Origin of the sequence: Bradyrhizobium sp. JYMT SZCCT0428 (genome assembly GCF_018131075.1) — a bacterium.
GTDB lineage: Bacteria > Pseudomonadota > Alphaproteobacteria > Rhizobiales > Xanthobacteraceae > Bradyrhizobium.
The window spans coordinates 1-55,818 of the sequence record NZ_JAFCLS010000013.1; the positions used below are offsets into that span (position 1 = coordinate 1).

Annotated in this window: 61 protein-coding genes (1 of these 61 only partly in view); 29 read left to right on the forward strand and 32 right to left on the reverse strand. The window is 62.1% G+C overall.

Annotated features, from left to right (window positions below; all coding sequences use genetic code 11):
• Nucleotides 1–419 precede the first annotated feature (419 nt).
• The 5 genes from JQ575_RS46080 to JQ575_RS14960 all read left to right on the forward strand — a co-directional run bounded on the left by JQ575_RS46080 (nt 420) and on the right by JQ575_RS14960 (nt 3,198).
• Nucleotides 420–854: a hypothetical protein gene (locus tag JQ575_RS46080; RefSeq protein WP_312015937.1), complete on the forward strand. Its 435-nt coding sequence runs from the start codon at nt 420–422 to the stop codon at nt 852–854.
• A 241-nt stretch (nt 855–1,095) separates the two neighbouring features.
• Nucleotides 1,096–1,245, forward strand: coding sequence for an excalibur calcium-binding domain-containing protein (locus JQ575_RS44615; RefSeq protein WP_249166669.1), 150 nt, complete (start codon nt 1,096–1,098; stop codon nt 1,243–1,245).
• A gap of 196 nt (nt 1,246–1,441) precedes the next feature.
• Nucleotides 1,442–2,470, forward strand: a complete 1,029-nt coding sequence (locus JQ575_RS14950) for a DUF5677 domain-containing protein (RefSeq protein ID WP_212034010.1) — start codon at nt 1,442–1,444, stop codon at nt 2,468–2,470.
• 18 nt (nt 2,471–2,488) lie between these two features.
• On the forward strand, nt 2,489–2,842 hold the full coding sequence (locus tag JQ575_RS14955) for a hypothetical protein (protein WP_212034011.1): 354 nt from the start codon (nt 2,489–2,491) through the stop codon (nt 2,840–2,842).
• Between the two features lie 200 nt (nt 2,843–3,042).
• A complete protein-coding gene (locus JQ575_RS14960; RefSeq protein WP_212034012.1) occupies nt 3,043–3,198 on the forward strand; it encodes a hypothetical protein in 156 nt (51 codons plus the stop codon).
• A gap of 326 nt (nt 3,199–3,524) precedes the next feature.
• On the opposite strand, the gene JQ575_RS14965 is transcribed toward JQ575_RS14960, so the two are convergent.
• The 14 genes from JQ575_RS14965 to JQ575_RS44620 all read right to left on the reverse strand — a co-directional run bounded on the left by JQ575_RS14965 (nt 3,525) and on the right by JQ575_RS44620 (nt 12,359).
• Nucleotides 3,525–3,959, reverse strand: coding sequence for a LamG-like jellyroll fold domain-containing protein (locus JQ575_RS14965; protein ID WP_312015944.1), 435 nt, complete (start codon nt 3,957–3,959; stop codon nt 3,525–3,527).
• A gap of 82 nt (nt 3,960–4,041) precedes the next feature.
• Nucleotides 4,042–4,263 (reverse strand): hypothetical protein, encoded by a 222-nt coding sequence (locus tag JQ575_RS14970; RefSeq protein WP_212034014.1) that lies wholly within the window; start codon nt 4,261–4,263, stop codon nt 4,042–4,044.
• Nucleotides 4,263–4,688, reverse strand: coding sequence for an ATP-dependent Clp protease proteolytic subunit (locus JQ575_RS14975; protein WP_212034188.1), 426 nt, complete (start codon nt 4,686–4,688; stop codon nt 4,263–4,265). The genes JQ575_RS14970 and JQ575_RS14975 overlap by 1 nt, the downstream gene beginning before the upstream one ends.
• A gap of 466 nt (nt 4,689–5,154) precedes the next feature.
• On the reverse strand, nt 5,155–5,409 hold the full coding sequence (locus tag JQ575_RS14980; RefSeq protein WP_212034015.1) for a hypothetical protein: 255 nt from the start codon (nt 5,407–5,409) through the stop codon (nt 5,155–5,157).
• 15 nt (nt 5,410–5,424) lie between these two features.
• Nucleotides 5,425–5,829 carry a hypothetical protein gene (locus JQ575_RS14985; protein ID WP_212034016.1) on the reverse strand — a complete coding sequence of 135 codons (405 nt, stop codon included), beginning with the start codon at nt 5,827–5,829 and terminating at the stop codon, nt 5,425–5,427.
• The gene (locus tag JQ575_RS14990; RefSeq protein ID WP_212034017.1) at nt 5,822–6,379 is read right to left on the reverse strand and encodes a hypothetical protein; all 558 of its coding nucleotides are present in this window, start codon (nt 6,377–6,379) and stop codon (nt 5,822–5,824) included. The genes JQ575_RS14985 and JQ575_RS14990 overlap by 8 nt, the downstream gene beginning before the upstream one ends.
• Before the next feature lie 68 nt (nt 6,380–6,447).
• The gene (locus tag JQ575_RS14995) at nt 6,448–6,666 is read right to left on the reverse strand and encodes a hypothetical protein (protein ID WP_212034018.1); all 219 of its coding nucleotides are present in this window, start codon (nt 6,664–6,666) and stop codon (nt 6,448–6,450) included.
• Entirely contained in the window at nt 6,663–7,403 is a 741-nt protein-coding gene (locus JQ575_RS15000; RefSeq protein ID WP_212034019.1) for an ATP-dependent Clp protease proteolytic subunit, read from the reverse strand. Before JQ575_RS15000 ends, JQ575_RS14995 begins: the two co-directional genes overlap by 4 nt.
• Before the next feature lie 20 nt (nt 7,404–7,423).
• Nucleotides 7,424–7,774 (reverse strand): hypothetical protein, encoded by a 351-nt coding sequence (locus JQ575_RS15005; protein ID WP_212034020.1) that lies wholly within the window; start codon nt 7,772–7,774, stop codon nt 7,424–7,426.
• Between the two features lie 747 nt (nt 7,775–8,521).
• Nucleotides 8,522–9,916 (reverse strand): AAA family ATPase, encoded by a 1,395-nt coding sequence (locus tag JQ575_RS15010; protein ID WP_212034021.1) that lies wholly within the window; start codon nt 9,914–9,916, stop codon nt 8,522–8,524.
• Nucleotides 9,913–10,137, reverse strand: a complete 225-nt coding sequence (locus JQ575_RS15015) for a hypothetical protein (protein ID WP_212034022.1) — start codon at nt 10,135–10,137, stop codon at nt 9,913–9,915. The genes JQ575_RS15010 and JQ575_RS15015 overlap by 4 nt, the downstream gene beginning before the upstream one ends.
• A gap of 288 nt (nt 10,138–10,425) precedes the next feature.
• The gene (locus JQ575_RS15020; protein WP_212034023.1) at nt 10,426–10,890 is read right to left on the reverse strand and encodes a PaaI family thioesterase; all 465 of its coding nucleotides are present in this window, start codon (nt 10,888–10,890) and stop codon (nt 10,426–10,428) included.
• Nucleotides 10,887–11,492, reverse strand: coding sequence for a TetR/AcrR family transcriptional regulator (locus JQ575_RS15025; protein ID WP_212034024.1), 606 nt, complete (start codon nt 11,490–11,492; stop codon nt 10,887–10,889). Before JQ575_RS15025 ends, JQ575_RS15020 begins: the two co-directional genes overlap by 4 nt.
• A gap of 165 nt (nt 11,493–11,657) precedes the next feature.
• Nucleotides 11,658–12,359 (reverse strand): pentapeptide repeat-containing protein, encoded by a 702-nt coding sequence (locus JQ575_RS44620; protein WP_409364792.1) that lies wholly within the window; start codon nt 12,357–12,359, stop codon nt 11,658–11,660.
• 553 nt (nt 12,360–12,912) lie between these two features.
• On the opposite strand from JQ575_RS44620, the gene JQ575_RS15035 reads away from it, so the two are divergent.
• On the forward strand, nt 12,913–14,163 hold the full coding sequence (locus JQ575_RS15035; protein WP_212034026.1) for a cyclopropane-fatty-acyl-phospholipid synthase family protein: 1,251 nt from the start codon (nt 12,913–12,915) through the stop codon (nt 14,161–14,163).
• Nucleotides 14,164–14,184: 21 nt separating this feature from the next.
• On the opposite strand, the gene JQ575_RS15040 is transcribed toward JQ575_RS15035, so the two are convergent.
• Complete coding sequence (locus JQ575_RS15040) at nt 14,185–14,391, reverse strand: transcriptional regulator (protein ID WP_212034027.1); 207 nt, start codon at nt 14,389–14,391, stop codon at nt 14,185–14,187.
• Nucleotides 14,392–14,535: 144 nt separating this feature from the next.
• On the opposite strand from JQ575_RS15040, the gene JQ575_RS45695 reads away from it, so the two are divergent.
• From JQ575_RS45695 to JQ575_RS15060, 5 genes are all read left to right on the forward strand, one after another.
• Entirely contained in the window at nt 14,536–14,658 is a 123-nt protein-coding gene (locus JQ575_RS45695; protein ID WP_283813416.1) for a hypothetical protein, read from the forward strand.
• A 314-nt stretch (nt 14,659–14,972) separates the two neighbouring features.
• Nucleotides 14,973–16,475, forward strand: coding sequence for a replicative DNA helicase (locus tag JQ575_RS15045; protein WP_212034028.1), 1,503 nt, complete (start codon nt 14,973–14,975; stop codon nt 16,473–16,475).
• Between the two features lie 176 nt (nt 16,476–16,651).
• Nucleotides 16,652–17,947 carry an alanine racemase gene (gene alr, locus JQ575_RS15050; protein WP_212034029.1) on the forward strand — a complete coding sequence of 432 codons (1,296 nt, stop codon included), beginning with the start codon at nt 16,652–16,654 and terminating at the stop codon, nt 17,945–17,947.
• Nucleotides 17,948–17,962: 15 nt separating this feature from the next.
• Nucleotides 17,963–18,733 (forward strand): exodeoxyribonuclease III, encoded by a 771-nt coding sequence (locus JQ575_RS15055; protein WP_212034030.1) that lies wholly within the window; start codon nt 17,963–17,965, stop codon nt 18,731–18,733.
• A gap of 90 nt (nt 18,734–18,823) precedes the next feature.
• On the forward strand, nt 18,824–19,204 hold the full coding sequence (locus tag JQ575_RS15060) for a hypothetical protein (protein ID WP_212034031.1): 381 nt from the start codon (nt 18,824–18,826) through the stop codon (nt 19,202–19,204).
• A gap of 277 nt (nt 19,205–19,481) precedes the next feature.
• On the opposite strand, the gene JQ575_RS15065 is transcribed toward JQ575_RS15060, so the two are convergent.
• On the reverse strand, nt 19,482–19,688 hold the full coding sequence (locus JQ575_RS15065) for a hypothetical protein (RefSeq protein ID WP_212034032.1): 207 nt from the start codon (nt 19,686–19,688) through the stop codon (nt 19,482–19,484).
• A 309-nt stretch (nt 19,689–19,997) separates the two neighbouring features.
• Complete coding sequence (locus JQ575_RS15070) at nt 19,998–22,697, reverse strand: fused MFS/spermidine synthase (RefSeq protein ID WP_212034033.1); 2,700 nt, start codon at nt 22,695–22,697, stop codon at nt 19,998–20,000.
• A gap of 297 nt (nt 22,698–22,994) precedes the next feature.
• On the opposite strand from JQ575_RS15070, the gene JQ575_RS15075 reads away from it, so the two are divergent.
• Both JQ575_RS15075 and JQ575_RS45700 read left to right on the forward strand, forming a co-directional pair.
• Nucleotides 22,995–23,768, forward strand: coding sequence for a hypothetical protein (locus JQ575_RS15075; RefSeq protein WP_409364789.1), 774 nt, complete (start codon nt 22,995–22,997; stop codon nt 23,766–23,768).
• Between the two features lie 56 nt (nt 23,769–23,824).
• Entirely contained in the window at nt 23,825–24,061 is a 237-nt protein-coding gene (locus JQ575_RS45700; protein WP_212034034.1) for an HGGxSTG domain-containing protein, read from the forward strand.
• Between the two features lie 53 nt (nt 24,062–24,114).
• Here the strand turns inward: JQ575_RS45700 and JQ575_RS15085 are convergent, their stop codons facing one another.
• Nucleotides 24,115–24,564, reverse strand: coding sequence for a cupin domain-containing protein (locus tag JQ575_RS15085; RefSeq protein WP_212034035.1), 450 nt, complete (start codon nt 24,562–24,564; stop codon nt 24,115–24,117).
• Nucleotides 24,565–24,721: 157 nt separating this feature from the next.
• On the opposite strand from JQ575_RS15085, the gene JQ575_RS15090 reads away from it, so the two are divergent.
• Nucleotides 24,722–25,450: an adenylate/guanylate cyclase domain-containing protein gene (locus JQ575_RS15090; RefSeq protein ID WP_212034190.1), complete on the forward strand. Its 729-nt coding sequence runs from the start codon at nt 24,722–24,724 to the stop codon at nt 25,448–25,450.
• Between the two features lie 30 nt (nt 25,451–25,480).
• Here the strand turns inward: JQ575_RS15090 and JQ575_RS15095 are convergent, their stop codons facing one another.
• Nucleotides 25,481–25,849 carry a GFA family protein gene (locus tag JQ575_RS15095; protein ID WP_212034036.1) on the reverse strand — a complete coding sequence of 123 codons (369 nt, stop codon included), beginning with the start codon at nt 25,847–25,849 and terminating at the stop codon, nt 25,481–25,483.
• Between the two features lie 213 nt (nt 25,850–26,062).
• On the opposite strand from JQ575_RS15095, the gene JQ575_RS15100 reads away from it, so the two are divergent.
• From JQ575_RS15100 to JQ575_RS15160, 13 genes are all read left to right on the forward strand, one after another.
• Nucleotides 26,063–26,803, forward strand: a complete 741-nt coding sequence (locus JQ575_RS15100; protein WP_212034037.1) for a sulfite exporter TauE/SafE family protein — start codon at nt 26,063–26,065, stop codon at nt 26,801–26,803.
• Nucleotides 26,804–27,905: 1,102 nt separating this feature from the next.
• On the forward strand, nt 27,906–28,790 hold the full coding sequence (locus tag JQ575_RS15105; RefSeq protein WP_212034038.1) for a prohibitin family protein: 885 nt from the start codon (nt 27,906–27,908) through the stop codon (nt 28,788–28,790).
• A 73-nt stretch (nt 28,791–28,863) separates the two neighbouring features.
• Complete coding sequence (locus JQ575_RS15110) at nt 28,864–29,295, forward strand: hypothetical protein (RefSeq protein WP_212034039.1); 432 nt, start codon at nt 28,864–28,866, stop codon at nt 29,293–29,295.
• A gap of 105 nt (nt 29,296–29,400) precedes the next feature.
• Nucleotides 29,401–30,099 carry an HAD family phosphatase gene (locus JQ575_RS15115; protein WP_212034040.1) on the forward strand — a complete coding sequence of 233 codons (699 nt, stop codon included), beginning with the start codon at nt 29,401–29,403 and terminating at the stop codon, nt 30,097–30,099.
• A 123-nt stretch (nt 30,100–30,222) separates the two neighbouring features.
• A complete protein-coding gene (locus tag JQ575_RS15120) occupies nt 30,223–31,626 on the forward strand; it encodes an adenylate/guanylate cyclase domain-containing protein (RefSeq protein ID WP_212034041.1) in 1,404 nt (467 codons plus the stop codon).
• Between the two features lie 67 nt (nt 31,627–31,693).
• Nucleotides 31,694–32,158, forward strand: coding sequence for a hypothetical protein (locus tag JQ575_RS15125; protein WP_212034042.1), 465 nt, complete (start codon nt 31,694–31,696; stop codon nt 32,156–32,158).
• Nucleotides 32,159–32,174: 16 nt separating this feature from the next.
• Entirely contained in the window at nt 32,175–33,311 is a 1,137-nt protein-coding gene (locus JQ575_RS15130) for a threonine synthase (protein WP_212034191.1), read from the forward strand.
• A gap of 84 nt (nt 33,312–33,395) precedes the next feature.
• Nucleotides 33,396–34,871, forward strand: a complete 1,476-nt coding sequence (gene radA, locus JQ575_RS15135; protein WP_212034043.1) for a DNA repair protein RadA — start codon at nt 33,396–33,398, stop codon at nt 34,869–34,871.
• A gap of 166 nt (nt 34,872–35,037) precedes the next feature.
• Nucleotides 35,038–35,667, forward strand: a complete 630-nt coding sequence (locus JQ575_RS15140) for a CvpA family protein (RefSeq protein WP_192740670.1) — start codon at nt 35,038–35,040, stop codon at nt 35,665–35,667.
• A 30-nt stretch (nt 35,668–35,697) separates the two neighbouring features.
• On the forward strand, nt 35,698–37,206 hold the full coding sequence (purF, locus tag JQ575_RS15145; protein ID WP_212034192.1) for an amidophosphoribosyltransferase: 1,509 nt from the start codon (nt 35,698–35,700) through the stop codon (nt 37,204–37,206).
• A 167-nt stretch (nt 37,207–37,373) separates the two neighbouring features.
• The gene (locus JQ575_RS15150; protein ID WP_212034044.1) at nt 37,374–38,114 is read left to right on the forward strand and encodes an SDR family NAD(P)-dependent oxidoreductase; all 741 of its coding nucleotides are present in this window, start codon (nt 37,374–37,376) and stop codon (nt 38,112–38,114) included.
• A 210-nt stretch (nt 38,115–38,324) separates the two neighbouring features.
• Nucleotides 38,325–39,485: a hypothetical protein gene (locus JQ575_RS15155; RefSeq protein WP_409364793.1), complete on the forward strand. Its 1,161-nt coding sequence runs from the start codon at nt 38,325–38,327 to the stop codon at nt 39,483–39,485.
• 104 nt (nt 39,486–39,589) lie between these two features.
• Nucleotides 39,590–40,816: an ABC transporter substrate-binding protein gene (locus tag JQ575_RS15160; RefSeq protein ID WP_212034046.1), complete on the forward strand. Its 1,227-nt coding sequence runs from the start codon at nt 39,590–39,592 to the stop codon at nt 40,814–40,816.
• A gap of 102 nt (nt 40,817–40,918) precedes the next feature.
• Here JQ575_RS15160 and JQ575_RS15165 read toward each other — a convergent pair whose 3' ends face one another.
• From JQ575_RS15165 to JQ575_RS15180, 4 genes are all read right to left on the reverse strand, one after another.
• Entirely contained in the window at nt 40,919–42,136 is a 1,218-nt protein-coding gene (locus JQ575_RS15165) for a TCR/Tet family MFS transporter (RefSeq protein ID WP_212034193.1), read from the reverse strand.
• 29 nt (nt 42,137–42,165) lie between these two features.
• The gene (gene der, locus JQ575_RS15170; protein ID WP_212034047.1) at nt 42,166–43,551 is read right to left on the reverse strand and encodes a ribosome biogenesis GTPase Der; all 1,386 of its coding nucleotides are present in this window, start codon (nt 43,549–43,551) and stop codon (nt 42,166–42,168) included.
• A 145-nt stretch (nt 43,552–43,696) separates the two neighbouring features.
• Nucleotides 43,697–44,257, reverse strand: coding sequence for a hypothetical protein (locus JQ575_RS15175; protein ID WP_212034048.1), 561 nt, complete (start codon nt 44,255–44,257; stop codon nt 43,697–43,699).
• Between the two features lie 30 nt (nt 44,258–44,287).
• Nucleotides 44,288–44,941, reverse strand: a complete 654-nt coding sequence (locus JQ575_RS15180) for a tetratricopeptide repeat protein (RefSeq protein WP_212034049.1) — start codon at nt 44,939–44,941, stop codon at nt 44,288–44,290.
• A gap of 280 nt (nt 44,942–45,221) precedes the next feature.
• Between JQ575_RS15180 and JQ575_RS15185 the strand changes: the two genes are divergently transcribed.
• On the forward strand, nt 45,222–46,085 hold the full coding sequence (locus tag JQ575_RS15185) for a hypothetical protein (protein ID WP_212034050.1): 864 nt from the start codon (nt 45,222–45,224) through the stop codon (nt 46,083–46,085).
• A gap of 54 nt (nt 46,086–46,139) precedes the next feature.
• On the opposite strand, the gene JQ575_RS15190 is transcribed toward JQ575_RS15185, so the two are convergent.
• From JQ575_RS15190 to JQ575_RS15205, 4 genes are all read right to left on the reverse strand, one after another.
• Nucleotides 46,140–47,732: a class I adenylate-forming enzyme family protein gene (locus tag JQ575_RS15190; protein WP_212034051.1), complete on the reverse strand. Its 1,593-nt coding sequence runs from the start codon at nt 47,730–47,732 to the stop codon at nt 46,140–46,142.
• Nucleotides 47,733–47,750: 18 nt separating this feature from the next.
• A complete protein-coding gene (locus JQ575_RS15195) occupies nt 47,751–48,335 on the reverse strand; it encodes an NnrU family protein (protein ID WP_212034052.1) in 585 nt (194 codons plus the stop codon).
• Between the two features lie 85 nt (nt 48,336–48,420).
• Complete coding sequence (locus JQ575_RS15200) at nt 48,421–49,023, reverse strand: hypothetical protein (protein WP_212034053.1); 603 nt, start codon at nt 49,021–49,023, stop codon at nt 48,421–48,423.
• Nucleotides 49,024–49,317: 294 nt separating this feature from the next.
• Nucleotides 49,318–50,937 (reverse strand): peptide chain release factor 3, encoded by a 1,620-nt coding sequence (locus JQ575_RS15205; RefSeq protein WP_212034054.1) that lies wholly within the window; start codon nt 50,935–50,937, stop codon nt 49,318–49,320.
• Between the two features lie 151 nt (nt 50,938–51,088).
• Here JQ575_RS15205 and sugE point away from each other — a divergent pair, with 151 nt between their 5' ends.
• A complete protein-coding gene (gene sugE, locus JQ575_RS15210) occupies nt 51,089–51,403 on the forward strand; it encodes a quaternary ammonium compound efflux SMR transporter SugE (RefSeq protein ID WP_212034055.1) in 315 nt (104 codons plus the stop codon).
• A 102-nt stretch (nt 51,404–51,505) separates the two neighbouring features.
• Here sugE and JQ575_RS15215 read toward each other — a convergent pair whose 3' ends face one another.
• From JQ575_RS15215 to JQ575_RS15235, 5 genes are all read right to left on the reverse strand, one after another.
• Nucleotides 51,506–52,510, reverse strand: coding sequence for an inorganic phosphate transporter (locus tag JQ575_RS15215; protein ID WP_192739601.1), 1,005 nt, complete (start codon nt 52,508–52,510; stop codon nt 51,506–51,508).
• Between the two features lie 103 nt (nt 52,511–52,613).
• Complete coding sequence (locus tag JQ575_RS15220) at nt 52,614–53,258, reverse strand: DUF47 domain-containing protein (protein WP_192739602.1); 645 nt, start codon at nt 53,256–53,258, stop codon at nt 52,614–52,616.
• A 151-nt stretch (nt 53,259–53,409) separates the two neighbouring features.
• Complete coding sequence (locus tag JQ575_RS15225) at nt 53,410–54,378, reverse strand: branched-chain amino acid ABC transporter permease (RefSeq protein ID WP_212034056.1); 969 nt, start codon at nt 54,376–54,378, stop codon at nt 53,410–53,412.
• Between the two features lies 1 nt (nt 54,379).
• The gene (locus JQ575_RS15230; RefSeq protein WP_192739604.1) at nt 54,380–55,243 is read right to left on the reverse strand and encodes a branched-chain amino acid ABC transporter permease; all 864 of its coding nucleotides are present in this window, start codon (nt 55,241–55,243) and stop codon (nt 54,380–54,382) included.
• Between the two features lie 78 nt (nt 55,244–55,321).
• Nucleotides 55,322–55,818: the 3' end of an ABC transporter substrate-binding protein gene (locus tag JQ575_RS15235; protein ID WP_212034057.1), read on the reverse strand. The gene runs 721 nt beyond the window's last position; the window shows 497 of its 1,218 coding nt (coding positions 722–1,218); the start codon falls outside the window, past its right edge; it ends in the stop codon at nt 55,322–55,324.

Here is a 55,818-nt window from a genome sequence, read left to right on the forward strand (position 1 = left end):
TACTCTAACTGCGGCGCATTCACGCGCTCTTCGGAGTACCTCATCTGGGGTGCTGTCCACCCTCAGAATCCGCGTTTAGGAATTCCCGTAGTTCTCGGTTTGGGTCAGTTCAATCGTGGTGCCGGAAGGGCTCGAAAATGGACAGCTTAAAGCCCGAGTTTCAACCAAAGCGGCGAAAGACCGGCACTTGGACTGTTGTCGTGGTGACCGGAAACGGACCCGATTCCCACGTTGGAGACTTCGCGACAAAGAAGGAGGCCGCCGACTGGATCGCGGCCAATTCGGAAGACTGGCCAGCTAGATCTAAGTGACCCCGCTTACCAGCCCAGCAAGAGGCTTTCGCGCGTTTATCGCTTGCGCGCCCACTCTGGTTGCGGAAAACTCCGGCTGGTCGACATTCTTGGCTGAGGGCTAAGATAGTGACGAAGACACCGGGCAAAGTTGAACCACAGAAGCCGATCAGCAAAGCCGAGCGCGAAGCGCGTAAGGCATTCCGCCAAGTCGATGCCGAAAAGGCAATCACCGAGCACGAGATCGCGCAAAAGGCGTTCTCAAAAAACCGAGAGCGTCTCAAGGCCGAGCGGCTGGAGCGCGAGGCTGCAGCGCCACCGCCCCCAAAAGTCCAGCCCAAAGCGAACAAAATGACAGCTCCGAGTCCAGCGATACGGCGTTGGAGCTCTGAAGAGGAGCAGAGGCTTGATGAGCTCCTCGATGTCGGAAAGGAAGCCGCCGAGATAGCTGTTGAACTGAACCGAACACGCCAAGCTGTTTATGCTCGATTGCAGCGGCGTTACAGAAAACGAGCACAGCAGCCGGGGCAAGAAGAGCTGGAGCTGAAGGCGAAGGGTAAATAGCGTCACTCGCTGATTTGCAGGAAGCCAAGCCAGATCAATGTCTCACCTTCCAGCCCCCAACCCCCTTCGTCCCGGCCCAGGTCCTGAAAAGCGAGTGCGCGACTTGCAGGCCCGTTTTCGTGCAGTATCGGCAGGCCAGGATCGGTCGATTAAGCTTGGTTGGATCTTGGCAGCAGTGTTCGTCACGTTCGTTGCTCTTGCCGCAGGTTGGGGCCTGTATTCAAGTCCATGGCCGGTAACCATGACGCTGAGGCATATCGTGGCTTGGCCCAACTGCGAGTTCGCCCGCTTGGTGGGTTTGGCGCCCGCGAGATGGGGACATCCCGGCTACTGGAAGCACCTCGATCGAGACAGGGATGGAATCGCTTGCGAACCGTGGTCGCCGCCGTGACAGCCGGAAGTGCTGTCAAGCCCCTTTGGGGCGGGGCGCGTGTTGATCTCGAACCTTCTGCAAATTTGCAGAAGGTTAATCAGGAATCCGCAGCAAAACTTCTGACTCGTATGTCCGGGACGATGGCTTGGTCTATCTCGCCTGATCCCCCTGGCTGCGGCTTCCAAACCGGCCTGATCCCTGCCAAAATTGTGGCATGGAAAGCGACGAAGCCCTCACCCAAATTTTTCAGCAGCTCCTCGCCGATGGCACCCTTTCGGTTGACCAAATGGAAACCGAAGGCCCTCGCATTGCCGCGGATTTCATCAACAAAGCGGCGGCTGTTCAACTCCGCGATCTAAAGCGTCGGATGCCGTCAAGTCTCCGCGAAATTCGTCGCGATATTAGGGGCTTCGAGAAACGGAACCTGCAACGCTGGCGGAGAGCATTTAATCTACTTGAGACGCTGTATCTCGTGGCGGCCGAAACCGGCAGCGACTTTAACGAAGCGGAGCGGCCGAAGATAGCAGCTGAGAAGGATTTTCGATGTGAGGCGCTTATTCACATTCATGCTCGAGCCCTTCTAGTTGCGAGCGAATGCCTCTGCTTGATGAAATGTGGATATCCTGACGGTGCGCTGAGCCGCTGGCGTACTCTTCACGAGCTAACCGTGATCGCGGCATTTCTCTCCCAAAATTCCGGCGAAGTCGCATTGCGCTATCTGGTGAGTTTTGAATTTCGAGCCGTAGAGGCCGGCGAACAAATGAAAAAGTACGCTCCTAGGTCAAAGGTCGAGCCGCCTACCGATACTGAAATTAACGCGCTACGGTCGCGTTGCGCGTCGCATAAGACTGTTTTTGGCCCCAACATCGGGAATGGTGACTACGGATGGGCCTCTGACGTGATCGGCAAATCACGTCCCAATCTGCTGGATCTTGAGGAAGCTGTCGGGCTTGATCACTGGAGACCGCGGTTCAAATGGTCCTCTCAGCATAATCACGGTGGCCACCGCCCAATAGGCTCCTTGCTTGCCGTGACCGAGGTCAAATCCCCGGTCTTCGCCATAGGTCCGAGTAACTCGGGCATGGTCGATCCCTTACACATGACGGCGCTCAGCCTAACGAAGGCGACTTCGGCTCTGCTGATTTCGCGACCAGGAAACGCCGATCGCGCAATTGCCGCCGGCCTACTTCTGAAGCTTTCGGATGACGTGGGCAAAGCGGCCGCCAAAGTCGAGCATGCCTAAACACATTCGGGAGGGAAAATGCGGCTAAAGCGACTGGACGATGGACGGTATTTCTTCAGTACCGACTCAGGGAAAGAAATCACGCTTTCTGAATTCGAACTTCTCGGGCTGTTCCGACTATCAGCTCCGTATCGGGATCGATTAGCACAACAGGAAGAAGGCCCTCATCCGCCCGTGGTTCAGGAGCGCCCTTCAAAGATCGCTGTTGGGCTGGACTCGCACCACACGGTGGTGGTGATCCGCTACATTTATGACGATGGCGACCAGAAGGCATACGTTATGGCTCCAGAAGACGCGGCAAGCATGCGCGATGGTTTGACGCAAAAACTAGAACAGATCGCCGTAGCGAAGCGCGGACGGACAAACAACTAAATGTCCTTTGTGGCCGGAGCCGCCGTCGGGACCGTTGAATGCGGATGGATCGGGGTCTGGGTCTGTTGCACATCGCTCACGTCCAGTTTCCGAAGCCTGAGGGTGCTGAAAATGCGAAGGCCGTCGCGCCAAAATTGGCAGTTACGGCGTCCGTGGTGCCCGTTGACATGGCAACTATGGGTGCCCATGAGGCGCTCTGAATGGCGACGCTGCCCGTGCCGGATGCGGGATCGCCTGCGAAGCTAGCATTCCATGCGCCGTTGTTTTTTCTGATCCAAAACTTGTTCGCGCTGATGTCAATCGCGAAACAAGCCACGGCGCCGGCCGTCCACGCGCCGCCCGAGAATGTGTCTTGATAACCACCGCCTCCCCATATGTCACCGGAGGTCGTATATACGCCGCACGTTTTAGTGAGGTTATTAAGGCCGATCATGTTCGTATAGGTGGCAACTGACTGAGCAATGCCGAGGCCGCTGTCAGTACCACCGCCGCCAACCGTGGTAAGGGCCACCTCCCAATAAAATTGGCCCGCCGCCCTAAGCGCTGTGCTTCACGCTCAGTTGCGGTTATAGGTCCCGTCCCAAGTGATGCCGCCCCCCCACCGCCGCCGGGAATCCGATGACGTCCTGCGCCAGTAAGCAACATTTGAGACTCCATCATGATTAGATTGCAGGCGTGATAATCAGAACCTCGGGAAAGCGCCGCTGGCTGGCGTGTATCCGCTGTCACTGGCGTATCTCGCTACGCCCTTGGTGATGCGGACTTCATCCAAGTAGCCGTTCATTTTATTCAGAAGCAGGCCGTTGCTGCCGATCGACAGATAGCTGCCGGGATCATGAAACGCGCTGTTCACCGGCGTAGCACTGGCGATCATCACGCCGTTTACATAGGCGCGGACCTTTCCAGTGGCGTCCTTATCGGCGGCGAACTGGTACCAGACGTCGGCTGTCAGTGAAGCGTCTGCACCCACCACGACATCGAAGACCGCGCCCGTGGTCGAAAACTCAAACTGGAAATGGCCCGCAGAGGTCGTTTGAACCATCCAAGCTTGTTGCCGCCGCCCGACGTTTCCCCAATCAGGGTGAAGTTGCCGACAGAATTGAGGTAGGCCGAACACTCGACGGTGAACTGGTCGGAGTTGGCGCTCGATAGATTCCAATCCGGGCTATGCGTGTAAATGAGCGGCCCGGTGTGCGGATCTAATGACCCCGCTCTAAAGTTGGATTGAGCGTCGAAACTTGGGCCGAGAAGATGGCGTTGGCCGTGCCGTGTTGCGCAATGCTTTCGTCATCAAGGCCGGGTGATCCCTGGTAGCCGTTAACGTCTTCGTAGCCCATCAACAGAACCACATTCGCCCAATGCGGATCGCTGAACGAACTTATATTGCAATTGAAGATGGATTCCGCCACAAACTCGACCATCACGAATCTCCATCAATTTCATGCACAAAGCCGCGCTCCAGCGCTTCTTGTGGCGTCAATTTTCTGTCTTCGAGTAACCAAGACCGCGCGGCATCTTCTGAGATACCCAGGCGCAGCACGAGCAAGGCAACCTGCGCATCGTCTATGTCGTTGAGCCGGTCATTCATCTCTTCGTGTGCAAGCTGCGGCAGGGCTTTCAGATTCGTCCATTGTTCGGACGTGCAGAGACGCATCGCGCGGTGCAACAGCACCGATCCAGATGCAGCTATTGAGCGACGATCGGCGGCCATGGCCACGAGCGCGGCCGAGCTGGAACAACGACCAACAATCCGGCAGTGAACGGCGAAGCGGTGCTGCAAAAGAGCGGTCGCAATCGCTAACGCCCCGTCGGGATCGCCACCAGCGCAGTTGACGTTGCAAATGATGCTTCGGGGCCTGCGGTTCGGACGGCATGCACATAGCCGGCAGCGTCGCGTTGGGGGATCCTCCCCAACGCCAGGTCGGTCCCGTTCGAAACCTCGGAGACAAAATTCAGGACAAGCGGAGGCAGCGAACCGTCAGGCCGCGGCGTCGGGTTCGGAAAGACCGGCAACGGCTTTGGCACCCGGCGCGGAGCTGCGCCAACTCTGTAAATTTCTGGCTCAGCATTCATGACCCGCTCTTTCAACATTAAATTTCCGCTTGCACCGAAACCCTGACGAAGCGTCATCATTGGTTCAGTGTCGCTGGTCCGTTTCCGGACGCCCCTTGGGACGGGCTGCAGCAGGGGGGCCGCCGCTGTCCGCGCTATGGCTCGGTGGCCCCACCTCCTTTTGCGCAGGTCGGACACGGGCTTTGGCTGGCTTCGCGGGACCGCGCTGATCATGCCGAATGTTGCGGCAGTCATTTGAGTCAGCTCACCACCGTTAGCCGTTTGAAAAAATCACGGCGATATCGCTGAGGGCCGAAAATCTCGCCCGGTTTCAGATCGAACCAAATCGCGATGGCATCATTCTCGTCGTCGAGGTCGACGTAAACCATCACCGTTTTCTCGTCCTCACAGAGCAAAAAACTCACGCCAAGGATTTTTCCCGATCTTCCGGCATTCTGCAGCTCTTGAATCTGGCGGTGAATTAGGGCGCGACACTCGATCAATGTTCTCGGCATTCAGCGACCCCGAAATTATTTCGCCCCACCCGATTTCACGCAAAGGCGCCAACAGTCCTGCCCCGCGGAGCCGGGCCTTACTCCTTTTGACGTTGAGCGCGAGATCCACATTCCGCCGTTGTGCGTTACGAAAACGCCAGAGCGGTATTCTTTCGTTTCGTCGAACACCTCCCACTCGACAGGTGGGCGAGTTTCCAACTGACAAATTCGGTCTGCCAAGGGCGCAATGCTGTCCGTGACGTACTTTTTCACGAGAGGTCCCAACGCCTCAGCCATCGCTTCAATCTGCTGTAGGGCGCTGTCTGGCAGACCCGCCTGCTTGGCAAACGCTCGCTTCTCCTCTTCCGTCGGATTATCGATTTCAGCGACTTGCGCTGCCGTCATGGACTTACCGCGAATTGTGTAAAGTCGCTCAGCCATTGCGGACGTTCTCCGTCAGTATTTTTTCTGCCAAATTTTTGTACGCGGTGGCGTATGGTAGCGAGGCGGCAGACGGCACGCTTATCCCGACCGACGATAACGCCTTGGCCGTCGCGGCGATGTCCTTGATCGCCTCTTCGATAGCGCCGATGGAATCCAAGAGATTTTCCGCGGCCTGACGTCGGAAGGCAGCGAGCGCAGCGGCAACCGCCTGCGCATAACCTGGCATCAGGCTATCGATCTCCCGGCGGAGTTCGGTGGCGCGAGCGTCCAGATCAGCGGCCTGTCGATCAATATGAGCTTGTTCCGCCTCGAGCTGATCCTGCTCCGGCTTGAAGAGTGTTCGCATCGGCGATTTGACGTGCAGTCTCTCGAAGATCTCAGATCGCCGTTTCGATAGCGGTAGCCGTGCTGCGGCAATATCGGCAAAGGCGCGTTCCGCCTCGACCAGGCCGGGCGCTTTCAGGACGCGGGCTATTATCGCGGCCACTTCGGAGCGCGGAGGTGCGCCGTTGGGGATCATTGCCTGTAATGTTGCCACCAGATTCATGACGCGGCCTGATTTCGAGATGTGATGACGAAATCTACTAACCCCGCAAAAGCCCCGGGGAACGCGTTTCATGGTTTCAGTAAATCGCTGAGCTTCTGCCTGATAAGCGCCGCCACGGCGGCCGAGTTTTCGGCCGGTGTGGCCCACTCTTGAATGATGCGCGCTCGAGCCAGTGCCTCGGCTTGGTCTTCATCGAGCTCGATCACGACGCGAACTAAGCCCGCCTTCACGCGCTGGCGGTGAGCTCGGACGCGGGCGGTGCTGTTTTTCGCGGCCGAATGCGTCATCCAAGCGCATCCCAGTCATACAGCGTCGCCGACGTTCGGCACGCGCTCAGAAAGCTGGGCGCAAACAGCTTACGATCGATCAGGATCGTGCCGAATTTCTGAGTGCGAATAAGGTCCGGCCATTGCGGGTCCACCTTCGATGTCAGATCCTGGATCTCGTGGACTAAGCCGCACCGGAACGCTTCCGCAGCTGTCATCGGCTCCTCGTTTCGAATCTCTTTTTCGAAATAATCCCTGCCGGTTCCGGTCCGATTGCTTAGAAGGTCAACGACGCGGGCGTCTGTACGCGCGAGCTCTGCCGCCGCTTCCGTGAGATTGTGCGTAGTCACACGGTCGGGCAAGTCGCTATTGGTTCGTGAGGTCGGGTGGACCAAGAACACAGCTTGCGCGGTGGCAAAGCGGTAAGACCCCGCTACCAAAATATCCAGGCCAGCCGAAAAACATTGACTGGTAACGCGGACGGAAATGGGTACCGGCAAACTCCTCAAGTGATCGTAAATTGCAAAGCCTTCGCGGGAATCGCCACCGCTCGAGTTTAGTTCGATGTGCAGATGAGTAAAATCGACGCGGGCTAATTGATGTTGCACCTTCGCCAACGATATTGACTCGGCCGCCCCCACCACTCCCGAGAGCGACAACCGAAACACACCAGGAGCAAAGGCTAACGGTTTCGGCGCCGCCGTGTGGATGGTCCCGATCGGCCCCGTGGACTCGAAGGCTTCAAATAATCTGTTCATTGGGTGCTCATGACAGGGCGTTATTTTCGGCTTAGCTCACGGCCGAATTCGGCTCTCAGCGCCGGCAGTCCAATTTGGAGAGCTTCGGCAATGTCGACATCGCGGGCACCGAGCGCCGTCATCGCCGCGACAAACCGGGGCGCCCGATTGGCCACGCCGTCGACTGAAAACATTTCCATAGCTAGGGCGCTGGCCAGATTGCCGAGGTCATCCGGGTGCGGCTTTGTCGGCCGCTGTATCATCCAATGATTCGTCGCGGCGAATGCCAACAAGTCGCCATGGCTTAGATCGAACGAGGAAAGAATCTCATCAAGAGGTGCACTGCCGGTGAAGTAAGCGCGCCCCACCGCGTTCCAATCGACCGTTGCCACTCGCGGGCGCCTGCCTGCACCCGGCCGAGCCCCGCCTTTTCCGATTCCCTTTGATTTCGTCATCGATTTTTGACCTTTCCCTTTGATTAAAAACGGTGAGAAACGCCCGTAAACATGGGGTTTCTTACTCTTTGCGTCCCTTTGATTTGATGATTGCAGACTTCCCCGGGAGGATAAAAAATCCGGGTGACCCCGACTGTGGTGGAAGTGGGTAATGGCTGCGCAGGACCGCGAGGCCCCCCCCTTTGGGTGTCACCTGTGACACCGGGCCCTCTGTGACGTCCGTCACGGTCAACCCGGACGCTGATCCGCTACGACCGAGCTCAGTGGAAACAGGGAGACGAACGATGACCAGCTTGAACAGCGAACTCAGCTTTTCGCAGCTCGACACAGTTAGCGGCGGTTGGTTCAGCATTGGGCATGTGCGCCTGCCCGCGGGGGCGACGAAGACTTCCCCGTCCACACCCGACGGCCCTGCATCCAAAGATGGGTCTACGGTCAAGTCGTACCCGAGCGCATCGTTTGATCCGGTTACGATCCGGTTCTGAAGGACTACTGGTGTTCGGGGCCGACCGCAGCGCCAGCGGCCCTCAAGGCCGCGGCGGGCGCTTCGATCGCCCCTAGGGTTATAGGGGGATAGAAGGAAGGGTGATCGAAGGCCGATCGAAGCCGATCGAAGGCCGATCGCATACCGGATAGAAGGGCGATCGAAGGCCCAAAATCCGGGATAGAAGGGCGATCGAAGGCTCATTCGCCAGCCTCAGATACCGCAATTGCGGTGTGTTGATCCTTGCGGGCGATGCGCTTGGTACGCTTTGAGGCCGGGCCCTCGGTGACGTTGTGGATCAGACCGGCGCTGAACAGCCGCTCCTGCGCTGCCTTGAAGCCGCGGGCGGTCATACCATTCGCCTCCGGCATGTCTGCGAACACCTTGGGGGCGTAGCCACGGCCAGGATGCTCGCGTACCTCACGGCCTTGGAGCGTCAGGCGATCGAGGCAGGCGAGATACGCTTGGTCGGCGATGCTGAACGCCGCACCCTGACGCGGCGCGCTGGCGGTGCCCTCCAGCACGAAGCAGCCCTCCTCCCACTGCAGCCTCACCTTTTCGCCGGCGGGGCCGTAGTTCAGCTTTTTCACCTCCAGCACGCGACCGGCCTTGCCGTCCTCGCCCTCTACGGTTTCGAGGTGTAGGCGCGCCCTGGTCGCGTTCTGCCAATCCATGCTGCCGCCGCGGCCGGTGCCGTTCGTCATGCCGGACAACGAAGGATGGTCAAGTAGCAGCACGGCACAATCGGCTTGGCGCGCCAGCCGGCGGAACATGCCGACAAAGGTTCGGGCGTGCACGCGATCGTTCTGGTTGCCGCCGAATGTCGCAGCTATGCTGTCGATCACGATCAGCGCCGGTCGGATCTCGATTGCAGCTGCGCGCAAAGCCTCAAACAGGGGCGTTGGCACAATCGGACCATTCGGCCGGGACATGCCGAGCAGGCAGCCGTCAGGGTCAGCGAAGTGGAAATGCAAGTTTTCGATTTCGGCCGGATCAAGCCCGCGCCTTCTGGCGACGCGATCGAGACGGCGCCTCATTTCCTGCTCGGGCTCCTCGCCGCTGAAAAAGATAACCGGTCCACTCATGCAAGTGGTGCCGAGCCAATCGCCGAGATCCCGCTCTACCGCTACGGCCAACTGCAGCGCAGCGGTGGTTTTGCCGCTGCCGCCGTCAGCTGAAAGGATTGTCGCGTCCGCTGCCGGGATCCGGTTGGTCGCCAACCAGCGCATTTCCTCAAGCGGAACGCCGCGCCATGCCGCTGGGCAAATCAAGGAAAGCGGTGCGGCGGACTGGTCGACGCTTGCGGCGGATTCCGGCAAAATTTCATCCCGGAAGGTTGCCAACTGGGCAATTTTCATGATCTCGGCTTCGTCGTCGCTGCCAGGCTCGCCAACAAGATTATGCGAACCGGCAACTTCGAATATTCGATCCGTCGCAACCGCCGGATTGATCCAACCGTCGGCCACGAAATGTTTTAGGTCGCGCGCGGCCTCCCGGAGCGCGGCGAGGCGCCGGTCGCGCGGCGCGATAGCTACTGTGCGCGCTACATTTGTGATCGCCCGCTCGGCTGCGCTGAATGGAGTCGGAGCATTCATGGCCGCACCTCGCAGCCCAAGAAATCGGCCAGCGTGAGCGCTCCAGCATCAGCTTGTGAGACGTCGGAATAGCGATGTTTCGACAACCAGCGCTGAGCACCGCCACGGTTCTCATAGCCGACGGTGTGGCTAGCACCTTCGCCGGACGGGTCCCTGAGGGTAACCACGTAGACGGTCCCGCCGATCGCACGGGTGATGATCTGGTGAGGCATCTGCGTCATCGCGGGCATCCCGCGAAAGCCAAGGCCGCGATAGCGACGGCACTCTCGAATGTCAGCGCGTAGAGTCGAACTAATCGACGGGCTTGCTGCTCGGGCAGGTCGGTGGCATTATCGGTGGTGCTGAAATCGACTTTGCGATCGGGCCTGCCATTTGCCGTGGCGGGCCTTCGCATTTTCAGGACCGCTGGAGGCCCAGTATCTGTTCCAACTGCACTTTCAATCCAGCCCCCTTCGATGGGCCCTTCAGTTGGAATGTCGATTGATAATGCTTCACTTTCATGCGGCCGATCAGGCCGGGCTTGGGATTCGTGCCGCCGCTTTCTCATCGAGCATCGCGATCGAGGCCAGCGCCGTTGCGGTGTGCTTTTCGACGCCGCCGGTGAGGCAATAGACATCGGCCGCGACCACCGCGACCTGACGTCCCGGCTTGATCACCCGCGCCCGGCAGATCAGGCGCTCGCCCACTGCCGGAGACAACAGATTCAATTTATATTCAGCCGTGAGCGCCGCCTGGCCGCGTGAGGTCGCAGCCGCAATGGTGGTCGCATTGTCGACCAGAAAGGCGGTGACGCCGCCATGGAACAGGCCGTGCTGCTGCAACAGCTCCGGCCGGCGGTCGACCGCGAGCGTGCACGAACCGCGCGTCAGTTCGGACAGCTCCGCGCCGATATGGGTCATAAAGCCCTGACGGCCGACATTGTCGCGGATGCGGGTCGCGATCGGCGCGAAGTCGGGGTCGGTTTCCGCAATCATGCCGTTTCTCCGCTCGGATTGCTTGCATCAGATGCGACCACCGCACGGGTGGCGCAGGCGATCAGGATGTCGGTCTGGTCCCTGGGATCGGCGCGGTCGCGGCCCGACAACCAGGCGCGACAGAAGATCTGCGCAGGTCCGATGATCTGGCTGAAGAACAAGGTCGCCATCATCGGCAGCAATTCGCCGCGCGCGATCAGGGGCGCGCGCCAGCGTTCGACCGCCTCGGCAAGACGCGAATTCTGCGCGCGCTGCGCGCCGCGGATTTCTTCGGTCCATTCGCTGCGCGAAATCTCGAACAGATAGCGCGCCTCACGCCGGTTGTTCACGACCCAATCGAGATGCGCATGGATCAAGCGCGCCACGCCTTGCCTGGCGCCGCAGGATTCGTCGATCGCAGCGAGCACCGCAGCGTGATAGCGGCCGAGGATTTCCAGGAACAGCGTGCCGGCCAGTTCCTTCTTCGATCCAAAGAAATGGAAGAAGCTGCCGTTGGACGCGCGCGCCCGGGTTCGAATGGCGGCCACGGTTGCGCCTTCTAAGCCGTCGCGGTCGAACACCGCCAATCCCGCCGCCAGCAGATCCTCCCGTGCCGTCGTCACCACGCCAACCTCTCATTGCCCGCTAGATGGTTACTCTAGAGTAATACTCTAGCTGCGGCCAAGCAAGTTCGACGGCGAAAATTGGCGATCGCGCGGACTATTGGGAAATGGGCGGTGCGGGCGGCCCTGCCGGCGCAACCGCCGGTGGAGGCGGCGCAGCTGCCGTCACCTCGGGCGGAGCGGCCGGCGCAGGCGCTGCGGCGGGCGCCGACAGGCTCGGAATGGCGGCTGGCTCTCTCGGCGGGATCGCGGCTGGTTCTGATGTACCGCTGGGGGTCGGTGCGGCGGCCGCCGGCGCGGGCGTGACCGGCGGGACTGGATCAGGCCGCAGCGGCGTTGGTTCGCTGCCGCCGGTTTCTTTGGGCGCATCGACCTTGGCGGTCTCGGACTTGGCTGATTCAGGCTTTCCTGCTTCAGATTTGCCTGCTTCAGATTTGCCCGTTTCAGGTTTGCCTGTTTCAGACTTGCTCGAGTCAGCCTTGCCCGAGTCAGAGATGCCCTCGCCCGCCGGCTTGGCGGCTTCAGGCTTTTCGCCGGCATCCACCTTGGCGGTTTCGCGCTTGGCTTCTTCCTTGGCCGCCTCGTCCGGTTTCGGCGGCTCTTCGGCAGGCTTGCCGCGCTTGCCGAGCTTCTGCTTGGCGCCCGTTTTGCTGTCGGTCGCGGCCTGCGGCGTCTGGCCATCGGCGGGCCTGGCGGCATCGGACGGCTGGCCCGGCCGTCGCTTGCCGTCGCGTCCGGGGCCTTGCGGCGTGAGCCCGTCGGCGTCGGGCCTGGACGCTTCTTGCGTCGCGGCGGGATGTTGCCGGCGGCCGAATCGGTCGAGCTGATCCGGCCTGGCAGCCTCTTGCTTGGCGCCCTTTGCCGCATCGGTCTTCGGCTGATCCTTGCTCTGAAATCGTACGTCGGCCGCGCCGTTCGATATCAGGAACGAGGCCAGCACCCCGGCCATCTCGCTGCTGGTGGTGTAGTGCTGGCGCAGGAAGCCGGGCAGCGACGACGCCGAAACGTTCTTCAAAAGGCCGCGAGGGCTCTTGTGGCAGGCGTTGCAGGTACCCGCGAAGATCTGGGAAGGGGTCTTGCCGGCCTCCAGGTTTTCAGCCCGCGCCGTGAGACAGCCAACCAGAAGCATCACCGTCGCCAGACTGAGCGCTCGGCTCAACATTCCCTGCTTCTCCAATTGGAATCGCTTCCGGCGTCGCACAACACGGCCGGCGGCGGACCACCTTTTAGCCGATTATCCTACGAATGGAAGCTCACTTGTGACGCAACTGCGTGATCTCCACATTTGGGAATATCCGCTTTGACTACAACGCCCTAGCCCGTCGGGCTGATCACGATTATGATCTGGTTGACGCGCATAGGAACCTTCGTTCCCATCGTGCGTCGGTTGTAACGGGCCGGTCGTTCCATTGGTGCTTTGATGGATCGTTTGTTGCGTTATTTCCTGGGGCAGTTCATCCGCCGCGGCACGATGACATTCACGGCCGCGAGCGGGACCACATTTACCTGCGGCGACGGCACCGGGCGGCCGGTATCGGCCAGGTTCCTGAGCCCGCGCACCGAGCGGCGGATCCTCCTCAATCCCGAACTGGCGCTGGGCGAAGCCTATATGGACGGCACGTTCGTGGTCGAAAACGGCTCGATCGCAGACGCGCTGTCGATCCTGCTCGATCAGCCGGCCATGGTGCCGCAATGGGCTCGGCTGCAATGGTGGATGCGCTATCTCGCCCGGCACATCAGTCAGTTCAACTGGCGCGGCCGGTCACGAAACAATGTCGCACATCATTATGATCTCGACGGGCGGCTCTATTCGCTCTTCCTGGACGCCGACAAGCAATATAGCTGCGCCTATTTCGAGACGCCGGATGCCACACTCGATGATGCCCAGTTGGCCAAGAAGCGCCACCTCGCCGCCAAGCTCAGAATCGGGCGCGGAGAGCGCGTGCTCGACATCGGCTCGGGCTGGGGCGGGCTTGGGCTCTATCTGGCCGAGATGACTGGCGCCGATGTTACCGGCATTACGCTCTCGACCGAGCAATTGCAGGTCGCAAATGCCCGCGCCGGGGAGAAAAAGCTGGGCCATCAGGCGAAATTCCTGCTCAGCGACTACCGCGACATTCCCGGTCCTTTCGACCGGATCGTGTCGGTCGGGATGTTCGAGCATGTCGGCGTCGGGTTTTATGAAACCTTCTTCAAGCGATGCGCCGAGTTACTCAGCGACGACGGGATCATGGTGCTGCACTCGATCGGCCGCTCTACCGGCCCCGACGTGACCAGCCCCTGGATCACCAAGTATATTTTCCCGGGTGGCTACATCCCCGCGATGTCCGAAGTGATGCCGGCGATCGAGAGCGCCGGGCTTCTGGTCTGTGATATCGAAATCCTTCGGCTACATTATGCGGAGACGCTGAAAGCCTGGCGCGAGCGCTTCATGGCGCGGCGCGAAGAAGCCGTTCGGCTTTACGACGAGCGCTTCGCCCGAATGTGGGAATTCTACCTGGCCGCGTCGGAGATGTCGTTCCGCAAGCAGAACCTGATGAATTTCCAGATCCAGCTCACCAAACGCCAGGGCGTGGTGCCGATGACGCGCGACTACATCGCGCGTGAAGAGGCGCGGCTGCGCGGGATCGAAACGGGCAAGCCGCCGCGGCTGCAAGTCGCGGGCGAGTAGGCCGGTTTTGAGCTGAATGTCTTAGTTTCGGAAGCTGTAGTCCGAGCCGTAGGCTATTCCGGCAGTTGCCGGGCGAGCGAGTTGCGCGCGCAGAGCATCCAATACGTTGATATCGCAGGGCACGGCACGCGATTCCGGGCGCGAGACGAGTTCCATGGTGTCGATCAGCATCGACAACCAAGCGCGCTGGTCGCCTCCTGATCGCCATGTACCGAGCTGTTGACCCATCGTCTTGTCCTTGATCCCTGCTCTTAACCAACCCGAAAGCCTAAAATCCGTTCCCGAATTCCCCGACCAGGATGCCGGCCAGAAAGCCCCGCGGATGTGATCTGGTTCACAGAGTTCGCCGGCTGATTGCCGTAAAACTACTGAATGGCCCAGAAAACCTACTCAACCTCGCTCGTCCCTCGCGCCGATCTCATCGTCGATTACGCCTTGATCGCGACCGGCATCGGCTCGGCCCTGATCGCGTTGATTTTTCTCATCCTGGCTTGATCAATCGCTAACATCGGGGCCCGGATGACCTCCGCAGCCTGATTAGGTCTGTCCAACTGGCGACAAGGTTCAGCTGGCCCTAACAGCTTTCCAAACATTTTCGTGAATTCGGCGGCACCGCCCGGCCGCCGCGCGGCTTTGGCCAAAATCCGTCAAGTGCAATGCCGCGACAGTCGACGGGGATTCACATCTCGCTTGTGTGAATCGGGCATAAGGCATGTAGCTACTTCCGCTCGGCACGAGGGGAGCGCTTTATCGCCACCCCAAATCCGGCATCGCAAATACCGTCCCAAATCCGAAGAACAATTCCGAGCATGGCGCTGACTGATTCGAACATTCTGAAGCTTGCCCCCGACGCGGGAACTCCGGCCTATCGGAGTGCGCCGCACAATATCGAAGCCGAACAGAGTCTGCTGGGCGCGATCCTGGTCAACAACGACGCGTTCTACCGGGTTTCGGACTTCCTCGAGCCGAAGCATTTCTTCGAACCGATCCACCAGGCGATTTACGAGACCGCCGGCAGCCTGATCCGGATGGGCAAGGTGGCGACGCCCGTCACCTTGAAAACCTTCCTGCCCGCCGAGACCGACATTGGCGGCATGACGGTTGGCCAGTACCTCGCCCGTGTCGCGGCCGAGGCCACCACCATTATCAACGCGCAGGATTACGGCCGGACGATCTATGACATGGCGTTGCGCCGCGATCTGATCCGGATCGGCGAGGACATGGTCAACGTCGCGTTCGACGCGCCGGTGGATTTCGCCCCGCGCGCGCAGATCGAGGACGCCGAACGCCAGCTCTACGAGCTGGCGGAGTCCGGCCGTTACGACGGCGGCTTCCAGCGTTTCGCGCAGGCGATGAAGACCGCGCTCGACATGGCGGCCAACGCCTATCAGCGCGACGGAAAATTGTCCGGCATTTCAACTGGCCTGCGCGATCTCGACTCCAAGATGGGCGGCCTGCAGCGGTCCGACTTGATCATCGTCGCCGGACGTCCCGGCATGGGCAAGACCGCGCTTGCCACCAATATCGCCTATAACATCGCCGAGGCGCATCAGGCGGAAGTTCAAGCCGACGGCACCATGAAGTCGGTCAATGGCGGCGTTGTCGGCTTCTTCTCCTGCGAAATGTCCGCCGAGCAGCTCGCTACGCGTATTCTGGCCGAGCAAACCGGCATTGCGTCCAGCATGATCCGCCGCGGCGGGATCAAGCAGGACGAATTCGACAGGATCCGTGACTACACCATCAAGCTCGAGCACTTGCCGCTGTTCGTCGACGAAACGGGCGGCCTTTCGATCTCGCAATTGACGGCGCGGGCGCGGCGGCTGAAGCGGCAGAAGGGCCTCGACATCATCGTGGTCGACTACATCCAGCTGCTACAGGGCTCCGGCAAGCGCGGCAACGACAATCGCGTGCAGGAAGTCACCGAGATCACCACCAGCCTGAAAGCGCTCGCCAAGGAGCTCAATATCCCCGTGATCGCGCTGTCGCAGCTGTCGCGCCAGGTCGAAAGCCGCGACGACAAGCACCCGCAATTGGCGGACTTGCGCGAATCCGGCTCGATCGAACAGGACGCCGACGTGGTGATTTTCGTGTACCGCGAAGAATACTATTTGCAGAACAAGGAACCCAAGATCGGTACGCCCGAGCACGAGAAATGGAAGCTCGACATGGAGCTCGCCCACGGCAAGGCCGAGGTCATCATCGCCAAGCAGCGCCACGGACCGACGGGTACGGTCCAACTGCAATTCGAGGGGCAGTTCACGCGGTTCAGCGATTTCGCCGAAGGGGATAATCTACCCTACCGCGCGCCATAGCGCGGTTTTTAGCGAAGCGTCGGACTTGATCCGGGGTGGTGCCAGGTTCGCGTCGAGAAAACACGTCAAAACAAGAATCTGGATCGCGATCGGGTTCTGATCAATCAGGACCGATCGTGCCCCAGTCCTGCCTTCTGCGCGGTTGAACCATGGCGTTCGCCCGCGTAAAATGCGGCATGAACATCGCATCCGACCCCAAATCCATCCCGACCAGCACCCTGCTCTCGCCCGAGGCGAACCAGGCCGCCGCGCTGGCGAGCACCACCGGCGTGCTGACCGTCGATCTCGACGCCATCGTCGCCAACTGGCGCAAGCTCGAAAAGACCGCCGTGCCGGCCGAATGCGCCGGCGTGGTGAAAGCGGACGCCTATGGCTGCGGCGCCGAACAGGTCGGCCGCGCGCTGGCCAACGCCGGTTGCAAGACCTTCTTCGTCGCAACCCTCGATGAAGCGCGCGTGCTCCGCGCGGCTCTGCCCACCGTAACGATTTATACGCTCGACGGCTTCTTCCAGAACACCGGCGACGCCTACGCCAAGCTCGATTGCAAGCCCGTGATCGGCGATCTCAACGAACTCGCCGAGTGGGACGTGTTCTGCCGCCGCTCCGGCTGGTCCGGGGGGGCCGCCATTCACATCGACACCGGCATGAACCGGCTCGGCCTGACCGTGACCGAGGCGCAAGGTATCATTCCGCGCATCAATGCCGGCGATCACGGCATCACGCTTGTGATGAGCCACCTCGCCTCCGCCGAACTCCTCAACAACCCGCTCAACGCCAAGCAGCTTACGACCTTCCGCGAAATCGCGAGCCTGTTCGCAGGCGTGCCGGCGTCGCTGGCGAATTCGTCCGGCGTTTTCCTGGGGCCGCAATTCCAGTTCGAATTGGTGCGGCCGGGCGCCGCCGTCTACGGCATCAACCCGACACCGGAAGCCGACAATCCGATGCAGCCGGTCGTCGAATTGAAGGCGCGCATCGTGCAGATCCGCAATCTGGAAAAGGGCGAAACCGTCGGTTATGGCGGCACCTGGACCGCGCGGCGGCCGACGCGGGTCGCGATCGTCTCCGCAGGCTATGCCGACGGATATTTCCGCGCCGCCAGTTCGAATGATGGCAGCCGTGGCGCCGAGGTGGTGGTCGCCGGCAAGCGCTGCCCGATCGCGGGTCGCGTCTCGATGGACTTGATGGCGGTCGATGTCACCGACCTGGAAAAGAACGCGGTGCGACGTGGCCACATGGTGACGCTGATCGGCGAAGGCATCACGGTCGATGAACTCGCCCACCATTTCGGCACCATCGGCTATGAAGTGCTGACCAGCCTCGGCAAGCGCTACGCGCGGATTTACAAGGGCGGCGACGCAAAGGCCGAGCCGTCGTCGGTAACGGCGTCAACGCCACCGGCAATCGAACCAGTGCCCGCGACCGCTGACCCCGCCGCTGCACCAGCTCAGGCCCCGCCTCCACTGCCGACCTGACAATTCCAGTCAGGCATGAAGATCGCGACCTTCAACATCAACAACGTCAATCGCCGCCTGCCCAATCTGCTGCGCTGGCTGCGTTCGGCAAGACCGGATGTCTTGGCGTTGCAGGAGTTGAAATCGACCGACGCCGATTTTCCGGCTGCTGCAATCGAGAAGGCCGGCTACGGCGCGGTGTGGCGCGGCCAGAAGACCTGGAACGGCGTCGCCATCCTGGCGCGCAACGCCGAGCCGGTGCTGACGCGCTCCGCCCTGCCCGGCAACGCCGGAGATAACGAGGCGCGCTACATCGAAGCCGCCGTCAACGGCATCCTCGTCACCAGTCTCTATCTGCCGAACGGCAATCCGCAGCCCGGGCCAAAATTCGACTACAAGCTCGACTGGTTCAAACGGTTGCGCTCGCATGCCGCCAAATTCATCAAGCAGGATATCCCCGTGGTGCTGGCCGGCGACTACAACGTCGCGCCGACCGAACTGGATATCTATCCGACCAAATCCTGGGACAAGGACGCGCTGATCCAGCCGAAAAGCCGCGCCGCGTTCAAGACGCTGACGGCGCAAGGCTGGACCGACGCGATCCGCACCCTGCACCCGTCAAGTCAGATGTTCACGTTCTGGGACTACAAGCGCAACCGCTGGCCACGCGACGCCGGGCTGCGGCTCGATCATCTCCTGCTGAGCCCCGTGCTCGCGCCGCGCTTGATGAAAGCCGGTGTCGATCGCAAGATCCGCGGCGAAGAAGGCGCCAGCGATCACGCGCCGGCGTGGATCGTGCTGAAGTAGACGGCCAACGCCGCATTGCTTCCATTTGAAGCCAAGTTTCCTAAACTTCATTAGGGCTTTGCGGCTAGGCTCTCGCCGGAGGTCATTGCCATGCCGCCTGCCGAGGCCGGTCCGGATTATCCCTATGGATCGACACCGCTGCGGCCGCAGTGGCGCGATCGCTGGGCGCAGGGCCTCTCATTCGTGGTCGTGGCGTGTGCCGGCACTTCACTGCTGATCTATCAGCATGTCTGGCCGCTTGAGCGGATGGCGCTGACGATCCTCTTTCCGGCGCTGCTCGGCATTGCATTGGCCTTCGCGCCTGACCCTCCCGCCTTGATCTCGCGGCTGGCCAAGCGATTGACGGTGGCCGGCTGCGCCATCGGCACCTTGTCGGGCCCGTGGCTCGCGCCGATGATCCTCGCCGTACCGGCCTTGCTGGCCTCATCGGTCGCGATCGGCTGGCTCTACGGGGAACGCCGCCGTGGCTGACAGCTCCGGATTCGTCGCGCTGGCGAGAACCGCCCTCCTCATCGGGCCAACCCTCGCGGCCATGCTGATGCTGGTGTTGGTCCGATGCTCGCCGCGGCAGGCGACCGCCGCGATGCTGGGCGGCCTCTGGCAATTGCCGGCGCTTCTGTTGCTCAATTGGTTCGCCCAGCAAGCGGGCTGGTGGCGGTTTCAACCGGATGCCGCATCCGTCCTCGGTCTGCCGGTCGATCTCTGGATCGGGTGGGCGATCTGGTGGGGACCGATCGCGGTGCTGGCCTCACGCAAATTGCCTATGCCACTTGTGATCGCCGGTCTGGTCGCCGCCGACATCATATCCATGCCGCTTCTCAAGCCTCTGGTGGTGCTCGGTGACAACTGGCTGATTGGCGAAATCGTCGCGGTCATCTTCGCGCTTCTTCCGGCGCTGATGCTTGCCCGCTTGACGGAAGCCGACCGCTTTCCCGTGTTGCGGACCTGTTTCCATGCGCTCGGTTGGGGCGGCTACATGCTGCTCGTGCTCCCGGCGTGTGTGCTGGCGTGGGAGGGGCGCGACTACATTGACGCGCTGGCGCAGGCCACGCCGTGGCGATGGATCGTGGCGCTCCTGATCGGACTGCCCTCGCTGCTGATCGGCTGGGCCGCCGCGCATGAATTCGCGTTGGTCGGCCGGGGAACGCCGATCCCCTACGATCCGCCGAAACGCGTTGTGACCAGTGGCCCCTACGCATCGATTGCCAATCCGATGCAGCTGACATCGGCATTGGTGATGGCGGCGCTCGCGATCCTGGTGGCTTCAAGCGCGGCCTGGTCGCTGCCGATCATGTTTCTGGTGTTCGACGGCATTTTCGCCGCCTGGTACAACCGCGCCCACATCGCACTCGCCATGCCGGAAGACTGGAAGCGTTATCGTGCCGAGGTCCGCGACTGGCGCTTTCGGCGCCGTCCCTATATCGCGCGCACCGCGACGCTGCATTTTCCGGACTCCGGTCGCGACGCCAAGGCGTGGGCCTGGCTGATGCGGCGCGCCGCCGACGGGCTGACAATCGAGGTAGCACCCGCGCGTCCAAGCCTCGAGCGCCAGCGCATCGTTTATGTCAGCAGCGATCCCGATCTCGATGCCGTCGGCATCGCCGCGTTCGGGCGCGCGCTCGAGCATCTCGGCGGCATCCCGGCCTTCATCGGCTGGATGTTTCGCCTGCCGGGCGCCAATCATTTCGTCGAACTCGTCACCTTCCTCGCGCCATTGCGACGCCTGAACACGCGGCATATTGGAGTAATCGTCGGTCCACAGCGCGCTCGACCGGTCCGGCTGCAACGGCGTCCAGCTTTTGGCAATGCTGCCGACATCGGCCGGATCGCGCGCGACCACCACGAGGCGGGCATTGCCCTTCAACGTCGTCAGCAGATCGCCGGCGCTGGTGTCTTCCCGCAGGTAGGCGACCAGCCCAAGCGATTGCGCGACGTTACCCACAACAGGCGCAAGATCGAAGTACCGGTTGGAGATGTGCACCACGATCACACCATGCGGTGTGAGCTTTGAAAGATAACCCGCAACCGCTTCGCGCGTCAGCAGATGCACCGGAATTGCATCCGACGAGAACGCATCGAGCACGATCAGATCATAGCGGTCGGTTGATGCCTCCAGTGTCAGGCGCGCGTCGCCGGCGACAATAGGCGCATCGGGGGCGCATTTCGACAGGAACTCGAAACGACGCGGATCGCGCGCGATCCGGATCACTTCGGGGTCGATCTCGAAGAAGGTCCAGCGCTCCCTACCCTTGCGATGACAGGCCAGCGTGCCGGTACCGAGGCCCACGACGGCCACATGGTCGAGGCTGCCCCGCGCGGCACGGGCGGCGCCGATGGCTTGTGCGTACGGACCGCCCGGATAGTAATAGGTCTGAGGCAAGAGCGGGCCGGTGACCGGCGTGCCATCATCGTTGCGCAACCGCTGCGCGCCATGAATGGTGGTGCCGTGGTAGAGCAAGCGGGCACTGCCGCCGTTGATCTCCGCGACCTTATGGACGCCGAAGAAACTGCGCGCGGTTTCGATCGGCGCAATGCCGGGCCGCCACAGGGCAGTTACCGCAAAACTCAGGATCACGAGCCCGACGAAGCGCATCGGCCGTTGCCGCTGAAACAGCATCGCCGCGGCCAGCAGCGCCAGCAGGACCTGGAAAGCCAGTTCCAATGTCGCCGGCGGCTGATAGCGCGTGACGTACCAGACCAGCGCCAGCGCTGCGCTGATCGCAAGCCATGGCAACGCTCCGGTCAGCGCCTTGCGGAAGCCTCCGGTAAAAATGCCAGGCGCGCACAACAGCGCGAGCGCGATCAGGATCGGATATTCGTAATTGCCATTGAATATCTGCGGCGCCACGAGCCCGGCAAAGGCGCCACCGATCACCCCGCCAAGGGACGTGCAGAGATAGAACTCCGTCAACCGCCGCGGGCTCGGCCGCCACGCGTAAAGTTCGCCGTGGCACATCAGCGTCAGCAGCGCGAAGACGACGAGGTTGAGGGCGATGGTCGTCAGCCAGAACACCTTCTCACCGCCAATCAGGCTGACCGCGAGCGGCGCCACCGCGAACGGGACGAAACGCACCACATTGGCGTGGGCGATCCACGGCCGCTCGCGGAACACGGCGACGAAAGTCAGCAGATAGATCGCAAGCGGCACCACCCACAGGAATGGTGCGGCGGCGATATCGGTCGTCAGAAATGCAGTGACCGCGATGACGAGCCCCGATGGTACCGCGGCGAGAGCGATCCACCGCATCCGTTCGCCGATACTGGCGCGGATATCGTCGGAAACCTCGGCCTTTGCGGCGACATGCTTCGCGCGCGACGTCAATACCGCGACCAGGCTCAGAAGCATGGCGAGCAGCGCAAAGCCTATCGACCACGCCGCCGCCTGCGTCTTCAACGTGAGAAACGGTTCGATGACGACGGGATAGGCGAACAGTGCCGCGAACGAACCAAGGTTGGACGCGGCGTAGAGAACGTAGGGATTGCCGGCCCGGCTGTGCCCGCTGCCTGCGAACCAGCTTTGCAGCAGCGGCGCGCTGGCCGACAGCGTAAAGAACGGCAGGCCGATCGAGACCGCGAACAGGCCGAACAGCCAGAGCGCCGTCCCATCCGATGGCGGAACACCCCATCCAGGCACGATCGCGATCGGCAGCATCGTCGCGGTTGCGCCGAGCAGCGCAAGGTGGAACATTGCAGCCCAACGCGGCGCAAGCACACGGTTCAGCAGATGCGCGTAGGCATAGCCGCTGAGCAGCACGGTCTGGAAAAACACCATCGCCACCGACCACACCGCTGGCGCGCCGCCGAGTTTCGGCAGCACCATCTTGGCGAACATCGGCTGGATCGAGAACAAGAGCAGCGCCGAGACGAACAGCGTCGCGACGTACAGCAGCGGCGTGAGACGGACTACCATCGCCAGCCGATCAACGTCGGGCGATATCCGATCGGAAGCATTGAAAAGCGACATAGTCCCCTGGCACACCGGCAATTTAGGGTTGTACGGTAGCCAATCAGTCCTGAGCAAAGTCTTAATCCGGCTGCCGGGAACCGCTAACCTGCGCCATGGTAAAGGCCGCCTTCACGGTCGTCGCGGCGAAACCCAACGAGCGGCGCGGTTCCCGCTCCCAACTAGAATATCGAAAACAACCCCATGCAAAGAAAGCAGCGGCCGCCGCTTTAGGCTCCGAGCGAGCTCGCAAAAACCTTTTGACACGTCGGGCAAATCACCGGCACACATCCATCATCCCCATCCTGCAAAATGCCTTTGGCCTATACAGTCAGGGCTGTTCTGCGCGATTGCAGGCAAAAAATCCTTTCGACAATTGAAGTTGCACCGGCTCGCGCGGCGGACGACCGCCCGGGCATTGCCAGACCGCGCGCTTCTAATGCGCATGCTCGAGGAGACATCGACGTGGACACACCTCCAGAACTCAACAAGCCCCAGGCAATGCCCGCATCCTGTCAACCCAAGTCTGCCGCAGCCCCACGGCTAATAATCTCGACAAGCGGAGTGTCCATCGACCATCCCGATCCCGCATTTGCCGAACGGCTGATGGCAGACGCGTTGGGGGTCGCCGATCGCGACGCGATGCATGGCATCCTGCAACAACTGCTGAAAGCCAGCGTAAACGGGCGGCAGCCCGACCCGGCCAAGCTCGCCTTCATGATTTCAATGATGGAAAGTATCAAGCCGAGGGATTCCATCGAAGCCATGCTGGTAGCGCAGATGGTGTCCGTCCATGTGCTGGCGATGCGAAGTGCCTATCGCCTCGCAGGCGCGGATGACGTCGTCCAGCAAGACAGCGCCGTGCGCGCATTGGGCAGGCTGGCCCGCACGTTCCCCGCCCAGATCGAGGCGCTCACCCGCTATCGCAACAAGGGCGAGCCTGCCATCACCGTGCAGAACTTGTCGGTCGGGAATGGTGGCAAAGCGATTGTCGGCAACGTCACGCAGCATGCGAGCGTGATCGTTTCGGACAAGAGTCCAGCGTCCGTGAAGGGCTCGACGCCCCATCGTCGAACACGGGAGCACGATTGACTCAACGCCAAACGCCGATCGTAGGCGTGAGCAATCGCTCCCCCAACACCCGCCCAATGCTGGCGAGCCCGCGTTGCGGGGCAAAAATCCGTTCCGGCGGATCATGCCGCTCGCCGGCAGTGCGCGGCAAAAGGCGCTGCCGCATGCACGGCGGTGCACCGGAATCCGGCGCGCCAATGGGAAACCAGAACGCGCGCAAGCACGGCCTCTTCACAAAGGCCGCCACTGCCGAGCGCAAGCAGATTCAGGCCATGTTGGCCGATGCACGCAAGCTGCTGCAACAGATGAAATGATTTCGCGCCGCCGGATCCTGAGTCGGCGGTGTGGGCGGCTCCCTGCCCGGTAATCAGCCCTTCTTCGTGTGCCCCCAGATCTGATCCCAGTCCTCGCCTGCGGCGTCGACGACGCGGCCGTCGGCCTCGAAGAACTTGTTCGGGACCTGGAAGATCGCGAGCATCAGCCCGCCCTCGGGGCACCAGGCGACGTGACGGCTGCCCTGCTCGCGCCAGATGTATTCGCCGGCCTTGCATACGATGCCCTGCGCCGGCCCCTCCTTGTCGACCAGGCTGCCTTCGAGCACGTAGGTCTGCTCGATGTTGACGTGCTCATGGTCGGGCAGCACCGCGCCGGGCGCAAACTTCATCAGCGCGGTCATCAGGCCGGTCTTGCGATCGAACAGCAGCGTCTTGGCTTCGCAACCGGGGAAACGGGTTTTCTGCCACTCCATGTCGGCCGGGCGGACGAGATGCGAATGCGCGTCTGCGGTCTCTGGGTGTTTCGGCGTACCGGCGTCCATGGCGATCCTCCGTTTTTTTGGATTTGGAGCAATCCTAGCAGCTTTGCCCGCGACCGCCAGCCGGGAGGAACCCGCATGCTGCCTTGCTGGCACCCGCCGGCAACTGTAGCATCAACAAACCTGCCACTCCCGCGACGCATGGTGAACGATGGCGGCGCTGCAACATTCGCGTTTCTGCAAGGGCTGCTGGGAGCAGATGCACATGCCCGTGCCGCTCCGCGGGGTCATCTCGGTGCCGTTCCGGGCATTTGGCGTTCGCCCGAGCCGAATGAACCCCAACACCTGCACGATCTGCGAGCTGATGTTCACGAAGGTGATGCGAGCCCGCAAGATCACCATCGACGCGACCGTGATGTTTGCCGATCTGCGCGGCTATACCAGCCTGTCCCAGTCGAAATCACCGGAGGCCGTGTCGGGCCTGCTCGATGCCTTCTACGATGAATGCGCCGACGCGATCTGGCGGCATGAGGGGCTCCTCAACAAGACGATCGGCGACGCCGTCATGGCCGTCTTCAATTTTCCGTTGCGGCGCGACGACCATGTCCGCAATGCCCTGCTCGCGGCGCGCGATATCCAGAACAACTGGCGCGAACGGCGCGACGGTCTTGCAGCCGCGCTCGGCCTGAACGCCGGCGACCTCGGGATCGGTATCGGCATTCACGCAGGCGAACTCAGTTTTGGCGAGTTCGGCCGGTCACACCGCGACCTCACCGCCATCGGCACCGTCGTCAACACCGCCTCGCGCGCGCAGTCGGTCGCCGAAGCCGACCAGATACTCGTGACGCAGGAGGTCTATCAGCGCGCCCTACCGGATTTGCAGGACAGTCATTCGAAGACCTTCCAGCTCAAGGGATTCGATGCCCTGATCGAGCTTTACGCGGCATAGCCCGGCCGCGCTTCCAGAGGTCGTCGTCGCTCACCAGAGGTTCTTGCCGTCGATGACCGTCACCGGCACGGCGTCGAGATCGACGTCGTTGAACAGCCGCGCATTGACGGCGACCTTGGGATTTTCGAAGTCCGGCTTGCCGGTCGACCAATCGGGCGATTCCCCATACGTCCCGCAGCCGCAATTGGCGCAGAAATGATGTTTGATGGTGCGGCTGCCCCACTGGTAAGTGGCAACATTTTCCGGCGGCGAGATCAGACGAAATTGCGCGGGCGTGTAATAGGCCCATAGTCCGCCGCGCTTCGAGCAGAACGAACAGGTGCAGCGGGTCACGTCGGCCGGCAGCTCGTTCACCTCGAATTGCGTCTGGCCGCAATGGCAGCTTCCCTTGATTGGCACGATCTGTTCCCTTCCGAATGATCTGGCGCGAAGTTCATAACCGCTACCTGCTGCCAGCATTATGTCAGCAGCAAGCGCGCCGATGCCTTCCGGCAAGACGCCGTCAAACGTGATCGGAGTGCGTTGCCGCGGCGCTGCGAATGTTGCTAGCGTTCCCCTCCCGCCGGATCGAGTCGCGGAGCAAGTCTTCGGATTAAGTCTTGGGAGCAAGCCTTGGGTTTCCTCTTCGTCCTCACGGTCGGGCTTCTCGCCGGCACCATCAGCGGCATCGTCGGCACCGGCTCGTCGATCATGCTGATGCCGGTGCTGATCTATCAGTACGGGCCGAAGGAAGCCGTGCCGATCATGGCGGTGGCGGCCGTGATGGCCAACCTGTCACGTATCCTGGCATGGTGGCGTGAGGTCGACTGGCGCGCCTGCCTCGCTTATTCGGTCACCGGCATTCCGGCTGCGGCACTCGGCGCCCGGACGCTGCTGGCTTTGCCGTCCCACGCCGTCGATATCGCGATCGGGCTGTTTCTGATCGCGATGGTGCCGGTGCGGCATTGGCTTGACCGCCACCAGCTTAAAGCGCGGCTCTGGCATCTCGCCGTCGGTGGCGCCGTTATCGGCTATCTCACCGGCATCGTGGTGTCGACCGGCCCGCTCAGCGTGCCGCTGTTTCTGTTTTACGGGCTGAACAAGGGCGCGTTTCTCGCCACCGAAGCCGCAAGCTCGCTCGGACTCTACTTGAGCAAATCGGTTACCTTCGAACGCTTCGGCGCGCTGACATCAGATGTTGCGCTGAAAGGCCTGGTTGCAGGCTCCTCGCTGATGTTCGGCGCCTTCATCGCCAAGCGCTTCGTGCTGCACCTGCAGCCCCAGATGTTTCGCCTGCTGATGGACGGCATCATGCTGGTGGCCGGCCTTTCCATGTTCTGGAATGCGTTGTGGAATAGCTCGCCTGGGCCGTGAACCCTTAAATCACCGAGCGGACGGCTTGTCGGGTCCGCCATGCGCTAATCGCGGACCAAATTCCGCGTCGTAGCGAAATGACGTAAGTGCCCAAAAAGCAGACATCGCAACGGCTTCAAGTGAGCGGTCGGCGTTCTCCTGGCCGAGTCATCGGCAGATATTTCTTCAACCCTCGGTAGCGCAATTCGGAATGTATGATACCGTGCACATGTCGGGACGATCTCCGTCCCGGATTTGGAAGGACATGTCATGAGAATGTCGTCAGGCCTTGTCGCGCCCTCAGCTGTCGCTATCCTGTCAACTGCGTTGTTGTGCGGCCTGAACGGTACGGCGATGTCGCAAACCGCAGCAGGCTCCGCCACCCCGCTTCCTACCATCACAGTCGAAGCGCCGAAGCAGGCAAGGCCAAAGCCGACGCAGCTGCCGAGGCAGGCAGCAGGTGCATCTCGCCGGACATCGCCAACCGCTCATACGCTAACCGCTCGCACGCCATCGGCTGCGCCGGATTCAGTATTAGGGAAGATTGCCAAGCTTGAGAGAGCCAGCAGCAGTTGCAACGGTGGTTGCGAAACAAGCTTCAAATCCGGCAACGCCCCCTGGGTTGGATGCAGCTATTCGGCGGGGATATTTGGAACTTACTCGCCAACGTGCACGGACACACTCACCTACAAAACCTACGCGGAGTGCAAGGACACCAGACAGTTTTTAGGCATGGTAGAACGAGAAGCCCGCTGGCTTTGCAGCGGCCTGCTCGCCGGGGGGAAGCTGGCCGGGGAGAAGCGTCAGGTCGCCGAACTCAAACGAGCAGGACGTCGCTAGTCCATACCGCCCGCCGGCTGCGCCCGAGACGCAGGATCGCATGGTTCAATCAACGGCCTTGGAGCCATGCGCTCCGGGTCGTACGCGACCGGGGCCAACGGCTGAGCTTTCGGCCGCCGGGCTGGCCCGACTGTGTCGGCCCTCGCCTGCCAAATCCTCCTTTCCGATCTGAACCAACCCTTCGGTCCAGGAGACGAAGTGACGTGCATCACATCCAATTCCGGATGAGGCCTTAGACGTTGCTTGGCGTGAACACTCATGTTCAGCCACAGGAGATTTAGAAATGAACAGGGGCATTATCGGCGCCGTCGTTGCCGTCATCGCCATCGGCCTGATTGCAGCCGGAAGCTGGTACACCGTCGATCAGACCGAGCGCGGCGTGCTGCTGCGCTATGGCGCGGTCATCGGCACCGCACAGCCGGGCCTCGGTTTCAAGATCCCGCTGATCGACAGCGTCGAGAAGGTCAGCGTCAAGACCACTACCTTCTCCTGGGACAAGATGAATTCCTATTCCTACGACCAGCAGCCCGCCGATCTCAAGATCAGCGTCACGTTGCGGGCATCGCCGGAAAAGGTAACGGATCTCTACGCCAAATTCGGCCGGCTGCAGGCGGCGGTCAATCAGGTGGTCAGCCCTGCGGTCAACCAGCAGGTCAAGATCGTGTTCGGCCGCTATACCGCGGTGAAAGCCATTCAGGAGCGCGGCGCCCTCAACAACGCGATCCGGGACGCCATTACCGCTTCGCTCAAGGATGATCCGATGATCATCGTCGAGAGCGTGCAGCTCGAGAACATCGAGTTCAGCTCGACCTATCTGCATTCGATCGAGCAGCGCATGCTGGCCGAAGTCGAGGTGCAGAAGCTGCAGCAGAACGCCGAGCGCGAGAAGGTTCAGGCGCAGATCACGGTCACGCAAGCCAACGCCAAGGCCAACGCCGTCCGCGCCGAAGCCCAGGCCTCCGCCGACGCACTGCGGCTGAACGGCGAAGCCCGCGCCACCAACATCAAACTGACCGGCGAAGCCGAAGCCGCCGCGATCGAAGCCCGCGCCAAGGCGCTCGGCACCAACCCGAACCTCGTCACCCTGGTGCAGGCCGAGCGCTGGAACGGCGTGCTGCCGACCACCATGGTGCCCGGCTCCGCGGTGCCGTTCGTCTCGGTCAAATAATCCTCCAAAACATCCGGAAGCGGCGATGCCTGGGATTGCGATCTCAGGCATCATCGTCTCAGGAACAGGTCCCATGCGAATTGTCATCACCATGGCGGGCATCGCGCTCGCTTTCACCGTCGTCACGCCTGCGTCGGAAGCCGCGACGCCGGCGTCGCAAGTCGCGGAGAGTTTTGACGGGCTCTGGGCCAGGACGGCGAAGGATTGCCGCAACAAGGAAGGCCCCGACAGCAAGACGCTCATCGACATGAGCAAGCCGATCGGCGGCAAGCCCGCGCCGATGGTCGACCAGTATGAAAATCACTGCCGGATCGACCGCAAGACCGTGCTCGGAGACGGCATCAATCTCTCGGTCACCTGTTTTGAATTCTGGGATTATTTCAACAAGGGCGTCGAGCCACGGAAAGCGACCGTCAAGCTCGCCCCCGGCCCAAACGGCACCATCAAGATCGACGGCAAGCCATATCTGCGCTGCAAGGCCGGGAGCGGTGCCGCCAAGCGATAGACGCAGCCCCTCTGCCCGAGCCTCCGGTGATACACACCGCAACAGAAATTGTTGGACTGCATTCGGTCACCTCAGTCCATTTCATGCGGGACCGCGTGCTAATGTGTGAACCTCTATCTCTTCCTGGAATTGATAATCGTGGGTGCATTGATTTTCGACTTCGACGGCGTCATCGCTGACAGCGAGGCAATCGCCAATACCGTTCTGGCGGAAACCGTCACCGGCCTCGGTCATTCAACGACGCTCGACCAGGCGCTTGCGCGCTATTCCGGCCGGAGATGGGATGAAGCCGTGGCTGAGATCGAAGCGGCAATCGGAAAACCGCTACCTGCGGATTTCTCCGACCAGCTCAAGCTTGCCACCTTCGAGCGGTTCCGGACGGATTTAAAGGAAGTGAGTGGAGCGTCGGATTTCATCAGGCGTTTTTCCCATCTGCCCCGGTGCATCTCATCGTCCAGTTCGTTGGATCGGCTGCAGCTATGCCTTTCGGTGTTGGCGCTGGAAGCGGAGTTCGGCAGTCATGTTTTCAGCGCCGATATGGTCGCGAGAGGAAAGCCGCATCCGGACATCTTTCTGTTCGCTGCAGGCAAATTGGGCGTGGGTCCGGAGGAATGTCTTATGATCGAGGACAGCGCCAGCGGGATCAGGGCGGCGGTTGCTGCTGGCATGACCGTCGTCGGGCTGTGCACGGCCAGTCATATTCGCGATGGCCATGATCTCAGGCTGCGCGATGCCGGCGCCGTCCACCTGGCGCATTCGTGGTCGCACGTCGAGCACGTCGCCCTTGAATTTTTCAAAAGCTAGGACGCCCCAGGGACATCGCGTACCGTTGAAAAACGCCGCCGGATGAGATCATGCTGACGCCAACAATGCCCGCTACCATGGCATAACGCATGATCCGATCAATTCGGCCTTGAGGGCGATGTCTTGAGCGCAATAGCTGACGTAGTTGATATCAACGATCCCGGGAACGAGCCGGCCAAACGGGGCGACGCCCGACAAGACACCCTGAAATTCGCGGAGGCCGCGCTTACCGACAGCAAGCGCGAGGGTTTGCTGCTCGCCGTTCGCGCCCGTTGGGTCGCGCTGGCGGTGACGGCCGCAACCCTGCCGATCATCAATCCCGAGTGGGAAGTTCTCTATTACGTCCTGATGCTGGGCCTGTTCGCCCTGATCGGCTGGGCCCAGCTCAAGGTCGGCAAGGCCGAGCGGTCGTGGCCGGAGCTTATTCTGATATTTTGTGACCTGCTGCTGATGACTTTCCTGACAGTCGTACCCAATCCCTGGAGCACGGTCGATTGGCCACTCGCGATGCAGTACAGGTTCGACAGCTTCATTTACTTCTTTGTTTTCCTGGGCACCGCGACGCTGGCCTATTCATGGCGCACCGTTGTGGCGATGGGGTTCTGGACCTCGGCGCTGTGGGCGATCGGCGTCGGCTGGGTTTACCTGCAACCGCAAACCCACGCTGCGCTGTCGGAACGGGTGCGGGCCGCTGTCGGCTCCGACGTCAGGCTGTTCGACATCATCGATCCTTCGTCGATCGGGTTTGGGGCGCGGTTCCAGCAGATCACCGTCTTCCTGATCGTCGCCATGACGCTGGCGCTGGCGGCGCGACGCTCGAACGCCCTCTTGATCAGCCACGCCGGCATCGAGCGCGAACGCACCAATTTGGCGCGTTATTTTTCCCCCAATGTCGTCGAACAGCTGTCCAAGAACGACGATCCGCTCAAACAAGTGCGGACGCAGAATGTCGCGGTGCTGTTCGCTGACATCGTTGATTTCACCGCCTATGCGGACGGCCGCAGCCCGATGGAAGTAATCGGAACGCTGCGCCAGTTCCACGAGCGGATGGAACGGGAAGTTTTTCGGCACTTGGGAACGCTGGACAAATATCTCGGCGACGGATTGATGGCGACGTTCGGCACGCCCTTCACCAGCGATTCCGACGCCGGCAATGCGCTGCGCTGCGCGCAGGCCATGATCGGGTCGATCGCCGAACTCAACCGCGAACGAAAAACCCGCAACGAGCCGCCGATCCAGCTCAGCGTCGGATTGCACTTCGGTCAGGTCGTGCTCGGCGATATCGGCCTGAACCGGCTCGAATTCGCCGTGATCGGCACGGCGGTGAACGCCGCAAGCCGCCTTGAAGCACTAACCCGCGAATACGGCTGCGCACTGGTGGCCAGCGACGAACTGGTACAGCGGGCGCGGGCAGAAACCGGCAGTTCGAGTGACGACTTTTTGCATCTGGTCAAAAAGCCGGCCCGGACCGTTCGCGGCCTCGAGCAACCGGTTGGAATATGGACGCGGGATTACGAGGCGACCTGATTCATGCCAAGCCAATTCATGCTATGACGCCGCGCTCATTGGACCCAACCGTCGGGCAAGGTAGTTCATGAAGTCATTCGAGCTTGTTCTATTCGCCGACTACTTCCAATTCTACATCCAGGATGAGGCGGCAAAAGGCGACCTTTCTCAGGCCTGGAATGAAGAGGCAACTGACCGATTGCTGGCGCTGGCCCCGGGGACGGTTGGCATCGGCACGGTACGAAACATGGATGTCCCGGTCACAGTGGATATTCTCGAGCATGCGCCGGAGGATGACTTCTCTGAATGGGATCACGTGGTTGAAGCCGGCTTGGACGTGGCTTCTGGACGGATCGTAATCGCCGGTTGCACTGACTACTTCCCGGACGCAAAGCGCTTCGAGGTTCCGCCAGGTACCTATCGGGTCCGAGTTTCCTACGGGGCACTTGATACACTTTCGAAAGACGGGCTAAGCGGAGATGATCGCTACAGGCTGCAGCTCTGGCTTGCCGCCTCGACCGCCGTTCACATTCTGAAGCAGCGATTGAAATAGGTCCAAATGCCCCAAAATTAAACCAAATCCAAACGACTCCTTCTACGTCGAACCGCGCAGCGGCGACCGTTATCCGCTGGATGTTCCGCGCTGGTGCGCCGACGGGCAGAAGCCGCTGCTGATCAATCCGCAGCCCGGCATCGGCCGTGAAGACATCGATCGCGGCACGCGATCGCTATGGCGCTACCGAGCCTCGCTGCCGGTGGAAATTGCAAAACCGATTTCGCTCGGCGAGGGCTGCACGCCGCTGGTGCAAAAGGAATGGGACGACTTCCGGCCGTTCTTCAAGCTGGAATGGTTCAACCCGACCTGCAGCTTCAAGGACCGCGGCACCACGGTGATGCTGTCCTATGTGCGGCAGCTCGGCATCGATGCGGTGCTCGAAGACTCCTCCGGCAATGGCGGGGCGTCGGTTGCGGCCTATGGCGCGGCCGGCGGCATGCGGGTGAAGATACTCGCGCCCGCCTATACGTCGCCCGCCAAGGTCGCGCAGGTTCGCGCCTATGGCGCCGAGGTGCAGCTGGTCGAAGGGCCGCGCGAAGAGTCCCAGCGCGAGGCGATCCGCCAGTCCAGCGAGATCTTCTACTCCAGCCACAACTGGCAGCCGTTCTTCCTGCAGGGGACCAAGTCGGTCGCCTATGAGATATGGGAAGATTTCAATTTCGCGGTGCCCGACAACATCATCATCCCGGTCGGCGCGGGCAGCAACCTGCTCGGCTGCCATATCGGGTTCTCCGAATTGCTCGCCGCCGGCCAGATAAGCAAACTTCCAAGACTGTTTGCCGCGCAGCCGCTGAACTGTTCGCCGCTCGACGCGAGCTTCCAGGCCGGCGTCGACACGCCGGTCGAACGCGCCGTCCACAAGACGATCGCCGAAGGCACCGCGATCGCGCATCCGCTGCGGCTCAAGGAAATGATCCACGCCTTGAAAGACAGCGGTGGCGAATCGGTCGCGGTTTCCGAGGACGAGATCGTTACAGCCCTGAGGCGGCTGGCGCGGCTTGGCCTGTTCGTCGAGCCGACATCGGCCAGCGTCGCGGCGGCGTTCGCAAAGCTTACGGCGCGAGGCGTCATCAAGGAGCGCGAAAACACGGTGCTGTTGATTTCAGGCACCGGCATCAAGACGGCGTCCACGATTGCAGAGCTGTTTTGATTTCGGCTTGGGCCCTCCCAGCCTTTGACTTGGCTCTGGAACCGCTATAGAACAAAATAAGAACAAGCGCCTCACCGGGACTTCATGGCCAAATCCACCCTCTCCTTTGTCTGCCAGAACTGCGGCGCGGCGTTTAATCGCTGGCAGGGCAAGTGCGAGGCCTGCGGCGAGTGGAACACGCTGTCCGAGGAGGACACATCAGGCGCGACCTCGATGCCGGTCTCGATCCGCTCCAAACGCCGGGGCCGGACGTTTGCGCTGGAATCGCTGACCGGCAAAAGTCAGGACGCTCCCCGGCTCTCCTCCGGCATGGTCGAACTCGATCGCGTCACCGGTGGCGGCTTCGTCCGCGGCTCGGTGCTGCTGGTCGGTGGCGATCCCGGCATCGGCAAGTCGACGCTGCTGACGCAGGCCACCAGCATGATGGCGCGTGCGGGGCACCGCGCAGTCTACATTTCAGGCGAAGAAGCCGTCGCCCAGGTGCGGCTGCGCGCGGAACGACTCGGCCTTGCCGACGCGCCGGTGCAGCTCGCGGCCGAGACCTCCGTCGAAGATATCGTCTCGACGCTGTCCGAGGGCGCGGTGCCGCGCCTGATCGTGATCGATTCGATCCAGACCATGTGGACCGATACGGTGGAATCAGCTCCCGGAACGGTCACCCAGGTCCGCGCCTCCGCGCAGGCGCTGATCAGGTTTGCCAAGAAATCCGGGGCCACCATCATCCTGGTCGGGCACGTGACCAAGGACGGCCAGATCGCCGGCCCCCGCGTGGTCGAGCACATGGTCGATGCAGTGCTGTCATTCGAGGGCGAAGGCTCGCAGCAGTTCCGGATCCTGCGCGCAGCGAAAAACCGCTTCGGCCCGACCGATGAAATCGGCGTGTTCGAGATGACGGGCCTCGGCCTGCGCGAGGTCTCGAACCCGTCCGAATTGTTCCTGTCGGAGCGCGACCTCGGCAGTCCCGGCACCGCTGTGTTCGCCGGCATCGAGGGCACCCGTCCGGTGCTGGTGGAATTGCAGGCGCTGGTGGCGCCGACCACCCTCGGCACGCCCCGGCGCGCCGTGGTCGGCTGGGACCCGAGCCGGCTCTCGATGGTGCTGGCAGTGCTGGAGGCCCATTGCGGGGTCAAACTGTCCGGCTACGACGTCTATCTGAACGTGGCCGGCGGGTTGCGGATTCAGGAGCCCGCGGCCGACGTCGCGGCCGCCGCCGCGCTGGTGTCGTCGCTGGTCAACGCGCCGCTGCCGACGGATGCAGTCTATTTCGGCGAGATTTCCCTGTCCGGCGCGGTCCGGCCGGTGGCGCAAACCTCGGCGCGGCTGAAGGAGGCGGCAAAACTCGGCTTTGGCCGCGCGATACTGCCCGAATCGGCGCGTGGCGAGGCCGGCGGCGACGCGGGCCTGGTGCTGAACAGCGTCGGTGGATTGACCAGCCTGGTCGCTGAAATTGCCGCGCGAGGCACGCCCAGAGCCAATCGAGAGGGTAACCGGGAGGCCAATCGCGAGGGCCCAGCGGAGAAAAATGCCACACCGGCGCGATTCCGTCGCGAGAACGGCTAAAGCGGCGTGACCTTACGCCCCCTCGCCGCTATACAACGCGCGCGAAAGGCGCGTGGGATGGCGTGATATCCGGCCTTGCGGGCCACGCCATATGACCGTCACCTAGAACGGCACCGACACGCCGATTCGAAGACTTTGAGCATTTACGAGCGGACCTGACCAGCCGATGCCGATAACGATACTCGATCTCGTCCTGCTTGGTGTGATGCTGATTTCGGGGCTGCTCGCCATGGTGCGCGGCTTCATGCGCGAGATTCTATCGATCGCGGCCTGGGGCGCCGCGGCCCTGGTCACGCTGTATGCTTTCTCAAAGCTGCTGCCGACCGCCAAAACTTATTTCAATAACGACACGGTGGCGGCCGTGGTGGTGGTAGCCGGCACCTTCATCGCGACCTTGGTCGTAGTGTCGATCATTACCGTGCGGATTTCGGACATGATCCTGGATTCCCGAATCGGCGCGCTGGATCGCACCCTCGGCTTCCTGTTCGGTCTGGCCCGCGGCCTCCTGATCGTGGTCGTCGCCTTCCTGTTCTTCAGCTGGCTGGTTCCGGACAAGCAGCGGCCCGACTGGATCACCGGGGCGAAGTCCCGGATGGTGCTGCAGGGAACCGGAGATTGGTTAATGGCGCTCTTGCCTGACGACCCTGAGAACACCATCTTAAAGAGATTCAAGAAGAATAAACCCGACGACGATTCAACTGACGCCGAGCCGGCAGCCCCGGCGTCCGGCGATGGCTACAGCAAACCTGCCCGCGACGGCCTTAAAAAGCTGATCGAGAAACCTGCGAGCAAGTAACTCTTGGCCAAAAGAGAGGCGATGGACGCGATGCAAAACCCTTCCGATCCCGCCGAGCAACTTGACCGAAACTCCGGTCCGATCGATTTGCAGGACGATCTCGAAGGCGACACGCTACGCGAGGAATGCGGCGTGTTCGGCATCTTCGGCCACCCCGAGGCCGCCGCCATCACCGCACTCGGACTACATGCCCTTCAACACCGCGGCCAGGAAGCCGCCGGCATCGTCTCCTTCGACGGCAGCCGCTTCCACAGTGAACGCCGGCTCGGCCTCGTCGGCGATACGTTCTCCCGGCGCGAAGTGATCGAGCGCCTGCCCGGCAATGCCGCCGTCGGCCATGTCCGCTATGCCACGACAGGCGCCACCATCCTGCGCAACGTGCAGCCGCTGTTCGCCGAGCTCAATGCCGGTGGTTTCGCGGTCGGCCACAACGGCAACCTCACCAACGGCCTGACGCTGCGCCGCGAACTCGTACTCCACGGCGCCATGATGCAGTCGACCACCGACACCGAAGTGATCCTGCATTTGGTCGCGCAGTCGAAGCGCACCCGCTTCATCGACCGTTTCATCGAGGCATTGCGCACGATCGAGGGCGCCTATTCGTTGACGGCCTTGACCAACAAGAAGCTGATCGGCGCGCGCGATCCGCTCGGCATCCGTCCCCTGGTACTCGGCGACCTCGACGGTCACCCGATCCTCACCTCGGAGACTTGCGCGCTGGACATGATCGGCGCCAAATATGTCCGCGACGTCGAACCCGGCGAAATCGTCGTGTTCGACGACAAGGGCGCGCACAGCCACAAGCCGTTTCCGCCAAAACCGCCGCGGCCCTGCATCTTCGAATACATCTATTTCTCGCGGCCGGATTCCATCGTCGGTGGCCGTTCGGTCTATGAAGTTCGAAAAGCCTTCGGCGCGCAGCTCGCGCGCGAGAGCCGTGTCGAGGTCGACGTCGTGGTGCCGGTGCCGGATTCCGGCGTGCCGGCCGCGATCGGTTACGCCCAGCATTCGGGCGTGCCGTTCGAGCTCGGCATCATCCGTAACCACTATGTCGGCCGCACCTTCATTCAGCCGACCCAGAGCGTGCGCGAACTCGGCGTGCGCATGAAGCATTCGGCCAACCGCGCCGCGATCGAAGGCAAGCGCATCATCCTGATCGACGACTCGCTGGTTCGCGGCACCACCTCGAAGAAGATCGTGCGCATGATGCGCGACGCCGGCGCGCGCGAAGTGCATTTCCGCCTCGCCTCGCCGCCGATCCTCTACCCCGACTATTACGGCATCGACCTGCCGGATCGCGGCGGACTCCTTGCCGCCACGCATACCCTCGAGGAGATGCGCGAGATCATCGGCGCCGATTCACTGGCGTTCCTGTCGATCGACGGCATGTACCGCGCGATGGGCGAACCCGGCCGCGACCCCGCCAATCCGAAATTCTCGGACCACTGCTTCACGGGCGCCTATCCGACCCACCTCACCGACCAGAGCGAAACCGAGCCGTCGCCCCGGCAGTTGTCGCTGCTGGCGGAGGCGAGCTGACTTTGTCGTCCCGGCCTAGGGCGCAATTGCGCTCCGGGGCCGGGACCCATAGCCACCGGCCTTCGTTTTTCGAACGCCATTTGATACAATCACCAATCGCCACGTAACCGTCACGGCGTATGGGTCCCGGCCTTCGCCGGGACGACGTTTTTGCTAGAGCTTCTTCTATGCCCCAAATCCTCGCCTCCCGTATCGCTCTCGTCACCGGCGCCTCGCGCGGCATCGGCTATGCCACTGCGCGCGCGCTCGCAAAGGCCGGCGCGCATGTCGTGGCGGTGGCGCGCACGCAGGGCGGGCTGGAAGAGCTCGACGACGAGATCCGGAAAGACGGCGGCAGCGCCACGCTGGTGCCGCTGAATCTCACCGACTCCGACGGCATCGCCCGGCTTGGCGCGGCGCTGCACGAGCGTCACGGCAAGATCGACATTCTCGTCGGCAATGCCGGCGTCGCCGGTCCCTCTTCGCCGCTCGGTCATATCGAGCTGAAGCCTTGGAACGATGTGATGGCGGTCAACGTGACCGCGAATTTTCAATTGATCCGATGCATGGAACCCCTGCTGAGGCAGTCCGACGCCGGCCGCGCCGTGTTCGTAACATCAGGCGCCGCCAACAAGGCCAGCGCCTATGTCGGCCCGTATGCCGCATCGAAGGCCGCCCTCGAAGCCTTGGCGCGCGCCTGGGCACAGGAGACCGCGAGCACCAATCTTCGCGTCAATCTGTTCAGCCCCGGCCCGGTCCGTACAAAGATGCGCGCTATCGTATTCCCCGGCGAAGACCCGGCGACGCTCGATACACCGGAACAGGTCGCGGAATTCATCGTGCCGATGTGCGCGCCCGACTGGAACGAAACCGGCAAGCTCTACGATTACAAAACCCGGACGCTGATGAGCTTTCGCGCGCCGTCCTAAGTCTTCACCGCGTCATTGCGCGCGAAGCGAAGCAATCCATTCTTTCTTTGTTCGGATAGATGGATTGCTTCGCGGAGCCTGTCATCGGGCGCGCGTTCGCGCGACCCGGTGGCTCGCAATGACTGTTCGTACCGTTGACTCCTCCCCTGCCCCGCGATTGACTGCCCGCCCAAGCGGGAGCAACCCGCCAAGAAGATCAAGGGAGGAAGCATCATGCCGATGCATCATCGCGCGCGCTCGATACCTGCCGTCCAACATCTCAGCAAAACGATTCTTGCAGGCCTGACCGCCGCGACACTGATTGGCATCACAGCGACGCCGCTTCCTGCGCTCGCCGGCGATGTTCCGACCTTCGCGGTCGATGCCTCCTGGCCAAAGCCGCTGCCGAACAACTGGATCCTCGGCCAGGTCGGCGGCATCGCCGTCGATTCCAAGGATCACATCTGGGTCATCCATCGTCGGCGCTCGCTGACCGACGACGAGAAAGGCGCAGCGCTGACGCCGCCGCGTTCAAAGTGCTGTGTCTCGGCGCCGCCTGTGCTGGAGTTCGACGCCGAGGGTAATCTGCTGCGCTCATGGGGCGGTGCGGGCGAAGGCTATGAATGGGTCGGCCGCGAACATGGCATCGAAGTCGACGAGAAGGGTTTTGTCTGGGTCGGCGGCAATGCCGACAATGACAACGCGGTTCTCAAATTCACCCTCGACGGCAAGTTCGTGATGCAGATCGGCAAGATCGCGCCGAGCAAGGGGTCCAACGACACCACGCAACTCGGCAAACCTGCCGAGACCGCGGTCGATAAGGATGCCAACGAGATCTACATCGCCGACGGCTACGGCAACCGCCGCGTCATCGTGTTCGATGCCACGTCAGGCGCCTACAAGCGGCACTGGGGCGCTTATGGCAAGCCGCCGAACGACGACAAGCAGCCGCCCTATGATCCCAAGGCGCCGGTTGCCCAGCAATTCGCCAATCCCGTGCATTGCGTAAAGCTCACCAATGACGGGATGGTCTATGTCTGCGACCGCATCAACAACCGCATCCAGGTGTTCAAGAAGGATGGAACTTTCGTAAAGGAATGGTTCTTCGAGAAGAACACACTCGGCAATGGCGCGGTGTGGGACATCGCGGTTTGGCCTGATCCGAAACAGACCTATTTGTTGAGCGCCGACGGCGAAAACAACGAAATCCGGGTGCTGAAGCGCGACGACGGTACCGTGGTCGGGAGTTTTGGACGCAGCGGCCGCAATGCCGGACAGTTCCACTGGATTCACGCCATGGCCGTGGATTCCAAGGGCAACGTCTATACCGCCGAAGTCGACACCGGAAAGCGCATCCAGAAATTCAAGCTGACATCGGACGCGCTACGATAGGTGGATTGCCGGGAGCTTCCGGAACCACTACCACCATCTCAGTCATATGCCGGGCGTGGACCTCCCAAAGAAGGCCACCCGGCGACCATAGATGGAGGAAATACATGACTGCATTCACCGCGCGGCGGCTCGCCGCGCTGCTTGCCGTTGCCGGCGTCAGCTTGGCTGCGCCCGCCTACGCCCAGGACAAGGCCGTCAAGATCGGCGTGCTGAACGACATGTCGAGCCTTTACGCCGATATCGGCGGCCCCAATTCGGTGGTCGCGGTCAAGATGGCGATCGAGGATTCCGGCCTGCTCAAGAAAGGCTGGAAGATCGACGTCGTCAGCGGCGATCATCAGAACAAGCCCGACGTCGGCGTCAACATCGCCAGGCAGTGGATCGACAACGACAAGGTCGATGCGATCGCCGATACGCCGAACTCCGGCGTGGCTCTCGCCGTCAGCAACCTCGTCAAGGAGAAGAACATCGCGCTGCTCAATTCGGGCGCCGCGACAGCCGATCTCACCGGCAAGGCCTGTACGCCGAACACGATCTCCTTCACCTACGACACTTACATGCTCGCCAACGGCACCGGTAAGGCACTCACCAAATCCGGCGGCGACACCTGGTTCTTCCTGACCGCCGATTACGCCTTCGGCCACGCACTGGAGCGCGATACTTCCGCTGTTGTCACCGCCAATGGCGGCAAGGTGCTCGGCGGCGTCAAGCATCCGATCAACACCTCGGATTTCTCCTCGTTCCTGCTGCAGGCACAGGCATCCAAGGCCAAGGTCGTCGGCCTCGCCAACGCCGGCGGCGACACCACCAACGCGATCAAGCAGGCTTCCGAGTTCGGCATCGTCGCCGGTGGCCAGAAGCTGGCAGCGCTGCTGCTGTTCATCAACGACGTGCATTCGCTGGGATTGAAGACGGCGCAAGGCCTGACCTTCACGGAATCCTTTTACTGGGACCTGAACGACCACACCCGCGCCTTCTCGAAGCGGTTTGCCGCACTGGCGAGCAAAAATGCCATGCCGTCGATGACGCAAGCCGGCAACTACGCCATGGTGCTGCATTATCTCAAGGCGATGGAAGCGCTCGGCGGCAATCCGCATGACGGCGCCAAGGTGATCGCCAAGATGAAGGAACTGCCGACCGACGATCCCCTGTTCGGCAAGGGCCCGCTGCGCGCCGACGGCCGCCGTCTCATTCCGGCCTATCTGTTCGAAGTGAAGAAGCCGGAAGAGTCGAAGGGTCCGTGGGACTATTACAAGCAGATCGCCACGATCGCCCCGGAAGACGCCGCCAAGCCGCTCGAGGCCAGCGACTGTCCGCTGGTGAAGAAGTAATAAGTGGTAGGGTGGGCAAAGGCGCGAAAGCGCCGTGCCCACCATGTATCCCATTTAACGTGAGATGGTGGGCACGCTTCGCTTTGCCCACCCTACGATCGCCTAGCTCTTCGGCCGTTCGGCCAGCGTCCGCCACGCAACCAACAGCGCCAGCGCCAATAGCGCCGCGGCCAGCAGGAACGGCGCGCCCGGCATTTTCACCGGCGCAGACTCGCTGATGAAATAGGCAAAGATCAGCGTGAACAAAAACGGTCCCACCATCTGGGCAACGCTGTTGACGCTGTTGGTGGCGCCCTGCAACTGGCCCTGCTGATCGGGCGCGACCAGTTGCGTGGTGAGCGACTGGATCGCCGCGCCGGCAATGCCCCACAACGCCATCACGGGAATGCCGGCCCAGAACAGCGGACCGGTCGGCGCCGTGCCATAGATCAGGAAACCTAGCGCACCGCAGCCGAGCCCGAGCAGCAGCGCGCGGCGTTCGCCAAGGCGCCCAACGATCGGCCCGACGCCCGCGCCCTGCACCACCATGGCGCAGACACCGACCAGCGCCAGCGTCAGCCCGACGGTCTTGGTGTCCCAACCATAGCGATAGGTCGCGTAGAGCACGTAGGTCGAGGGCAGCACGACATGCGCGACCTGGCTAAAGAAATTCGCCAGCGAAAGGCCTGCGAGAATCCGGTTGGAGCGCAACAGATGCAGCGCACCGAGCGGATTGGCGCTCTTCCATTGGAACGGCGCGCGCCGTTCCGGCGGCAACGACTCCGGCAAGATCAGCCAGCCGTAAAGCGTATTGGCAAAACTCAGGCCCGCCGCAACCCAGAACGGCAGCCGCGGATCCATGTCACCGAGCAGGCCACCGACGGCCGGGCCGAGAATAAATCCGGCGCCGAACGCCGCACCGATCTTGCCGAACACGGCAGCGCGTCGTTCCGGCGGCGTCACGTCGGCGATGTAGGCAAAGGCCGTCGAGATACTGGCCGAAGTGATGCCCGAGATCACGCGGCCGATGAACAGCCACAGCAGCGACGGCGCCAGCGCCATCAGCACATAGTCCAGCGCCAGTCCGAAATTGGACAGCAGCACCACCGGCCGGCGGCCGAACCGGTCGGACAAGGCGCCGAGGATCGGCGAGAAGATGAACTGCATCACCGCCCAGGCGGTGCCGAACAATCCGAAGACCCGCGCGGCGGTCGCGGTATCGTTGTCGACGAAGCTTTCGACCAGCTTGGGCAAGATCGGCAGGATCAGGCCGAGCGCGAACATGTCGAGCAGGATGGTAACGAAAATGAAGATGGCGGCGCCGCTGCGCACCGGCGGCATCCCGGTCGCGCGTTCCGAGGCCACCTCGTTCACGATGGCCGTTTGCGCTTGTGGGCGAACGGATTGGCCTTCTCGCGCAGCATGATGCGGATCGGCGTTCCCGGCAGATCAAAGGCCTCACGCATGCTGTTGGTGAGATAGCGCAAGTAAGATGTCGGCACCGCGTCGGCGCGCGAGCAGAACAGGATGAAACTCGGAGGCCGCGCCTTGGCTTGCGTGATGTAGTTCAACTTCAGCCGGCGGCCCGACACCGAGGGCGGCGGATTGGCATCGACCGCCTGTTCGAACCAGCGATTGAGGGCTGCCGTCGGCACGCGCTTGTTCCAGACCGCATAGGCTTGCTCGATCGCGGTCATCAGCCGATCGATGCCCTCACCCATCAGGCCAGACACCGCCACGACCGGCGCGCCCTTCATCTGCGGCAGCAAATGATCGACATCGGTGCGCAGCCCCGAAACGAGGCTGCCTTTCTTCTCCATCAAATCCCACTTATTGACGGCAAGCACGACCGCGCGTCCCTCGCGCTCGATCAGATCGGCGATCCGCAAATCCTGTTCCTCGAACCGGTTCTGCGCATCCATCATCATGACAACCACTTCGGCAAAGCGCACCGCGCGCAGCGCGTCCGCCACCGATAGCTTCTCCAGCTTCTCATCGATCCGCGCCCGCCGCCGCAAGCCGGCGGTATCGAACACGCGGAAGTCGCGCCCCTGCCAGGTCACCTCGACCGAAATGGAATCGCGGGTGGTGCCGGCCTCGGCGCTGGTCAGCAGCCGCTCCTCGCCGAGCAGACGATTGATCAGCGTCGATTTACCGGCGTTGGGACGACCGACGATCGCGACGCGGATCGGACGCTTGGCGAAATCCTCGTCTGATACGATGATGTCGTCATCGTCAAATTCCTCACCCTCCTCGGTGGGATCCGGCATCAGCACGCGCAGTGCGTCGTAGAGATCGCTGAGGCCCTCGCCATGTTCGGCCGAGATCTGCACGGGATCGCCGAGGCCCAGCGCGTAGGATTCCATCGCGCCGACTTCGCCGTGCCTGCCTTCGCTCTTGTTGGCGACCAGCACCACCGGCTTGTTGGCGCGGCGGGCGAAATCGGCAAAGGCACGGTCGTTCGGCGTAAGTCCGGCCCGCGCGTCGATCACGAACATCAGCGCGTCGGCAAGCGCAATCGCGGTTTCGGTCTGCTCCTGCATCCGCGCGGTGAGCGAGCCCCTGGCGCCTTCGTCGAGGCCGGCGGTGTCGATCACGGTGAATTCGAGATCGCCCAGGCGCCCATTGCCCTCGCGGCGGTCCCGGGTGACGCCGGGTTCGTCGTCGACCAGCGCGAGCTTCTGCCCGACCAGCCGGTTGAACAGCGTCGACTTTCCGACATTGGGCCGGCCGATGATGGCAATCGTAAAGGGCATAAATAAATCCAAACACCCTTTTTGAAGGACGTGTCAATCGAACGAAACGATAGAGCACGGTTCTGGCGGAACCGCGCTCTGATTTTGGTTTGGCGCGTTTGCTTTACGCGAACCGGCGCCCACTTCGCGCGAAATCGCTATGCAATTAACGCGTGAAGCTGCCGCTCGGCATCGGAGCCGGGAACGGCGCGGCGGATTGTTGGGTGGACTGCGCGGGCGCCGCCGATTGAGCCGCCGGCTGGTCGGGCGGCGGCGCGGTGGTGCGCTTGCGCACGATCTTCTTCGGCTTCGGCGCCGGCGGCGCTGCGTTGGTGCCGCCCTCTTCCTCGGGCGCGGCATCGGGCTCTGCGGCGGCGGGCTCAGCCGCGGGCGCCGCTGCAACGGGGGCTGGCGCCTGCCTGCCTCTGGATTTCGCGGATCCCTTCGATTTCGGCTCCTGCGGCGCCGGTGCGACCGCTGCCTGGGCATTCGGATCGTCGATCTGCTGCTGGCGCGCGCCCTTGTAGAGATCCTTCGGCACGCCCTGCTCAAGGCCGGGCACACCGTCGGGGAAAACCGGCTTGCGTTCACCTGGCAGCTTCTTCTTGGTGTCGAGGAAGTCGAGCATGTCGGTCGGATCGAAATTGCCCAGGCTGCTACAGCCCGCCAGCGCGCTGGAAAACGCGATGAGGACGGTGGCTGCGATCAGACGGTGCGGGCGGCGCATGCTCGGTTCTCGTTTATCTCGTTGGCCGGCTCAACTCTTTGCGACAGGCGGAAGCAACGCCTGCAGCGCTTCGGCGCGCGAGCGCAGGCTCGGTGGCGTGCCGCCGTCATTGGCAATCACGTCCAGCCATTGTCGGGTCGCTGTCGCGTCGTTGGCGCGCCAGGCCGACAGCGCCAGCAATTCGCGTGCAGTATGGCGAAAGGTAGCAGCCGGTCCGGCTGCCGCCTCCAGGCGAGACTTCATGTCGGGATAGGAGGTGCTCTCCAGCAGCAACTGGGCGGCGCGAATTCGGGCCAGATCCTGTTCCGCCACGCCGACGCTGCGGTCGGCGGCAATTTCGTCGAACATCTTGGCAGCGGCCTGCTGGTCGCGGCTTGCGACCTCGGCGGCCGTCCGCAGGCGTGCCAGCACGCGGTATCCCGCCGGCGCCTTCGCCGCCAGCGCGGCAAACGCCGCCTCGGCCTCTGCGTGCTTGTTGGCTTCCGATAGCTCTGCCGCCTTGTCGAAGGCCGCACCGGCCTCAACCGCCTTCTGGGCTTCCAGATATTGGTAGCCACGCCAGCCACCCACGGAGGCGATAATCAGCAGCGCTCCGGCAATGATGTAGATGGAGTATTGGTCCCACAGCTTCTTGAGCTGATCGCGACGGACGTCCTCGTCGACTTCATTAAATAATTCAGACACTTAAGGCTATCCCATCCCCGCTGAGCCGCTGGAGGCGCGGCGGCGCCCTGCGCCCGATCCTCGCATGGCGGCGGCGATACCCTAACGATATGGCGGTGGCAAGGCAAAGCGAGCCGGATCAAAGCGTTAACGCTGGAGGGGCCGGCCGGAAGCGAGTTGTCCCACGCCGCGAGCGTCCGGGAATGCCGGTGGGCATTCGAGAATATTGACTTCGCGGTTCAAAGCTTGGCGTAATCCGCTCGATTTTTGTCGGTTATTCGTCTGATTTTGCAGGTGCTTCATGGTTTGCCGCGCCCTGGTCGTCACGCTTGCCATCGGGGCCGCCGCCCTGCCCGCCGCGACCCAAGCCTACGACATCAAGGCGAAGACGCCGGAGTCGGCATTTTCCGGCAAGCTGCGCCCGGACATTCTGGGTATCTCGGCGGATTCCACCGCTGATTCCACGCGTGCCACGCTAGATTCGTTCTTCAAGGGACGCTCCAACACCACGACCGACGTCCAGCAGCAGAAGTTCGGCAGCACCGCGATCAGCTTCACCTCGGCGCTGACTTTCAGCCTTGCCCCCGGGCCGGGCCAGAACGGTGAGATACTGTCGAGCAGCTTCTCGTCGCCGGCGAGCGGAAATCGCATTTATTTCCTTGCCCGCAACCTCACCTTTGCGAAGGACCAGCAGCCGGCGAAGGCCGACATGGTCAAGGAGGTGATGGGCAAATACGGCGTACCCACCATCGTCGGCGATCAGCATCTTTATTACATCTATCGCGCCGGTTCGATCGTATCGGTCGGCACGAAGTACAAGGAAGCAACCGCGGTCGAGGCTATCGGCAAGCCGCTCGATCCCAAGGCCGCGCTCAAGCTCAACGGCGAAACCATCCGCGGCAGCTGCGTGGCTGTCGTCAAGCGTGCGCAGGCAAAGGAGAAAGCGCTGGCCGCGATGCTCAGTGAAGCCAAGGGCGCCAATTGCGACGGCGTGCTGAGCGTGCAGCTGATCCCCGGCACGGCGCCAGACCGGGTCGGAATCGCGCAGTTCTCGCTGCTAGACGTCAAACGCGTGATCAGCGCGGCGGCGATCGACAATGATGCGCTTGCCGCGGAACAGAACGAACGCAATGCGATGCCAAAAGGCAGCGCGCCGAAGCTCTAGATTCCTGTTTGGCGCGTTGCGCGAACCGGCACTCCCGGATCAAGTGCGAACGCTCTAAATCGCCGCACGCGGTTCGCGCAACTGCCGCTTGAGTACCTTGCCGTTGGCGTTGCGCGGCAGCGGATCGGCGGTCAGATCGATGGTTTCCGGCACCTTGTAATCCGACAGCCGCTCGGCACACCACGCACGCAAGGTCTCAACGCTGGCACCGCCTTTGACCACGACCACGGCGTGGACGCGCTCGCCGAGCACGGGGCACGGTTTGGCGATGATCGCGCTTTCGAGCACGTCGGGATGGCCTGACAGGACAGACTCGACCTCGGCGGAATAGATCTTCAGGCCGCCGCGGTTGATCATGTCCTTCTGGCGATCGAACACGCGCACGAAGTTTGCCTCATCGATCGAGCCGAGATCGCCGGAATGCCAGAAGCCGGCGGTAAAACTTTCATCCGTTGCTTTTGGATTGTTCCAGTAGCCCTTGATGACCGAGCCGCCGTGGATCCAGATTTCACCGATCTCGCCGCGCGGCAGCTCGTGGCCGTCGGGATCGACGACGATGATCTGCGCGCCGGGACACGGCAAGCCGACGCTGTCGATGTACCGCGCGGTCAATTCGCCGGGCATCATAGTCGACGGCGACGTCGTCTCGGTGGCGCCATAGCAATTTGCCAGCTTCAGGCCCGGAATCCTGGCGGCCAGCCGTTCGATGGTCGCAATCGGCATCGGCGCCCCGCCAAAGCCGCCGATCCGCCAGCTTGACAGATCGTAGCTGTCGAAATCCGTCTGCAACAGGCACAGATTGTACATCGCTGGCACCATCACGGTGTAGGTGACGCGCTCTCGCGCCGCCAGCTTCAGATATTCCGCGGCCTTGAACTCCGGCATCACGATCAGCGTGCCCGCGCAGCGCGCCATGGTCGTTATGTTGGCGACCACGCCCGTGACATGTCCGAGCGGCACCGCGGCGATCGAGCGGTCCGCCGCTGATAACTGCAGGCAGGACACGAACACCATCGACGAATGGATGATGTTGCAATGCGCGAGCATCGCGCCCTTTGGCTTGCCCGTGGTGCCCGACGTGTAGAGGATCATAGCGGTGTCTTCTTCGCCGACTTCGGCAGGGGTTGCCGAGGCTGCGTGATCCAGCAGATCGCAGAATTGCGAGGTGCTGCCGTCATCGACGGAAACCCGATGCAGGAGGTCAGGCACATCGCGCGCATCCGGCACGCGCTCGGCCAGTGTCGCTTCGTGGATCAGAAGTTTTGCGCCGGAATCGATCAACACATAGGCGATCTCAGGCTTTTGCTGGCGGATCGACAGCAACACCGTCACAAGGCCGGCATGGGCGGCGGCGAACATCGTCAGCACGAACTCGACGCGATTGCCGAGCAGCACGGCGATACGATCGCCGCGCTGCAATCCGAGCCGCTGAAACCCGGCCGCAATCCGTGCCGATTGAGAGGCGACGTCGCGCCAACTCATCCGGCGATCACCGCAGACCAACGCCTCGCCATCCGGATTTCGCTCTGCAGCCTCGGCAATCATCGCCCAGACGGAGCCCGGCCGTTCACTAAACGCCGGCACCACGCGATCGCCAAAGCGCGTCTCGAGCCGCATCGCCGGAATAGGATGTTGCGACCAGTCCATGGCTCAACTCTTGCCTTGCTAGACTCCAACCACGGGCACGCCGATCACGACCGGATGGAAGGCAAATGCCAGCGCCAGATAGGCGATGACCCCGACCGCGATCGCGATCAGGTCATTGCCGGGACCGCCGACCGGTATCGGCGGACCGCCGGCGTCTGCACGGCGTTTCAGCGAGATGCGGTCGAACACCGCCCACGCCAGGAACGAGCCGAACAGGATGATCGAGCCGAGATCGCCATTGGCGAGCAGATGTGCGGCCGCCCACAGCTTGACGCCGGTCAGCATCGGATGCTTCAGCGTCGTGTAGATCCGGCCGCGGATGTAGGACGCGACCACCAGAATGATCGCGGGCAGCATCAGGGCCACGGTGATGTGCTTGAACGCCGTCGGCGGGTTCCAGACGTTGATCCAGCCCGTAGCGCGATAGTTGGCGAAGCCCCAGATGATCAGCGCCAGACCCGCGACCGAGGCCAGCGTATAGCCGATCTTGTAGCCGCCCTCGCCCATTGAGCCGATGACCTGTGCGCGCAATTCGCGCTGCGTGGTCAGCGTGTGGACGCCGAGAAACAGGACCAGCCCCAGGATCATCACCAGCAGTCCCATGATGTCCCCTCTCCCCGCGCCCCTTCGTTACCCTCGCCTATCATTGATGGGGCTTGGAGCGCAATGCGCTACGCCGCCATCCGCCTCACGGCTTCACTGCTTGCTTCTTCAGATCGCGGTTATCGACATAGCGGATCGCGATCGGCCTCCCCGCCAGCGCGCTACCGAGCCCATCGGTGAATTTCAGCGGTTTGCAGGCCTCGAGCGAGGCATTGATCGCCTTCAGATAGGTGGAGCGTGTATCCGCCGGGACACCGGCGGTGGAGAAGGTCAGCCGGGGCGCGGCAATGATCTCGCCCGACCGCTTGAAACTGAAGCGCACCGACATCTGCATGCCCTCGCGCGCGCTATCGGCCGGCGGCGGCGTCCAGCAGGATCGCAGCGCCGCAAACAGGTCGCCGATGCTATCGAGGTCGTGGTCCGGCTTCCGGTATTTCGCCGCCTGGTCCTTTGGCGGAACGCTTTCGATCGTCAGTTGCAGGTTCTGGCCGTAGGGATAATCGATCTCGGGAATGCAGGGGCCATCGTTGAACACGCTGCAGAATGACGGCGTGCAAGGCTGGCCGTCGAGCACGCTGCAGGGCGCGTGCGAAAACGGCGTGGCGTCGATCTGACGCCGCGACTGGGCGGCGGCGGCGTTAATGCCGATGGTGATACCGATCAGGCAGATCGCGATAAGCCGGAGCATGGAAGAAGCCTCGATCGCAGTTCTGGTGAACTTGGTGCCCACATTGGTCGGGATCAAGCCTGATAGCGTTCACATCCCTGCGCGTTCACTGCCCCGCATTCATGCCCGACAGTTCCGCAATCAGCGCCTGTTCGCCGGCGTGCGGTGCTGTAACGGCGACCACATCTGTCGTCACCCGCCACAGCGGGTGACCCAGTATTCCAGAGGCGATTGTTGATTAACCGAGAGGCCGCGGCGTACGGGGCCCCCGGTCAAGCCGGGGGACGACAATGAGCGAGAGGGGCTACCAGCCGCTCACCCCTTCTTCTTCACATCCTTGATGTGGGAAAACACGATGCCCTCGGCGCGTTCCTTGGTATAGCCCAGATAGAACTCGTTCTTGGCGAGGAACACCGGGTCACCGTCGACGTCATCGGCAACACCCGATCCATTGGCCGAGATGAACGCGTCGAGCTTCTTGCGGTCGTCGGAGGAGATCCAGCGCGCCAGCTGGAATTCCGAGACTTCGAATTCGACCGGCAACGAATATTCCGCATCGAGCCGCGCTTTGAGCACGTCGAGCTGCAGCGGACCGACCACGCCGACCAGCGCCGGCGCGCCGTCGCGCGGGCGGAACACCTGGACGACGCCCTCCTCCGACATCTGCTGCAGCGCCTCCTTCAGCTTTTTGGCCTTCATTGCGTCGGTCAGGCGCACGCGGCGGACAATTTCCGGTGCAAAGCTCGGCACGCCGACGAACGTGAGATCTTCGCCTTCGGTGAGCGTGTCGCCGATCCGCAGCGTGCCGTGATTGGGAATGCCGACGACGTCGCCGGCAAAGGCTTCATCCGCCACCGAGCGGTCCTGGGCAAAGAAGAATTGCGGCGAGGACAGCGACATGTTCTTGCCGGTGCGCACCAGCTTGGCCTTCATGCCGCGGCTGAGCTTGCCGGAGCACAGCCGCGCGAACGCGATGCGGTCGCGGTGGTTCGGATCCATGTTGGCCTGGATCTTGAACACGAAGGCGCTCATGCGCGGCTCGGCTGCCTCGACCTTGCGCAGGTTGCTTTCCTGCGCGCGCGGCGCCGGTGCAAAGCGCCCGAGACCCTCCAGCAAATCGCCGACGCCGAAATTGCGCAGCGCGCTGCCGAAATAAACCGGCGTCAGATGGCCCTCGCGGAACGCGTCGAGCTCGAACGGCTTGCAGGCTTCCGAGACCAGCGCGAGTTCGTCCTTGACCTCGGCGACGTCGAGATTGGCGCTCCGGCCGGCGAGATCGGCGATGTCGATCTGCTGCGCGGCGCCGGTCTTGGCGCCACCGCCTTCGAGCAGGCGTACGCCGCCGGTGGCGATGTCGTAGGTGCCGAGGAAGTCACGGCCGCGGCCAACCGGCCAGGTCATCGGCGTGGTGTCGAGCGCCAGCGTCTTCTCGATTTCATCGAGCAGTTCGAAGGTGTCGCGGCTTTCGCGGTCCATCTTGTTGATGAAGGTGATGATCGGGATGTCGCGTAGGCGACACACCTCGAACAGTTTACGCGTCCGCGCCTCGATGCCCTTGGCGGCGTCGATCACCATGACCGCGGAATCGACCGCCGTCAGCGTGCGGTAGGTGTCTTCCGAAAAGTCTTCATGGCCCGGCGTATCAAGGAGGTTGAAGACGAGGCCATCGAACTCGAAGGTCATCACCGAGGTCACGACCGAGATGCCGCGCTCGCGCTCGATCTTCATCCAGTCGGATCGGGTGTTGCGGCGTTCGCCCTTGGCCTTGACCTGCCCTGCGAGATTGATGGCGCCGCCGAACAGCAGCAGCTTTTCGGTTAGCGTGGTCTTGCCGGCGTCGGGGTGGGAAATGATGGCAAAGGTCCGCCGCCGCGCCACTTCATCTGCAAGCGGCGAGCGGGACGGCGATTCGGCTGAAACGGCAATGTCAGACATGAATCGAGCGTTTGGCAGGGAAAACGGGCGCAATCAAGGGCGATTTGGCAATTGTCGACCGTGGATACAACCCCCATATCCAGCAGGGAAGGACGACCTTCCCATCACCATCATCCGCGGGGACGACCCTGCTCTATCTGGAGGGTTTGTCATGGCTTGGGCTGTGTTGTTCACCGCGGGTCTCCTCGAAATCGGCTGGGCCATCGGTCTCAAATACACCGAAGGCTTTACGCGGCTAGTACCGTCGGCCCTGACGCTGGCAGCCATGGCCGGAAGCATCCTCCTGCTTGGACTGGCGCTGAAAACGCTGCCGATCGGAACGGCCTATGCCGTCTGGACCGGAATCGGCGCCGTTGGCACGGCCATCCTCGGCATCGCCTTGTTCGGTGAGCCTGCGACTGCGGCCCGCCTGGCCAGCATCGGGTTGATTGTAGCCGGGATTGTCGGCCTGAAGCTGGTCACCTGATTAAAGCGTTTTCCAGCGAAGTGGACACCGGTTCGCGTCAAGAAAACGCGTCAGAACAAGAATCTAGAGCCCCGTTCCGATTCAATCGGAACGGAGAGGGCTCTAGCGCAGCAGCACCACCGCCCAATAGGTCAGCGCCGCCACGATTCCCGAGGCCGGGATGGTGATGACCCAAGCGTAGACGATCGAACTGGCCACGTTCCAACGCACCGCCGAGACCCGGCGCGCCGCGCCGACGCCAACGATGGCGCCGGTGATGGTGTGGGTGGTGGAAACGGGAACCCCGAGCCAGGTCGCCATGAACAGGGTCGCGGCCCCGCCGGTTTCCGCGCAAAAGCCCTGCATCGGCGTCAATTTGGTGATCCGCAGGCCCATGGTGCGGACGATCCGCCAGCCGCCCATCAGCGTTCCGAGTCCCATCGCCGCCTGGCACGATATCACCACCCAGAACGGGATCGAAAATTCAGTACCGAGATGGCCCTGCGAATAGAGCAGCACCGCGATGATGCCCATGGTCTTCTGCGCGTCGTTGCCGCCATGGCCGAGCGAATACAGCGAGGCCGAGACGAATTGCAGGATGCGGAAGGCGCGGTCGACCGCAAATGGCGTCGAGCGCACCGAGAGCCAGGACACGATCGCCACCAGCACCAGCGCCAGCAGGAAGCCGACCAGCGGCGACAGCACGATTGCCAGCAGCGTCTTGGAGAGTCCGCTCCAGACCGCCGCGGACAGGCCTGCCTTGGCGATCCCGCCGCCGAGCAAGCCGCCGATCAGCGCGTGCGAACTGGACGAGGGAATGCCAAGCCCCCAGGTGATCAGGTTCCAGACGATGGCGCCGACAAGCGCGGCAAAGATCACCGTCGCATCGACGATGCTGGGCTCGATGATGCCGGTGCCGATGGTGTTGGCGACGTGAAGACCGAACACCAGAAAGGCGATGAAGTTAAAGAAGGCGGCCCAAAACACCGCATATTGCGGCCGCAATACCCGTGTCGACACGATCGTGGCGATAGAATTGGCGGCGTCATGCAATCCATTGAGGAAGTCGAACAGCAGCGCGACCGCAATCAATGCGATCAGAATTGGAAGACCAAGCGAAGCATCCACTTGTTGGCCCTGCCCTAGATTAATTGTTTGAGCATGATCTCCGCGCAAACGCGTTCCGCGTTTGTCGCGAGGGAAAACCGCGGCACACTTTTCCGGATCATGCTCATACCTGTTCGATTACGATGCTGTTGATCTCATTGGCGACGTCGTCGAAGCGGTCTGAAACCTTTTCAAGATGCTTGTAGATCTCGGCGCCCACGATGAAATCCATGGTGTTGGCGTCGCGATGCTTGAGAAACAGCTCCTTCAGCCCGATATCGTGGAGGTCGTCGATGCGACCCTCCAGCTTGCCGATCTCCTCGGTGATCGCGGTCAGCATCGCGACGTTGTCGCCGATCGATTGCATCAGCGGCAATGCGCGCCCGACCAGATTGGCGCACTCGACAATCAGCGTTCCGATTTCGCGCATCGGCGGCTCGAAGGCGCGGACCTCGAACAGAATGACGGCCTTGGCGGTCTGCTGCATCTGGTCGATGGCATCGTCCATCGAGGTGATCAGGTTTTTGATATCGCCGCGGTCGAACGGGGTGATGAAGGTGCGCCGGACCGCGGTCAGCACCTCGCGGGTGATATTGTCGGCATCGTTTTCGAACTGATTGACGCGCTGGCAGAACACCGGCGTCTCGTCGCCGCCGCGCAGCATGTCCTGCAGGGCCAGCGCCCCCTGCACGACGGTCTGGGAATGGCGGGCAAAGAGGTCGAAAAACCGCTCTTCCTTGGGCAGGAAATAGCGAAACCAGCGCAACATCGGTCTTATCCATCGTTCTGGAACGGCTGCCCGAGGCAGCCTGTCACAAAACTGTCATAGACCATTCAAAGGCAAAGCGCGCGATGACGGCCCCCGGAATAGTGGTCATCCACCGCTTTGTAGGCCGTAAAAAAGCGCCCAAACGGGCAAATTACAGCGAACGGCGGAAGAAATGCGCGATCTCGCCAATCACGCCGCGGCGGAAAGTCAGCACGCAGGCGACGAAGATGACGCCCTGGATCACCGTCACCCACTGGCCGAAACCGGCCAGATATTGCTGCATGGCGATGATCACGAAGGCGCCGACCACGGGACCGAATACGGTTCCGAGGCCGCCGACCAGCGTCATCAGCACGATTTCGCCCGACATCGTCCAGTGCACGTCAGTGAGCGAGGCGTTCTGCGCCACGAACACCTTTAGCGAGCCTGCGAAACCGGCGATCGTTCCGGAAAGGATGAAGGCCAGCAGTTTGTAGTGATCGGTCTTGTAGCCCAGCGATATCGCGCGCGGTTCGTTTTCGCGGATCGCCTTCAAGACCTCGCCGAACGGCGAGTTGATGGTGCGATAGATCAAGAGGAAACCGCCGAGGAACCCGACGAGGATGACGTAATAGAGCACCGTCGGCTTGGCGAGATTGAAGATACCGAACAGATAGCCCTGCGGGATGCCCTGGATGCCGTCCTCACCATGGGTGAACGGCGTTTGCAGGTAGATGAAATACAGAAGCTGCGACAGTGCCAGCGTGATCATCGAGAAGTAGATGCCCTGACGGCGAATGGCGACGACGCCGGTAATGACGCCAAGCCCGGCGGCACCTACGGTGCCGACCAGAATTCCAAGCTCCGGCGACAGCCCCCAGACCTTCAGCGCATGCGCGGTGAAGTAACCGGCCGTGCCCAGAAACATCGCGTGGCCGAACGACAACAGCCCGCCATAGCCGATCAGGAGGTTGAACGCGCAGGCCAGCAGCGCAAAGCACAGCGCCTGCATCACAAAGAACGGATAGATCCCGGTCAGCGGCACGATCGCAAGCAGCGCTGCCATCAGGACGAATACGATCATCTCGTCGCGCACGGCACGCGGTGACACCGGCAGTGTATCGTCAGTCAATGCGCTCATATCAGGCCGCCCGTCCGGTCAGACCCGTTGGCTTCACCAGCAACACCAGCACCATCAGGACGAAAACCACGGTGTTTGAAGCTTCGGGATAGAAATATTTGGTCAGTCCTTCGATCACGCCGAGCGAAAAGCCGGTGATGATCGATCCCATGATGGAGCCCATGCCGCCGATCACCACCACCGCGAACACGACGATGATCAGGTCGGCGCCCATCAGCGGCCGGACCTGGTTGATCGGGGCGGACAAGACGCCGGCCAGCGCCGCAAGGCCGACGCCGAGCCCGTAGGTCAGCGTGATCATCCTGGGCACGTTGATGCCGAACGCGCGCACCAGCGTCGGGTTTTCGGTCGCGGCGCGCAGATTGGCGCCAAGCCGCGTCTTTTCGATCAGGTACCAGGTGGCGAGGCAAACGATGAGCGAGAACACGACCACCCAGCCGCGGTAAATCGGCAGGAACATGAAGCCGAGGTTCATGCCGCCCTTCAGTTCATCGGGGATCGCATAGGGAAGCCCCGAGGAGCCGAAATAATTCTGGAACACGCCCTGCACGATCAACGCGATGCCGAACGTCAGCAGCAGTCCGTAGAGATGGTCGAGGCCTGAAAGCCACTGCAGCATGGTCCGTTCCAGGATCATGCCGAAGATGCCGACCACGATCGGCGCGATGATCAGCGCCGGCCAGTATCCGATGCCCGCCAGGTTGAGCAGGAAATAGGCGCAGAACGCCCCCATCATATAGAGCGCGCCATGGGCGAAATTGATGATGTTGAGCATGCCGAAGATCACGGCCAGCCCCAGACTGAGCAGCGCGTAGAACGAGCCGTTGATCAATCCCACCAAAAGCTGCGCGTAGAGAGCTTGCATCGGTTTCGCACTCGATTTCGTGTGACGCGGATTCGCGTGAAGGGAAGCCCGCCGGCACGGTGCCGGCGGGCAATCGTCTTACTTCTTTACCAGCGGACAGGCGCTTTCCGAAAGCGGCCGGAAAGCCTGGTCGCCCGGGGTGGTCCCGATCAACTTGTAATAGTCCCACGGCCCCTTGGATTCGGCCGGCTTCTTGACCTCAAACAGGTATGCCGGATGAAGCTTGCGGCCGTCGGCGCGGATGGTGCCCTTGCCGAACAGCGGGTCGTCAGTCGGCGACGCCTTCATTTTCTCGACGACCTTGATGCCGTCATGCGGATTGCCGCCCATCGCATCGACCGTCTTGAAATAGTGGATCAAGCCCGAATAGACGCCGGCCTGCACCATGGACGGCATCGCCTTGTTCTTCATGCGCTCGGAGAAGCGCTTGGAAAACGCGCGGGTGTCGTCGTTGAGATCCCAGTAGAAGGTTTCGGTGAAGTTCAGGCCCTGGGCAACCTTCAGACCGAGCGAATGAACGTCGGTAATGAAGAGCAGAAGACCGGCCAGCTTCTGGCCGCCGGCGACGATGCCGA

What these genes read in the sequence shown, in the direction of transcription:
- JQ575_RS15035 (WP_212034026.1), top strand. Translation starts at nt 12,913, where the DNA reads ATGGATCGTTTGTTGCGTTATTTCCTGGGGCAGTTCATCCGCCGCGGC.
- JQ575_RS44615 (WP_249166669.1), top strand. Translation starts at nt 1,096, where the DNA reads ATGACGCTGAGGCATATCGTGGCTTGGCCCAACTGCGAGTTCGCCCGC.
- JQ575_RS15000 (WP_212034019.1), bottom strand. Translation starts at nt 7,403, where the DNA reads ATGAACAGATTATTTGAAGCCTTCGAGTCCACGGGGCCGATCGGGACC.
- JQ575_RS15015 (WP_212034022.1), bottom strand. Translation starts at nt 10,137, where the DNA reads ATGACGCAGATGCCTCACCAGATCATCACCCGTGCGATCGGCGGGACC.
- JQ575_RS15070 (WP_212034033.1), bottom strand. Translation starts at nt 22,697, where the DNA reads ATGTCGCTTTTCAATGCTTCCGATCGGATATCGCCCGACGTTGATCGG.
- JQ575_RS15190 (WP_212034051.1), bottom strand. Translation starts at nt 47,732, where the DNA reads ATGGACTGGTCGCAACATCCTATTCCGGCGATGCGGCTCGAGACGCGC.
- JQ575_RS14970 (WP_212034014.1), bottom strand. Translation starts at nt 4,263, where the DNA reads ATGGTCGAGTTTGTGGCGGAATCCATCTTCAATTGCAATATAAGTTCG.
- JQ575_RS15220 (WP_192739602.1), bottom strand. Translation starts at nt 53,258, where the DNA reads ATGTTGCGCTGGTTTCGCTATTTCCTGCCCAAGGAAGAGCGGTTTTTC.
- JQ575_RS15110 (WP_212034039.1), top strand. Translation starts at nt 28,864, where the DNA reads ATGCGAATTGTCATCACCATGGCGGGCATCGCGCTCGCTTTCACCGTC.
- JQ575_RS15020 (WP_212034023.1), bottom strand. Translation starts at nt 10,890, where the DNA reads ATGATTGCGGAAACCGACCCCGACTTCGCGCCGATCGCGACCCGCATC.
- JQ575_RS14950 (WP_212034010.1), top strand. Translation starts at nt 1,442, where the DNA reads ATGGAAAGCGACGAAGCCCTCACCCAAATTTTTCAGCAGCTCCTCGCC.
- JQ575_RS15010 (WP_212034021.1), bottom strand. Translation starts at nt 9,916, where the DNA reads ATGAATGCTCCGACTCCATTCAGCGCAGCCGAGCGGGCGATCACAAAT.
- JQ575_RS14980 (WP_212034015.1), bottom strand. Translation starts at nt 5,409, where the DNA reads ATGCCGAGAACATTGATCGAGTGTCGCGCCCTAATTCACCGCCAGATT.
- JQ575_RS15195 (WP_212034052.1), bottom strand. Translation starts at nt 48,335, where the DNA reads ATGGGACTGCTGGTGATGATCCTGGGGCTGGTCCTGTTTCTCGGCGTC.
- der (WP_212034047.1), bottom strand. Translation starts at nt 43,551, where the DNA reads ATGCCCTTTACGATTGCCATCATCGGCCGGCCCAATGTCGGAAAGTCG.
- JQ575_RS15175 (WP_212034048.1), bottom strand. Translation starts at nt 44,257, where the DNA reads ATGCGCCGCCCGCACCGTCTGATCGCAGCCACCGTCCTCATCGCGTTT.
- JQ575_RS14985 (WP_212034016.1), bottom strand. Translation starts at nt 5,829, where the DNA reads ATGGCTGAGCGACTTTACACAATTCGCGGTAAGTCCATGACGGCAGCG.
- JQ575_RS45700 (WP_212034034.1), top strand. Translation starts at nt 23,825, where the DNA reads ATGCTGGCGAGCCCGCGTTGCGGGGCAAAAATCCGTTCCGGCGGATCA.
- JQ575_RS45695 (WP_283813416.1), top strand. Translation starts at nt 14,536, where the DNA reads ATGGCCCAGAAAACCTACTCAACCTCGCTCGTCCCTCGCGCCGATCTC.
- sugE (WP_212034055.1), top strand. Translation starts at nt 51,089, where the DNA reads ATGGCTTGGGCTGTGTTGTTCACCGCGGGTCTCCTCGAAATCGGCTGG.
- JQ575_RS15060 (WP_212034031.1), top strand. Translation starts at nt 18,824, where the DNA reads ATGCCGCCTGCCGAGGCCGGTCCGGATTATCCCTATGGATCGACACCG.
- JQ575_RS15125 (WP_212034042.1), top strand. Translation starts at nt 31,694, where the DNA reads ATGAAGTCATTCGAGCTTGTTCTATTCGCCGACTACTTCCAATTCTAC.
- JQ575_RS15230 (WP_192739604.1), bottom strand. Translation starts at nt 55,243, where the DNA reads ATGCAAGCTCTCTACGCGCAGCTTTTGGTGGGATTGATCAACGGCTCG.
- alr (WP_212034029.1), top strand. Translation starts at nt 16,652, where the DNA reads ATGAACATCGCATCCGACCCCAAATCCATCCCGACCAGCACCCTGCTC.
- JQ575_RS15150 (WP_212034044.1), top strand. Translation starts at nt 37,374, where the DNA reads ATGCCCCAAATCCTCGCCTCCCGTATCGCTCTCGTCACCGGCGCCTCG.
- purF (WP_212034192.1), top strand. Translation starts at nt 35,698, where the DNA reads ATGCAAAACCCTTCCGATCCCGCCGAGCAACTTGACCGAAACTCCGGT.
- JQ575_RS15205 (WP_212034054.1), bottom strand. Translation starts at nt 50,937, where the DNA reads ATGTCTGACATTGCCGTTTCAGCCGAATCGCCGTCCCGCTCGCCGCTT.
- JQ575_RS15140 (WP_192740670.1), top strand. Translation starts at nt 35,038, where the DNA reads ATGCCGATAACGATACTCGATCTCGTCCTGCTTGGTGTGATGCTGATT.
- JQ575_RS14960 (WP_212034012.1), top strand. Translation starts at nt 3,043, where the DNA reads ATGGCGACGCTGCCCGTGCCGGATGCGGGATCGCCTGCGAAGCTAGCA.
- JQ575_RS15185 (WP_212034050.1), top strand. Translation starts at nt 45,222, where the DNA reads ATGGTTTGCCGCGCCCTGGTCGTCACGCTTGCCATCGGGGCCGCCGCC.
- JQ575_RS44620 (WP_409364792.1), bottom strand. Translation starts at nt 12,359, where the DNA reads ATGCGGCAAAGGGCGCCAAGCAAGAGGCTGCCAGGCCGGATCAGCTCG.
- JQ575_RS14995 (WP_212034018.1), bottom strand. Translation starts at nt 6,666, where the DNA reads ATGACGCATTCGGCCGCGAAAAACAGCACCGCCCGCGTCCGAGCTCAC.
- JQ575_RS14990 (WP_212034017.1), bottom strand. Translation starts at nt 6,379, where the DNA reads ATGAATCTGGTGGCAACATTACAGGCAATGATCCCCAACGGCGCACCT.
- JQ575_RS14955 (WP_212034011.1), top strand. Translation starts at nt 2,489, where the DNA reads ATGCGGCTAAAGCGACTGGACGATGGACGGTATTTCTTCAGTACCGAC.
- radA (WP_212034043.1), top strand. Translation starts at nt 33,396, where the DNA reads ATGGCCAAATCCACCCTCTCCTTTGTCTGCCAGAACTGCGGCGCGGCG.
- JQ575_RS15200 (WP_212034053.1), bottom strand. Translation starts at nt 49,023, where the DNA reads ATGCTCCGGCTTATCGCGATCTGCCTGATCGGTATCACCATCGGCATT.
- JQ575_RS15045 (WP_212034028.1), top strand. Translation starts at nt 14,973, where the DNA reads ATGGCGCTGACTGATTCGAACATTCTGAAGCTTGCCCCCGACGCGGGA.
- JQ575_RS15160 (WP_212034046.1), top strand. Translation starts at nt 39,590, where the DNA reads ATGACTGCATTCACCGCGCGGCGGCTCGCCGCGCTGCTTGCCGTTGCC.
- JQ575_RS15165 (WP_212034193.1), bottom strand. Translation starts at nt 42,136, where the DNA reads ATGCCGCCGGTGCGCAGCGGCGCCGCCATCTTCATTTTCGTTACCATC.
- JQ575_RS15105 (WP_212034038.1), top strand. Translation starts at nt 27,906, where the DNA reads ATGAACAGGGGCATTATCGGCGCCGTCGTTGCCGTCATCGCCATCGGC.
- JQ575_RS15040 (WP_212034027.1), bottom strand. Translation starts at nt 14,391, where the DNA reads ATGGGTCAACAGCTCGGTACATGGCGATCAGGAGGCGACCAGCGCGCT.
- JQ575_RS15225 (WP_212034056.1), bottom strand. Translation starts at nt 54,378, where the DNA reads ATGAGCGCATTGACTGACGATACACTGCCGGTGTCACCGCGTGCCGTG.
- JQ575_RS15065 (WP_212034032.1), bottom strand. Translation starts at nt 19,688, where the DNA reads ATGGAAACAGGTCCGCAACACGGGAAAGCGGTCGGCTTCCGTCAAGCG.
- JQ575_RS15085 (WP_212034035.1), bottom strand. Translation starts at nt 24,564, where the DNA reads ATGGACGCCGGTACGCCGAAACACCCAGAGACCGCAGACGCGCATTCG.
- JQ575_RS15055 (WP_212034030.1), top strand. Translation starts at nt 17,963, where the DNA reads ATGAAGATCGCGACCTTCAACATCAACAACGTCAATCGCCGCCTGCCC.